Here is a 57,671-nt window from a genome sequence, read left to right on the forward strand (position 1 = left end):
TATCGGTTTAAAGTTTAAATTTCATTAATTTAAATTAATGGGTGATCTTGTGAGTTAGTAAACTGGCTTATAGGATGACTTTTTTTCATATTCAATGAAAAGATAGATTCATTTCAATACTTCATCAAAATAAATACAACTATTTTATTATTAAAACAGTGCGGAAGTAACTTATTCTGGTCGTTAAATAAAAAGCATTTTTTCAATTAAGAATTGATTTAAGAATTATTTAAGAAATTGATAATAGTAGTTTTAGATCTTGCCGCTATGATGAAAAGTATGAAGTTTTTAAAAACGGAGGGAACAGAGTAGTGGCTAAAAAGAAAATAAATTTAACGAAAAAAAATATATTAGTTAGTGTACATGTCTTAGCAGTATGTGCTTGGTTTGGAGGTACATTAAGTTTAATCATATTAGGATTATATTTGAAAAATGCACAAAACTCCGAGCAGCTTATTTATACATTATCTAGTATGCATATAATAGATGAAAATTTACTAAAATATCCTGCCCTTGCAACTTTAGCTACTGGAATTTTACTTTCAGTTTGGACGCAGTGGGGATTAGTAAAATATTATTGGGTTGTTATAAAACTTGTTCTAACTGTCTTAATTATTTTGATTGGTATCTTTTTGATTAATGACTGGTTCGCCTATTTAGTAAAAACCGCAGAAGTAGTAGGGGCTGGTGCACTTAATGAAAATAAATTTGAGTCAACTTGGCTTTCAATTATAATAACTGGAATTTTTAACTTAAGTTGCTTAGCATTTATGACATTCATTACGTATTTTAAACCTTTTGGAAAAATAAAAAAGAATAAAAAAGTGGCAACACTATAAAAAAATCTTTTATTTTATGGTGTTCTAACTGAGTAAGTAATACTTTTTTTGAGTATTACTTTTTTTTATGAAAAAACGATAATATTTACCAAAAAATTAAACATTCTAATTAATGTGTTTTTCTAGTTTCAAGATTGAAGTAAGCGTTTAATTAAATATGACATTTGTCATCTTTTTCATATGACGCCTGCTACTACCAATGGGGAAAATAACTTATATAATTAGGATAATATAATAATAAAAGTTACAACATTAGGAAGGAACTTCTAAATGTCAAAAGAAAATCAAAAGAGTTTACGAAAGCAAATTATTCCTTATGAAAAATCAAATTTAAAAGCTAGTATTTGGCAAATGATTAATACTTTTATTCCATTTATATTTTTGTGGTATTTTGCCTATAAAAGTATTTCTATTTCAGTAGTATTAACGATCTTTATTGATATTGTTGCTGCACTATTCTTAATAAGGATATTTATCATCTTCCATGATTGTTGTCATCAATCATTTTTTAAGAATAAAACAGCAAATAAAGTTCTTGGCACAATTACAGGCGTTGTTACTTTATTTCCATTCAGCCAGTGGAAGCATAGTCATTCAATCCACCATGCAACAAGTGGTAACTTAGATAAACGCGGGATTGGAGATATGTGGGTTTTAACTGTTGAAGAGTACGTTGAAGCATCGTTGTGGACAAAAATACAATATCGTCTATACCGTAATCCGTTAATCATGTTTGGTTTAGGACCAATTTATATCGTGTTAATTACAAATCGGTTCAATACGAAAAATGCGAAATTAAAAGAAAGACTAAACACCTATTTAACTAATATATTAATTGTTGGGGGTTCGGCGTTATTTTGCCTTACAATTGGTTGGGAAAATTATTTAATAGTAGAAGGTCCGATCTTTTTCATCTCGGCAGTATTAGGAATTTGGCTTTTCTATGTACAGCATCAATTTGAAGACACTTATTTTGAAGAAGATGCGAATTGGGAATATGTAAAAGCAGCGGTTGAAGGAAGTTCGTTTTATAAACTTCCAAAATTATTGCAATGGATTACAGGTAATATTGGATACCACCATGTTCATCATTTAAGTCCAAGAGTACCGAATTATAATTTAGAGTCTGTTCATAATAATACGCTTCCATTACAAAGTGTACCGACGATTACACTAAAAACTAGTTTAACATCTTTAAAATTCAAATTATGGAATGAAGAAACAAAGCAATTTGTAGGATTCAAAGATATAAAATCAATCTATAAAGTAAATCGCGAAAGTTCAGACACTGTCTGAACTTTTGATGTATTTAATTTATTTTTATAAAGATTAACTTTGCTTAACTATGATAAGATTGATAAATAAATGACACAAAATGTTTGAATAATGAGGTAAATTTATGTTTAAAAGATATTTAGTTTTCCTAAAAAGTACAGGAATCTCACCATATATTTGGACAGTTTTAGGGATTTCGCCATTTTATTTTATTTTTCTTTCTGCACATTCCACTTTAAGAATCATAATAGGAATTTTACTAACAATATCATTTTTTATCATCTATCGATTGGCGTACAGATCAAAAGGATGGTCAATTTTTCTATGGTCATCCATCTTAATCATCATATCCACTTCAATGAATATACTTTTTAGTTATGTATATTTTGCATTTTTTATAGCATATATGATTGGAAAAAGAAAAAATAGGGTCACATTTTTAACTTTATATATCCTTCATTTAGTAATCACTACAATATCAATCAACATCACGATTATCCTTCAAGAAGAATTAATAATTAGGCAGCTTCCATTTATTATCATCACTTGGATTAGCGTTATTTTGCTACCATTTAGTCTTTACAGTCGAAATGAAAGAGGGCAATTAGAAGAAAAGTTAGTAGATGCTAATAAACGTATTTCAGATCTTGTAAAACTAGAAGAACGTCAAAGAATTGCTCGTGATTTACATGATACACTAGGTCAAAAACTTTCACTGATTGGTTTAAAAAGTGACTTAGCTAGAAAGTTAATTACAAAGGATCCAGAGTTAGCTCAAAATGAATTAAAGGACGTACAACAAACAGCCAGAACAGCTTTAAATGAAGTACGAAAAATCGTTTCTCAAATGAGAGGGATTCGAATTAAAGATGAACTAATAAGGATTAAGCAAATCCTACATGCGGCTGAAATTGCAGTTGAATGTAACGAAAACTTTCAACTTTCAAATGTTTCCTTACTTACAGAAAATATTGTTAGTATGTGCTTAAAGGAAGCCGTAACAAATGTTGTAAAACATAGTCATGCTACTTTATGTAAAATATCAATTAGACAAATGAAAAATGAAATAATTTTTTCTGTAATAGATAATGGAGTTGGTTGTAAATCGGATAAGTTTACAACTGGTTATGGGTTAATTGGAATGAAGGAACGACTCGAATTTGTGAATGGAACATTAGAGGTAAACTGTGAAAATGGAATGACTTTAATTATGACAGTTCCAATCGATGTTAAACAAATTGAAGTGGAGGAACTAGTATGATTAGGATCGTAATTGCTGAAGACCAACGAATGCTATTAGGTGCTCTTGGTTCTTTACTTAATCTAGAAGATGATATGGAAGTTGTTGGTAAAGCATCAAATGGAGAAGAAGCAGTTAAACTAGTCAAGCAATTACAACCTGACATTTGTATAATGGATATTGAAATGCCAGGTAAAACTGGACTTGAGGCCGCAGAAGAATTAAAACCTTTAGATTGTAAAGTGATTATATTAACAACTTTTGCTAGATCTGGTTATTTTCAAAGAGCTTTAAAAGCGGGTGTAAAGGGCTATTTATTAAAGGATAGTCCAAGTGAAGAGTTAGCAAGTTCAATTAGAAGTATTATTTCCGGGAAGAGAATCTATGCTCCAGAACTTATGGATGATGTATACGCTGAAGAAAATCCGTTAACTGACCGAGAAAAAGAAGTTTTAGAACTAGTAGCCGATGGTAAGAACACACAAGAAATTGCAGATGAATTGAGTCTAAAAACAGGAACAGTTAGAAATTATATATCTATGATTTTAGACAAATTAGAAGTTAAAAATAGAATCGAAGCTATAAAACAATCAAAAGAAAAAGGTTGGTTTAAGTGAAGTTTATTGCAGGAAAATAAAAACAAGAATAGCAGGTAGGGCAAGAATTGAAAACAAAATTTTCAATACTTAAGATCCCAACCAACCTGCATTCCTTGTTTACCATTTAGTTTCCTGCTTTTCTTTTTTCTTTTTTTCTAGATTTTGTTTTTCCTTTACTAGATTTTTGTACTTCCTTAAAAAATTCGTCAAGCTCCTTATTGAACTTATCTGTTTCTTCCAAAAATAAAAGATGACTACTATTATAAAATGGAACAAATTTTGAACCTTTTATCTTTTTTTGAATAAACTCACCAGCGGCTATTGGGAAAAATCCATGACTACCAAAACAAATTAATGTTGGAATATCAACATTACAAAGAGTATCCCGATAATCTACAGCAGTTTGATTGAATACTATTGTACTTGCAATCGCTGCAGGTAATTTATTCATTTCTTTTAGTATCCATTTATGTTCTTTTGGATCAGGTTGATCCATATACATACCATATATAAAATCGCTATTAAATTTGTTCTGATCTTCTTGGATAGACTGCATTACATTTTTTAATATCGTAAAATCAAACGCTCCAAACTCCCAATCTGGCCATATATAATCGGATGCAGATTGATCAACAACTGTTAGCGCCTTAATATTTTTACTGCCAAATTGATTAACATAATCCCACAATACAAAAGCTCCCATTGACCAACCTACTAAAATGACATCCTTTAAATCTAGTTTATCTATAAAGCATTTTAAATCACGTGCGTACTGTGCTACTGTATGCCCAAATTGAACTTTTGAGGACTTTCCATGTGCTCGTAAATCTAAAGTAATGACGCGATAATTTTTACTAAAATACGGTACTTGTTTATGAAAAAACTTACTACTCATCATAACTCCATGAACAAAAACAACTGTTTGACCTTCCCCGTGATCTTCATAATAGAGCTTTGTATGTGAATCAAGTTCTACAAATGCCAATTTAATCGCCCCCATTGGCTTTTAAATATCTTACTTTCCTATATTATTTCATCTCATAATAGTTCATGACTATTCGCAATTTCTTTGAATAAAGTTGTTTAAGTAAAGACTCTGTTATAAAAGATTGTTGATTTTCTTATTGAACTTAATGGCAGTTTAGTTGTGCGAAATGTTTCTAGCTTAAATGGAGAATGGTCACATTACTCTGGTAAAGGCTAGACAGTTCCTTTCGGAATTGAAGGATTATATCGAAGAATCAAATGATTGGGTAACGCCTTGAAGGGTTCTCTCTTAGTCGAATAGCATTTGATTTAGTAAGAATGATCGTGTTATAAGCTCGGCGAAAAGGCGTAAGAAATTACCGTACCAGTTCGGCTGACGAAATCCTACTCGATGGAGTGGTGTAATTCATGATGCTTGAGTTGAATGAATATGGTGAGAATGCGAATAAACCTAAAATAAAAGGTTAAGCTGACAAACTTCTGAATGTACGGGTCTATAACTGCAATACATAGAAATGTGTATATCACCAAATTGTGAGGTTAGATGTGGATGAGTAAGACTAACTAATATGAAAATCCATGATACGTTACAGGCGTATGAATGCTAACAGGCTTAAAGGAAGCACCTAAGTTCATTCTATAATAAATATAATTCAACATTGTAAGCTGGTAACGTAGAGGGCTTACTCCCAATGAAGCGTTGGCAAGGAAAGCATTAATGATACTAGTTACTGTATAACTTGTCTTTATATCAGTGAAAGTGGTGGCACAGTACCTATGAAATGTCTAATCCACATGGAGGGATAGCCACTAGACTAATAAAGATTTATTCAACCATGTAAGGCAGTTCTTTATCGATTAATAAGGTTCTTGTGAGACTAAAAGAGGTTTAACTTCGAAAGGAGAAACCGACTTATTGAAACGGGAGAAACTGAGACACAGTGAATATTACAGTATGCAAACTTGTTTTGACATACTTTATGCCCAAAGTGTCAGTGGTCATCACTTCTATGATTTAACAGAATTAATGTGTTCTGAAGATAATATTCGACTTGCTTACCGAAACATTAAAAGAAATACAGGAAGCAAAACTGCGGGAACAGATAAATTAACGATAGATAATATTATACATCTGTCAGTTACAGAAGTAATAGAAAAGGTTCAAACAATGTTCATGTGTTACGAGCCTCGAACAGTAAGGCGTGTTTTTATTCCGAAAGGAAAAGGAAAAAACAGACCATTGGGGATTCCAACAATTTGGGATAGAATCTTTCAACAATGTATACTTCAAATTTTAGAGCCAATATGTGAAGCAAAATTCCATAAACATAGCTATGGATTCAGACCGAATCGTAGCACACACCATGCCAAAGCTAGATTCGAGTTTCTAATAAATCGAGTTGGACTCTACCATTGTATAGATGTAGATATAAAAGGATTCTTCGATAACGTTAATCATAGTAAATTACTAAAACAAATGTGGTCGCTAGGTATAAGGGATAAACCACTTCTTTCTATTATATCTAAACTGTTAAAAGCAGAGATTGAAGGTGTAGGTATTCCTACAAGAGGCACTCCACAAGGAGGAATATTATCTCCCCTACTTTCCAACATTGTATTAAATGAGTTGGATTGGTGGATTAGTGAACAATGGGAAACGTTTAAAAGTAATCATACTTATTTGAGCAATGGCAGCAAGTATAAGTCTTTAAAGAAAACAGCTTTGAAAGAGTGCTTTATCGTTCGCTACGCGGACGATTTTAAGATAATGTGTAGGACAAGGTCACAGGCAATAAAAATGAATTATGCATTGAAAGACTTCCTAAAAAACAGACTACATCTGGAAACCAGTGAAGAGAAATCTAAAATTATCAACTTAAAGAAGAACTCTTCCGAGTTTCTTGGCTTTTCAGTAAAAGCCATAAGAAAAGGAAAAACGTATGTAGCAAGGTCCGATATGTCGAAGAAGGCAAAAGAAAACGCCTTCCAAAAGATAAAGGAAGCTATAAAATTGGTTAAGAAAAAACCTGGCAATCAGACTGTTTGGAATTTTAATACAGTGGTAATGGGAATCCAAAACTATTATTCTGTTGCCTCTCAAATTACTATTAATCTAAATAAGTTAAACTATCATCTACGCAAAACGTTATACAATCAACTAAAGAATATTAGAACAGAGGCAAGTTTTCATGATATGACTAAGACCTTACAGAAAAGGTACAAAGGTTATGAAAGTAAATTATATAAGATACAGCAAATGGTATTTGTCCCTATCCATGCCCAACGGTGGAAATTACCACACTGTTTTACACAAACGATATGTAACTTCACTGCCGAAGGTAGAGCGAAAATACATAATAACTTAAAAGCTATCGATAGAAATATACTTACTTACATCATGAGAAACTACATTCCAAATCGATCAATTGAATACAATGACAATCGAATCAGTAAATTTATTGCCCAATATGGCAAATGTGCCATATTGGGAGTGGATTTAGGGATAAATGAATGGCATTGTCATCACATTAATCCTTATCATCTTTCAAAGGATGATAGCTATTCAAATCTTATTATTGTAGATAAATTTATACATAAACTGCTTCATCTAAAGGATGAGGATAAAACAGAAACTCTTTTGAAATCCTTTAAACTTACTCGTAAGCAAATGGAAAAAGTAAATTCGTTACGACTAAAATGTCAGAATCAAACAATCTAAAATTGGAAGAAAAGCACTCGTCTGCTTAATACATAGAAAAGAATAAATTGGATTAGTTGGAACGCCGTATGCGGTGAAAGTTGCACGTACGGTGTGAACAGGGGGAAAAGGGAGCGATAACTTCAAACCCTTACCTATCTGTATTAAAAGGATTACTTCTACCCATTATAGAATATATATATCAAAATCTTATAGAGAAAGTTGGATACGATTTGCAATTGGGAATTATTATAGGACTTTATAGGTTAGCTTTTTTTAGCTTAGGGAGTCTTTTATAACAAAAAAATGCATAAGGAAGAAAGATTTTTAAGCTTTAAATTATTGTTCCCCCTTTTGTGGGCTGTCGATGATTTGCCCTATTGGGTTACAAAAATCTTGTTATTACTATTTGGTGTTATAGGTTGTTTTTACGGAAGCTATCAGTTATTTACCTATTGAAAACTAAAGGTAAGCATTAGTTCAATAACAAATCATTCAGTAATATGCAGGAGAAGGTATTTTATGAAAAAGATTAAAGAGGATGAGCATTTTTATAATAATAAATACATATTAAATAACGATATATTAGAATTTGAAAGAGTCTATATGGTTGATGAATATAAATTTGATAAAGAATCTTATGAGAAGTTAAGTAAGATTTATGAACAGTTACCATCATATATGGGTAATCCAACCACATTTCCTTGAAGGTTTGGTAATGAGGAAAAAGGAGATAAATTTTTTATATCAGTTTCATTCGAAATGTCAGGGCTGAAATTTTGGGGTAATTTACCTATTTTTGATTTTTTACATTGGGAAAATAAATTCCATGATTTAATAAGAAAGCTTCCATTTAAATATCAATAATAAACATTTTCCTTATTCAACTACCATGGGAGTACGATATAAACTTCCATTCACTGTTGTGAATCTTAGGATTCATGGATGGCTAACGCAAGCAATAGTTGAACAAGCCAAAGCTGCTTCGGTAGCTTTTTTCTTATTCAAGTAAATGGCAGATTAGTTGAATAAGAAGAGGTTATACGGAGTAATAGTTAGGATAATTAAGTAGAGTTAAATTATATAGGGGAGATCAATATGAGGTACAAATTGATAATCTTATTATTGGTTGTTTTGATTATAGGATTGCTTGTAATGATTGGTATTTCATTTGAAAAATGTTTACTTTGGTTGTTATACATTAGTCTTGCCTCTCTTGTTTCGATCGTACTTTGGCAACTATTTGAATTTATTTGGATACTCATCCTTCAAAAAAAATACTATGATCGGTTTTTATTCTGGATAAAGCCAAAGCGAAAATCAAAAAAGAATCTAAAGAAAAAAAGAAATAAGGTCAAAAGGAAGTAAAAATTAAGCTTTTAGTCAATATATAATGTAACTAACGCATACTTTAGTATATTTATCAAAAAAGTTGTTATAATTTGCAATTATTTTGCAGTAATGAAATTAAAAATCAAAAATAAAGGAAATATCTTCTTGACAGTCGAATATTTGCCTAGAAGCAATTAACTATTCCGATGAGGAGGATTCTTGTGCGTCCACGACCATTATCGATTGAAAATCCAGAGCATTACAGGTATGTTAGTCTTGTGCCAGATGGAGATATTATAGAAATACTTAGTAAACAAAGAACTAATACCATTACCCTATTAAGCAGCGTTTCAGAGGAGTCAGCAAGGAAGGCGTACGAACCAGGGAAATGGACTTTAAAAGAAGTGATTGGGCATCTGACCGATTCGGAACGTGTGATGACGTATCGAATACTTGCCATTGCACGAAATGAAAGTGAACCACTCCCAGCAATGGATCAAAATCAATACGTTTCTGCAGCAAACTTCAACAAATTATCCTGGGAGCAGCTACTAGCTGGCTTAGACACGGTACGCACCAACACGTTAAGCCTTATTTCAACCATTGATGATGCAGCGTGGGTTCGAAATGGAACTGTAATGAACAGACCAGTTTCGTTAGGTACCATTGCATATGGCATTGCCGGGCACGAGTTACATCATATGAAAGTGATTAGTGATAAATACTTATAAGTCTCTTTCAATTAATGAAAAAAACTAATTTCACATTTAGGGTGTGTTAGATGAAGAAGCAGCAAAAGAAGGATCTTTTTAGAAGGTCCTTCTTTTGCTGCTAGCCGATAACGGTATATATGTAGACTACATTTACATAAAATTTCAAGCGAAATTGAAGTGGTTCTTGTTCAACTATTCTGCCATTTACTGCAATAAAAAAACGAGCTGCAAGCAACTCGTGATCTTCAACTAAAGCATGCGTTAGTTGCATAGATTGTGTTATTTAGTAGTTCTTTTTCTTATTCGATAACTGCTGTTAAGGTAAATAATAAATTAAGAGTATTTTACGAAATAAAAGGACCTCTCACTTGGTCCTTTTGTTAAGAAATAATGATTTTAATTATTTTTGTTTAAATACAAATGTTTGCATAAGAATAATTTTACATTCTATGGAAAAAAGGCGAATTCTCCCAAATTACAGAAGTCGATATAAGCTGTATAATTAATTAATATTATTAATACAAAGAGAAGAATAACCATTGAAAACAGGAGGATTTATGGATTGGTTCAACTGGTTAATAGGGGGGATATGGAATTTGAGGAAGTAAAACTTAGGGGGAAATAAATATTTAATATTAAATTATAAACAAAATAAATCATAATGATGGAGGAGTAATAGTGCTGAGGAAATTAAGGATAGTCTTATTAATTTTTTCTATTTTTTTGACATATTTTCCGCCTACTCAAGTAACTGCTGCAACAAACGTAAATCAATTATCTATAGGCTCAAGTCTAACAAAGTGGATTCTAGATGACCCTTCAAATACACTCTACTCCATATCATCGACAGATAAGAAATTATTTTTTATCAACTCTTCATCATTGACTATTGATAAAACCTTGACCCTAGAAGGGGCTCCTACAGACATCATAAAAAGTGATGGCAATTTATATGTTGCAATAGATAGTTTAAAACAAATAATTGTTGTGGATATAACGAAGGAAGTCATAACTCAGACATTGAATACAACATCTGATCCATTTCAGATTGTAAAAGATGGAGATATGATTTACTATGCGGAGAACGATCAATGGTGTAATATATACGCTTATAATTTAAAAACAAATTTGGATCAAAAATTGCCAATTAAAACGCTATCTGAACCTGCTTTAGTAATCAATTCAGATAATCACATTTTGTATATTGGAGAATCGGGTTCAACTGGTTCACACTTGATATACTATAGCACAACGGATAATAAAGTTATTGGAACATCAAATTATAAGAATGGTTATGGATTTCCTTTTCCAAGTAGAATTATTCTTTTTGATGGGGTAAATGTGTATTACGCAGGACGTGACTTTAGTCCAAATGATCCCAATCGTTTTAATGGTAACTTTGGTAATAATGACAAAGTAATCTATGTAAACAATAATCTCGTATTCACTAGAACGAGTATTTACAATAAAGATTCACACGTGAAATTAGGAGAATATGGTTATGATTCAGACCTTATAGCCTCATCCCAGAACTCTATATTTATTTACAGCCAAGCTTCGGGACAAATTAAAAAATATGATTCAGATCAAATAAATAGCTCTAACATTATCTCGCTTATTTCTGGGATAGCGAATCAACCTCAAGATACCGCTCTAAGCAAACAAATAAACGATAAAACTAGTCAACTACAAATTCAATCAAAGTTGACTAAATGGGTGTTGGATGAGCCGTCACAAACATTGTATGGTATTTCAAATAATGATAAATCATTGTTATTTATTAATTTACAGACATTAAATTTAGAGAAGGTATTTAATTTTCCGTGCAATCCAACTGATATTATTAAAGACAATGGGAAGCTTTATGTTGCACTTGATGATGCAAATCAAATAGCTGTTGTAGATATGGCCAGTAGGACAAAAGTAGACACGTTATATACCATCAGCGACCCTTATAAGATCGCTAAGGACGGAGATACAATTTATTATGCGGAGAGCAATCAAAACGTTTTTGCCTATAATTTACAAACCAATCTAGATCAAAAAATACAGAAAATGCAGTTTCAACCCTCATTAGCAATTAATACAGACAATCACATTTTATATATTGGAGAATCGGGTTCAGATGGTTCACACTTGATTTACTATAGCACCAAGGATAATAAAGTTATTGGAACATCAAATTATGCCAATGGTTATTGGAATCCAAGTAGGATTATTCTTTTTGATGATGTAAATGTGTACTATGCAGGATTTGCCTTTAGCCTAAGTGATCCATATGTAATTAATGGAAATTACGGAAATTCAGAAAATGTAATTTGTGCAAAAAATGATCTCGTTTTCACTAGCAAAAATTTTTATAATTCAATTTCACATGTGAAATTGGGGCAATATGGTTACATTGCGGATCTTACGGAATTATCACAGAACGCATTATTCATATACAATCAATCGACTGGTCAAATTAATAAATATACTGTAAATGAAAATCAAATAAGCAGTTCTAACATTAGTTCAATTTTTTCTGGAAAAGTATCCGAAGATCTAAATATTACTCTAGGGACACAAGTCGATCAAAATACAAGTATGCTTCATGTTCAATCAAAACTTACAAAATGGGTATTAGATGAACCTTCACATACATTATATGGAATTTCATCTGATGGTAAATCATTATTATTCATTAACTCGCAGACTTTAAATCTAGAGAAAGTAATGACCTTTGATAGCCCGCCTACTGATATTATTAAAGACAATGGGAAGATTTATGTTGCATTAGATGGTTTAAACGAAATTGTTGTTATCGATATGGCTAGTAGGCTGGTTTTAAATACCTTATATACAATGTCTGACCCCTTTCTGTTAGCTAAGGACGGAAATATGATTTATTACACTGAAAAAGATCAATGGTGTAGTATATATGCTTATAATTTACAAACAAATTTGGATCAAAAATTGCCAATTACAGCACAATATGCACCTGCTTTAGCAATCAATTCAGATAATCACATTTTGTATATTGGGGAATCGTATTCAAGTGGTTCACACTTGATATACTATAGCACAACGGATAATAAAGTTATTGGAACATCAAATTATAAGAATGGTTATGGATTTCCTTATCCAAGTAGGAACATTCTTTTTGATGGAATAAACGTGTACTATGCAGGATTTGCTTTCAGTTCAGAAGATCCAAATAAAATGTATAATTCGGAAATTTTAATCTATGCAAAACAAAATTTCTTATTTTCTTCGACTAGTGTTTATGACGAAGGATCGAATACGAAACTAGGAGATTTTAAAAATAAAGTGGATCTAATAGAATCTAATAGTAACAGTTTATATACTTACAATCAGGCAGTAGGCTATGTTGAAAAATATTCGAATAACAGTGGGCAATTAAGCAAGTCTAATATAGGTTCTATTGTTTCAGGGATCCCACATGACATCGATAATGATAATACGAAGGAAACAGCTACACCACTTAATTTTACTACCGCTAATGATGAATTTTATCAATATGTAGCAAATGGAAATGGGAAATTTGAAAACGAAAAAGACGTTGATTATTTCCGTATTACTTTGGATGCTCCTGGAATGATTGAAACTGACATATCTCAATTAAAAGATGCTGGGATTGTGATTGATCTATTTAATAATAAGGGTGAGTTATTAGAGAGCTTAGTAACGGATCGTGGCAATCAAGTTATTCCTATTTTAGATCAAGGATTACCAGCGGGAACCTACTATATTAGACTATCAATTGATAATGGTACTGTTACAAACGCTAAATATCAAATGAAAGTTTTTTACCTTAAAAGTAATTTTGTAGAAAAAGAAGCAAATAATACACTGAAAACGGCTAACCCAATAACTATTGGAAAAGAATATATTGGTTTTTCTGATTTTGACACAGAAGATTATTATAAAATTGTAACTAAAGAAAATGGAAAATTAACTGTTCGAGGGAGCTACTCACCAAATGTAACTTTATACTATATACTTATAAATACTAAAGGCGAGCAAGTTGATGGATGGAAACTTGATCCAAAAGATACGGATGAAACTAAAAATTTGTTTACGGTAGGTGTGAGAGCAGGTACTTATTATTTAGTAGTAAGTCAGGATGATGACACGTATTCAAATGAATATTACGAAACTCAAGTTAATTTTAAGGCAGATCCATTCACTGAACTAGAACATAATGAAACAACAGGTTCTGCAACAACTGTTCTTCTTAAGCGAACTTATAATGGCTTTATTTCATGGAAAAATGATATTGATACATTTAAAGTAAATGTACCTGCAAATGCAAACGTTTCTTTCTCGTTATCGCAAGCTACATCTACTTCATTTAAGGTTGAGGTAGTAAATAATAATAATAGACTAATTAAAACGTTTAATACAAAAACAGGAAAAAGTCCAATGATTTCAATAGGAAATCTGAATCTTGTAAAAGGTACCTATTTTATTAAAGTTAAGTATTTAAATGGAAAATCTGATGAAATATCATATAAATTACAGCTTCAACCCAAAATTTATTGGGGAAAAGTTGAATACAAATCTGGGATCGTTGGTAAAGTAGTGGCAGTCAGTACTTCAAAAGTTTATAAACTAAAGTCAGGCAAACTAATCTACGTAAAGTCTGCTCCAAAAGGATCTGAATTTGCTGTTTACGGTAATGATAAATATGGATATAAGTTGGGTAATGGTTACTATGTGAAGAAAGACAAAACTGTAAAATACTACACAGTACCAAGTCAGATAAAGAGTAATTATGCTGCTGTAAATAAATAAGGAAAAAAAGAGTCCATCTGGTTTTAATTAATGGGCTCAGTTAAAATAGGTCGATATTTAAAATAAATGAAGACTATCTATAATTTGATGGTCTTTATTTATTGCATAATCTGTGTAGATAACCTATTTTCCCGAAATGCGACGTTTTATTTTAATTTTCTTCGTACCTCCATTATGACTTTCCAAAATAGGATATTATTTGTTCGGAAAAATTTATGGAATTCACTAAGAGTACCTTTTTTATTTGGTAAATCCACTAGAAAACTTTATAAAACACAAATGTAATCAAAAAAGGGTGTCAATTAGACACCTTTTCTTTAATTGAGTCAGAGTAGACTTCCATCCACACAGTTTAGAGGCAGGAGCACCATTTCATTTAGTACAAAATACATTGGGACATTCAAATGTAAGTACCACAGGGCGTTATATACACGTTAGACCAAACGAAAGCTCAAGTAAATATATTAAGTTATAAAAAGATTAGGAAATTCCTAGTCTTTTTGTGCGACGGGCAGTCGCATAGGGTGCTGACCTAGTCAGCGCCCTTCAATTATTTTATTTAGACAGAGACGACACTTCGGTGTAACGACTGGATGAAGGATAAAATGATGAATTCCAGATGGTGAAAATCCATCCTCGAGGAGACTGACCTAGCTCGATAAGTCTAATCTAGGGCATTATCGCGAGGTATTGTCTGAAGGAGATGCGGTAAATCGAGAGACCCGTAGACGAAAAGATAGACCCAAATGCAAGAAGTGTGAAGCACGGCGGCGGGATAAGTTGGTGACTCTGCGAAAAGTGAGGAAACCCACTAAAACGGCATTTTCTTTAGAAGTCAGAGCGAGAAAATGTGGCTTATAACGTGATGGTGCAGGGTATGTATTGAAGGAAAATGCGATGACCCCGTGAGGTCTCCAACTTACCGAACAGGCAGGGTTCTAATCTATAAGGGCAATCCGAAGTGAATCCAAAACTATTATACTGTTGCCTCTCAAATTACTATTAATCTAAATAAGTTAAACTATCATCTACGCAAAACGTTATACAATCAACTAAAGAATATTAGAACAGAGGCAAGTTTTCATGATATGACTAAGACCTTACAGAAAAGGTACAAAGGTTATGAAAGTAAATTATTTAAGATACAGCAAATGATTTGTCCCTATTCATGCCCAACGGTGGAAATTACCACACTGTTTTACACAAACGATATGTAACTTCACTGCCGAAGGTAGAGCGAAAATACATAATAGCTTAAAAGCTATCGATAGAAATATACTTACTTACATCATGAGAAACTACATTCCAAATAGATCAATTGAATACAATGACAATCGAATCAGTAAATTTATTGCCCAATATGGCAAATGTGCCATATTAGGAGTGGATTTAGGGATTAATGAATGGCATTGCCATCACATTAACCCTTATCATATTTCAAATGATGATAGCTATTCAAATCTTATTATTGTAGATAAAGCTATACATAAACTGCTTCATCTAAAAGATAAAGATAAAATAGAAGCTCTTTTGAAATCCTTAAACCTTACTCAAAAGCAAATGGAAAAAGTAAATTCATTACGACTAAAATGTCAGAATCAAACAATCTAAAATTGGAAGAAAAGCACTCGTCTGCTTAATACATAGAAAAGAATAAATTGGAATAGTTGGAACGCCGTATGCGGTGAAAGTCGCACGTACGGTGTGAACAGGGGGAAAAGGGAGCGATAACTTCAAACCCTTACCTATCTGTATGCATAAGGATTATCTGAAATTCTATGTAAAAAAATGCAAAAATCCCCCAAGTTACAAATACCTGTTATATAGGTATAATTATCTAAAGTTATAATTAAAAAGGTGTGAGCACAATAATTCTGAATACTTTTCTTTCACTGTTTATTGTTTTTGTTAGTCTTAATACGTATCGTAATTTAGCCGATAAGCATTATAAAGATGAAGGCACTTTTCTTAAGATTTCTCTTGCTATAACTAGAGATAGTTTAATTACTGCAATTCTCGGTTGCATAGTTGTTACCGGATTTAAAATCATTAAAAATTATATTATAAAGGGTTAAGTTGTCTAAAAAAGGTGAGAAAAATTATGAGCCAGTTTTTGCAAAAAGGTTATTCAATTTTAAATTGGACAATAAGTGTAATACTTGTATTTAAAATATTTTTTTTTAATACAGGACTTTATAATACACCAACTATTAACTCTTTATTATATGTGGTTTTTTGTTTGTATATTATATTTGGAATTATTATTGCTAGTAAAAAAGAAGGAACAAGAAAAACATTGACAATTATAATGAATATTCTAATGTGGATTTTTATATCTTATGTTTACATAAGGTCGGTATACTGACCTTAATAACTTGATTGTTTGTGAAAAAATGTACTTAAACTAACGCATGCATTAGTAAAACAACCTTAAGGCTGCTTCGGTAGCTTTTTTTTTATGGTAGTATAGGAATATTTTTAAAACTCACCCTAACTATTGTGGTAAAATATGGTATACAAACTCAAATTTTATTTAAATCGGGGGTAATTAGTTATGAAAAAAAGATATCTAGTAATTAGTATTATATCAATTCTCACCTTATTTTTAGGTGGATTTCAATATGTTAAAATGCATAAAACTAAGTCATCTAGTGAAGTTTGGGTAGGTTATAACAGTAAAAGTAGTACAGATTTTAAACGAGTGAATGTGGAAATTCAGTCCAAGATAGATAAATTAGAAGAGATTTTATTGAACGGTAAAACAATTAATAAACCAAAAGGTGATTTACAAGATTACGATATTCAATTATCGTTAAAAGTTCCTGCGAATGAAAAATCGTATAGCTTTTTAATTTGGTTTACGAATAATGGTGCCATAATCAAGAAGAATATATTGAATAAATTCAATTATATAAGCTTGGATAATCAAGAGGCAAAATTAGTAAAAGAGATTATAAAATATAAAAGGAATTAATTTTCGATGACTATGATACTTCTTATTCAACTACTATGGAAGTGCGATATAAACTTCCATTCACTGTTGTGAATCTGAGGATTCATGGATGGTTAACGCATGCTTTAGTTGTACAACAAATAGAGGATGATCAATAATGATCATCCTCTATTTCTCTATATTGTTAAAGTACAAGAAAGTTTCAGACTAGACAACAAAGTATCATACTGACAAAGAAAGTTATATACTGAACAACAAAGTTTCATACTTTGGCTTAATTAGATGTTAAATGACAACTAAGTCGGGTACCGATTAAAAATTTCAGACCATTAAAACTTATTAAGGAGTTGGGAATATAATGAACTATTTTGAAAATGAAAGTATTCCAACAAAAGAAGATTTTCTTGTAAGTGAAATTGATGAGCGCGTCGTGATAAAAAAACCAATAAAATAAATAAAGAAAAATGGACTAATGGGTTTAACCATTAGTCCATTTTTTTGTACCAAGGAATTTTAACTTTTTTTACATTTAATGATTTGAACTGGTAACATTTAGTTGTAGGAAAATTAAAAATGGTTCGAAAGGTGGAAACAGATGAAAGATTTAAATGGAAAGTGGCACAGCACGAATGCAACTTGATGAAGATTTGACAAAAAGAGTGACACAAATAAGGGGTGATATAAGAATGGAAATTAAGGATGGAACAAGTATTTTTGATTCGTTCGATGTTGTGAAAGAAGCAGTTGGCAGAGTAGATAAAGTCCTTCAAATCGTTGAAGATATCTTAGTAAATGCTTATCAAGCCGACAAATTAGAAACGAAACAAGATTTAATTGAAAACGCAAAATTAATTTTACAAGATGCAAGAGAACAACTGAAATAAGTGTGTCGAAGTTCGAAAAAATACGCTATAAATCAAAGGGGATCTGGGTTTCCAGATCTTTTTAATTTTAGAGAATTTCATACGAAAAGATAGTAGCCTCAGTTATTGAATAATGAAGGATTTTGACTTGACTACATTGAATAATAAGTGGAGAAATTCCTGAATTACGTTTGATCTTCTGATTAAAAATCTTTAATTCCTTATTCAACATAATGGCAGTTTAGTGCAATAAGGATAATTTGAAATTCTAATGAAAAAAGGCGAAATTCCCCCAAATTACAGTAGTGGAATATCCAGTATAATTACTATTAATGTTATATTAAAAAAGTTGCAAAAGGGAGAATTTTCAAGATGAGCTTAACTACATTTTTAAATTTTTTAACTTATACCATTACTGATTTTTTAAAAGATAGTATATTGGTAGTTATATTTTTTTTCTTTTTAATGAAAATCTTTGTGAAACCCATTATAAAAATGATTTTCAAAGTAATACTTGCTGTTATTTTACTTTATTTATTGTTTTATTTTATAAATGACAACTTTAACTTAATAAACTAGCGCATGCGATTCTTCGATATCGAAGGATCGTTTTTTTTATTCAAGTAAATGGCAGATTACTTGAATAAGAAGAATTCATTTCATTGAAAAAATGAGAAATTCGTCCAAGATACAAATCCCTGTCATAAAGGTATAATTTTCTAAAGTAAAAGTGAACGAGGTGACAATATGGAACAAACAAAATGGAGAGAGATTGCTCTTATAATTAGCCCTGTTATATTGCTTCCAATCATAATGTTCTTATTTTTACATTTATCTCCATCTGTTGCTATTAGAACACAGGTTTTTATGGATGGTCATCCAATAATAGCGATTAAAACAGATATTACAGAAGATAGTGGATATTATGATTTAACAAAATTACCAAAAGAATCGGCACCGATGTATTTTGGACACTTTAAAGTTAGCAAGCATGGATTTTTATATTTTGCTCATAGTGCTGGATTTGCATAAAAACACACATTACTTAAGTAACTAACGCATGCTTTAGTTACATAACAAATACACAATTTTGAGGTGTACCATGAAAGAGATTTGGATCGAGGCTGAAGAATGGTCAAGCGATTATGACATTTTTTACAAATAAGAATATATTAAGCCTAAAAAATAAGAACGAAGCTACCGGTGAATGTCTTAATGGTAAATATTTTTGGGCACCTGATATGTTATTGATTAAAGAAATAAGTCGTAAAACAATAACAAAAGTGGTCACTCAATTATTGACTAATGGAGAATTTTGGAGAGTATTTAAAAAGATTGAATTAGAATAATCGTTATTCAACTAACTGATGCCTTAGTTGAACAATTTATCAATAAAGCTAAATTTAGGAGAATCAAATGAAAGTTACAAAAGATATGCTTCAAGAATGTCCAAAATGTGGGTACAAAAAGTGCACTACGAAGTTAGTTATAGATAATCCCAAATATCCTTCTGGTGTAATTCTTAGATGCAAACAATGTAAATCTATTTTTGCTTCAACTGATGAAGGATGGCAATATTTTAAAGAATGGAAATGGTAAAAATCTTATGCAACTACCATGAAATTAAACTTCTGAAAAATCAGTAAAAAGGTAACACTAAATAGAAGCAGCTAATTCGTTTTTTTTTAAAGTGTAGCTACTCATTATTCGGTGATTTATGGACTGATCTAATAGACTAGGAGGCTGAGGCTTCTGTTATATTCACTGTGTAACCTAAGTTTTCTAGTCTTCGTACAGAATGGCGGAAAATAGATTCTTGTCTTTGCTTATCAAAGTAATCTTCGCCTAAATCAACGTACATTTCTTTTCGAGTTAAAAGGTAATATGCAATTCTTAACATTGCGTGCGCAACTACGATTGCTTCCTTTTTCTGTCCTTTTCGTCCAGTTGTACGCCTATACAGTGCACCAAGATAGTTTTTAGATCCTCTTACTGATTCCCCTACTTTTGTGTTGCCTTTTTTATGGTTAATTTTCAGGGTAGCCTAAGTAAAAATAACTGTTTTAATCACTTTATTACATTTATGGTATGAAACTGTGTAAGGATTAACGTAAATACATAATGTTTTTCTATTTAAAATAAAAATGTGGTAAAATTCAGATAAATATAGAAATTATCCAAGCATACATATGAAATAATACCTATCGTTTATTTTTATTGGAATGGTCTTAAAACTGACTATGGAGTGATTTAATGGAACATGCTGGATTCTATTGGGTAGGTTTAATCTTTTGGTTGTTAATTAGTTCCGGATTCATTCTTTTAGTTTTGGGACTATGGAAAAAATCCTGGAAAACATTAATAGTAAGCGGAATTGCATTAATAGTACCAACCCTATATTTTGGTGGCGCAGAGAGTTGGTTTAGGTTATTTGTATTTCTTCCATTGATTCCATTAGCACTTGCTTTGATCATCAAAAGAACCAATGTTTGAGATGGGTATAAATATACTGTTTTGAATGAAAAGGAGAGAAGTAAATGAATGTGATTGAAGGTTTTATTGAAGTAACAGGAGGTAAGGTGTGGTATCAGTTTCATAATAAAAATTCATCTAAAATTCCTGTTGTTGTTTTACATGGAGGACCTGGATCGTCGCATTATTCCATGCAAGGTCTCCACGTATTAGCAGAAGATCGCCCAGTAATTTTTTATGATCAGTTAGGCTGTGGTAAGTCTGACCGTCCAAAAGATACTTCTTTATGGAATATTGATAGATTCGTTGAAGAATTAGCTCAAATCCGAGAAGCGCTTTCGCTTGATAAGTTTCATATACTCGGTCATTCATGGGGAACAACACTTGCTGCAGCATATTATTTATCGAGACCAGATGGAGTTAAAAGTATAATCTTCTCAAGCCCTTGTTTAAGCGCTCCATTATGGGCTGAGGATCAGGATCAAAATCGAAAACTACTCCCGCTCGATGTACAAGAAACATTAATAAAGTGCGAGGAAAATGGAACAACAGATTCAGAGGAATACAAAAATGCCAACGCAGTATTTAACAAATATTTTGTTTGCAGATTAGATCCATATCCAAAATTCCTAAAACAAGGAAAACAATACAGAAATCCAGAAGTATACAATATTATGTGGGGACCTTCCGAGTTTCATGTAACTGGAAACTTAATGGATTTTGACTGCACTTCAAAATTAAAGGACATCCAAATCCCTACGATGTATACTTGCGGTAGATACGATGAGGCAACACCTAAATCAACAGAATATTTCAGCGAGCTAACGCCTAATGCAAAATTTCATGTATTTGAGCAAAGTGCACATATGCCGTACATAGAAGAGCCAAAAGAGTATATACGAGTAGTTGAAGGCTTTTTGAAGGAAGTTGAATAAAACAATTGATTTGTGAAACGTAAGGTCGATACCTTGCGTTTTTTTGATAGTGAATGGATTTCGTAAGTAGTTGTGATGTGTTTATTTAGTAGGTGAAACGGAAAAATTTGATTTTTAGCAACTCGTAGGGTGTTCATAAGGACTTGTAACAGGAAAAAGTGAGATTTGGAACCTCATAAAGGGCATCAGGAAGTTAACGGGAGAAAAGTGATTTATAGTACCACATAGAGTGTTCATGGCTATCGGAAGAACAATAATGAATACAGCATACATAAAATAGGACCAAATATTATTAGAATTATCTGAAATATTTAGTCCTAAAAATGCAAAAAATTCTATTAAATATCTATTAATTTTTTTTATACTAGCGAATACGTTGTCGTCTCATCCACTGAGTCGCAACCCATTTTTCTCCGCTAATAACAGGGCTACCTGCATGAATCGTTAGTTCATTGATTGCTTCGTCCTGATAAAAATATTCAAAGTATAAAGCAGTGCCTTTTTTAGCGGTAACAGAATAATTAAGTGAAGGAAAAATCGTTTCGCCACCTTCTTCTACATCATTTAAATAGAGAATGAGTGTACTTATCCTATTATTTTTTGCCCGATGTTTAGAAAAGTAATCAAAATGTGGTTTATACTGCTGTCCAGGTTCGTAATGAAGAACTTGTAATGGTTCTGCATGTTCGATTGGAATATTCATGATCGTTACGATGCGATTTTCAATACGTTTAATAAGCTCCGTTTCACTTTCCTCAAAAAACATACCACTACTTGTTCTGATCTCATTTTCCGCATGTGTTAATCCAATTTTTGACCGTTTCATGCGTAACTTTGCATGGTTGATTAACTCGTCGCATTCTTCATCACTTAAAACATTATCAAGTAAGACAATTAATGGTTCCTCTTTCCGAGTAAGAATCTCAATCTCGCGATCAATTGTTTGGATAATCGGGCCAGTATGATTAAAAATGGTTTGTTCAGTTTCCTTTAAATTTCCTTCTTCTAACATTTTTTCACATCTCCTTGTCTATTTCATTAATACAAATCCTAGGAAAAATTGGTGAGATCATTGCTTTGAACAAATTTCGCAAATCATTTTTGTAGAAAAGAAAAAAACTGGAATTTAGATTGTTGAATCTAGACTACAATACCCGAAGACAAAAAATTTGTTTTAAGAATAAATTCCTCATTGTGTTCGCAATCTCCTGCCTAAATCATAGCTTATCAGACTGATGTTTAAAGAAAATTTTGAAAAAATTTTTTAGAAGATATTAATTATTGTAGTATTCGGGAGTTTTGTCGAAAATCATTGTTGAAAACTAAAAATAAGGGGGGATGTTTGAGTTAACTAAAACAAGAAAAAAGCTAATTAAACACACTATAAGGGAGAAATAAATGAATACAATAACTGAAGTGTTTTATTCGCCAAATGAAATTTTTCAAGCTTCAGCGTTTCCAAAAAAATTAAAAAATTAGACTTAGTAATTTAGAGAGCATTCCATTTGCAGTAGGTAACCGTAGTTTTTGGGAATCTAATCCGAAAACGCAGCATCTTAAGGCAGTATTTGAAATTGTATTTTGGGACTCGTCCTATAATTTACTGTTTAGTAAAGATGAAACTATATCGCGAATTTTTAGAAATACTTTTAAAGGGTGGATGGATTTAAATCGTTATAAATGAAGAAATTTAACAGAAAATGTTCAAGGAATGCTAATTAGATAGCCATTTTTTTCAAATCAATTTTTAAATTAAAAAAGATTAGATGAGTAAAACCATTTCATCTAATCTTAGTAACCTATCTATTTCATTGTTTGTAAAGCCTTATATCGATCGACTGCTTTTTCATCTGCAGTTTTTGACATTTTGTAATGATAGATCGCGTCTTCCCAGTCTCCGTACATTGGATTTGGTAATTGGATATACTTTATACCTAGGTCCTTTGCGATTTGATCGACATGATCTCTTCGAGTTTTCAAATCCGCTTTATAAAAAATATCTGATAAATCGTTTGAATTATCGCCTATTAACATAACAATTTCATGAGTTTTTGCAATCTCTGCTTGTCTCGGTCCTTTTTGAGCTGTATCTGTTTTTAAAAATAAATGTTTTGAGTCAACATTCGGTAATCCATGTAAATTCAAATTTTTAATTGTGTCATCTCGTGTTTTTTCAGGACGATTTGTAAGATAAAAAACATCTACATTCATTTTTTTCGCTGTCAGCAAGAAATCTTTTGCACCTGGAATTAAATCAGCTTTTGCCATATGGATCCATTCATCCCAGCCCTGTGGGTAGGAAGTATTATTTTTAATGGACCAAGCAGTATCAGGGGAATTATCAAGGATTGTTTCATCAATGTCTAAAACAACTGCGGCTGGTTTCGCTTTTTTATTTAATTTATCACTTGCTTTCTTTTTAACCATTGTTTCAGCAAGCTCTTCTTTTGCCTGATTATAAATTTGAATTTGCAAAGCCTTGTTTTCCGCAGAGGATTGAAACCAATTAGTAGACATAACATTATGTTCTTGCGTGCTTCTTGCAAATTCAGCTTTACTAAAACCAATGCCAGCTAATGAACCAAATGCAAATGCAAATAAGATAGAGAGAATAATAACAATTTTTTTCATAATGATTTCCTTTCATATAGATTAAATGTACTAGCTAAATAAAAATTATGTAGTAAATATCAAAAATTGCTTTTCAAGGTTGTTATTACCTAAAGACTAAAAAATATTCGCCTTTAATTAAAAATTTCATTTACCGTAATAACTGAAATTTCTGAATTTAACTAAAAAATGATATGATATAAGGGATATAAGATTCAAGGGAGGCTATCGATGACTATTCATTTAGAAATCGTAACAAGAGAAAACTGGGAAGAAGCTTTAAAACTTGAAGTAGATCGTGAACAATTAAATTTTGTTCCTTCGGTTTCAGTATCCATTGCAAAAGTATATATAAAACCAGATGGCGAAAATGTGGAATATATCCCATTTGCAATTTATGATGATCAGAAAATGGTTGGATTTATTATGCATGCTTATGAAGAACATACAACAAATAGTTATTGGATAAATGGGTTTTTAATTGATAAACAGTATCAAGGTAAAGGTTATGGGAAATTAGCATTTACTGAGATGATAAAATGGATTGTGAATAAATTTCAGCAGTGCAATGAAATTCGTTTAACAGTTCATAAAGATAATAGAATAGCTATGAATTTATATAAGCTATCGGGATTTAATCCGACTGGTGACTACTTTGGAGAAGAAGCAGTTTGGTATTATATTGTTCAGAGATAACTGAATTTTACGTATGATTAATTTTGAATAATATGTGAACAATTTTTTAAATGATAGGAATTAGTACCTATTTTCAAGAAATAGTAGGGTATGTCAAAAAGTAGGGGTTTTTACGCTATGGAGAAATGGGAACGAAGACTAATTCATACGAAAAGAGGTACATTTGAAGTATTTTGTAAAGGTGAGGGAGAGGCTTTATGTGTCACACATAATTACTCTGAGTTTAATGATACTGGAGATTATTTTGCCAATTCATTTACTAAATTATTTAAAGTATTTTTAATAAACTTAAGAGAAACAGGTAATTCTGAAAAAGCACATTTTCCTTATGAATTAAGTATGTTAGAAACGATTTTTGATTTAGAAGAAATTAGGAAAACGTTAGGTTATTCATCCTGGAATTTTGCTGGACATTCTACCGGTGGAATGCTTGGAATCATTTATGGGATCTATTTTTCAAATTCAATAAAACATAATATTATAGTTGGGGCTGCTGCAAGAGACTATGCAACATTTTCAGAAAACTGTATTTATAACCGGGCTCATCCGCAATTTAATAACATGCAAGAATTAATTGAAAGACTAAAAAGTAACGAATTGTCTAATGAAGAAAGAAAAGGGCTATCAATTGAGCGGACAAAGCTATCTTTACATAAGCCTGAACGATATCCTGACTATTTTAATTTACCAATCTCTAAAAAAATGTCTGCAATTCGACTTAATTATTTTAACAGAGAATATCAAATTTATGATGTCACAAAAAAGTTAGCATTAATAACCTGTCCAACTTTAATCATTTGTGGCAAACATGATGTACAGTGTCCAATCGAATATTCAGAAGAAATGGCTGAAGGAATTAAAAATTCTAAATTAGTCATTTTAAATGAAAGTAATCATTATCCTTTTTTAGAAGAGAAGGAATTGTTTTTTATGGAAGTAAAACAATTTACAAAAAAGCTTGTCTAAATCTACTTTAATAATATGTCTAAAATTAATTAACTTTTTCATTTAGGAGAATACAAAATGAATTTGCCAGTCCTTTTCGTTATAATTGCGTTTTTTTTATCATTTGTATGTGGTTCTGGATTTAGCCCATTGTTAATAACAAATGTTTTTCTTGCTTTAATTGCAGGGATATTATATGAACGTAGAGAAGAAAAACAAGTAAATGAATAATATGATAGCCTACCTATTTTAAAATAGGTAGGCTATTTTAATGATCAAATTGATTGGAAAGATTTTTCATTTTTATTGAATTTGCTAACTTCTTGATCAATTACTTTAATTAATAGGATGGTAACTAATACAAAAACAACGTCTATAAAATAGATTAATATGTTTAAATAGGTTTCCTGTAACATAATGCCAAGCATTGCTCCCATCATTCCACCCATAATTCCAGCAGTTATACCTTCTAGTACAGCCATTAATGATAAAGGTTTACCTGTTAAGTATCCTATTAATATGCCTGCAGTTATTGAAATAATTGTAGGAATCGTCAAATCTGTATTGCGAAAAAAAATACCAAAGATTGTACCTACGGTGACACTTGTCATCATTGAATTCGTCATACTGATCATTTTCCCAGCAGTACAAGAAAGTTTTTCTTTTTTTCTATTTGCAACTAAGATGACATATGATGAAAGTAGAACAGTTAAGACAATGCTAGCCCATTCTAAGAACATTAAGTTAAACTCCTCCCTATGTAGGATCCTTAGTTGTTTGAGTTATAACGTTCAATTATATGTTGAAAAAGCTTAATTGTATGAATGAGTTTACAATAATTTTATTTTTATTTATGCTTTCACATTTTTATCACAAATATAATTTACCTTTTTAAGTAAAGTAAGGGTGAGGATTTTAGCTAAAAAGGAGTGATTTTTTTTGAAGAATTGCTTTTACATATTCATAACTATATTATTTATTTTACTAGTTTGTTCTGGCTGTGGAAAAAAGGCTGAAATTACATCGAGCCCTTTTTTAGATCATATACAATTATCAATTAACGAAAAAAAATTAACGAATAAAAACCATACACATGTGTATCTAGTAAATTTAGTAAATTCAGATGGAAAAGAAGTAGATGTAGATTCGGTTAATTTTAAAATGGAAATGAAAAATATGAATCATCATGTTGAAGCGAATATGAAGAAAATAAATACAGGTATATATGAAGTGAGCTTGGAACTCCCAATGGAAGGTACTTGGAGTAAACAAATTACTTTAAAAAAGGGTAAAAATGAACGTAAAGTAACAATTAGATAAAGAAGAATAAGAAAAAGATAGTAAATTTAGTAAACTAGACTATTTTTACTATCTTTTTTTTGAAATACTTTTGGGTTGTCCATTAAAACTAGATTGCTTTACCTGCTTCTGCTATTAAATACTTAATTAATCTACAACAATATAACCAATCATTGGTGCCCCGTCATGAGAATGTGTATCACAAATTAATCGGTATGTACCTTCTTTTTTAAAGAATAAAGGTACTTCAGTCGTTTTACCTTTGACAACTACACCCGTGATATTTGTTCCTTCGATATGGAAGCTATGTTCTTTTCCGTTTATTCCATGAATTTTTAAATTTACTTTTTGGTTTTTTTCAATAACTATTGTACCTGGATCCCATCTATACGCTTCAATTTCCGTTCCATCGTCTAGCTTTGTACTGAATTCGGCTGTTATCATATCGATGTCTATTGTTTTTACGTGCTGCTGCTCAACTGCAGTTTGAACTGAATTTGGTGTTAAGTAATACCAACCACTTAATCCAATCACTACAAGGAGAAAGCAAATTAATAACCATTTTTTCTTAATAAAAATAAATTGCATAAGACACCTCCAAAATTAATTTCATATTATAAAATATGCTTATCCTATTAATAACTTGTCTAATAATTCTACTTTCATATGTTTCATCATTATTTCTTTTATTCATAATGTATAGAAAGTACAATTATTAAATTTGATTTATTCAAGAATGGTAAACTACTATATAATGGAAATGTAGTAATTTTTTGGAGGGGATCTGATGTTTAAAAAAGTACTAGCTAGACTAGGAATTGGAGCAGCTACGGTAGATACAATTATTCATACGAAAGATTTATATCCAGGAAAAAATGTTGAAGGTGTAGTTGAAATTAAAGGTGGTTCAGTTGCACAAGAAATTAATCATATTGGGCTTAAATTAAAGACTTATGCTAAAAAGAAAAGTGGAGACGATGAAGTAAACGTTAAAATTCAATTACATGAAGAACGTGTATCCGGAAAAATGAAAATTGAAGCGAATGAAGATAAAGTAATTCCTTTTTCATTCCAATTGCCATTTTACACACCGATTACAATAAGACATGGCCAAGTTTGGATTGAAACTGATTTAGATATCGATTTAAGTATAGACCCAACAGATACCGATTTCTTAAAGGTTCATGCGCATGAAGAATTAGCAAACTTTGTAGAAGCATTTAAAATTCTGGGCTTCCGTTTACGTCAGGTCGAGGTGGAGGCTCAAAATGGTCGATTCTATCAAGAGTGGGAGTTTGTTCCAAGCTCTAAAAGAGAATGGCGATTTGATGAAATTGAATGTATGATCGAACCGAATAAAGATGGACTGTTTATGATGGTAGCAGTAGATAAAGCTGGTTCACATCGTGGTTTAACGGGTTTACTACAGGAATCATTGGGATTAGATGAAAAGAAAACATCACTTAACTTTATAAATGAGCAACTTAAAGATGTCCAATCAATTGCAAATTCGGTTAGGGCGTTTTTACAAGAATATAATTGATGAAGAAGCATGAGATGGTTTTTGTCTCTTGCTTTTTATTTTTTACACTTTCTGAAATTCTCATTCTTTAGACTGAATTTAAAAGGATTTTATCATAAAAACTATCCGTATAAGAATTTATCGAATACAATAGTATTTATTAGAAAAAATTAACATTTTAAGTTGAAAAGGAGATTTTATGAGATCTAACGTAAAAAATATGAAATGGATTTCGGGTGGTTTTGAAGCATTACTGGGGATCCCTTTTTTAGGTGGTTCGATCGTTATAGGTTTTGGTTATACGCCATTATTTATAGCTTTAATTCTCCACATTATTACACTCGTGTTAGCGAAAAAAGCCGGTGTCTCTGCGAGTGGAAATATTTTTGGGATTGTAACTTCTTGTCTTGCATGGATTCCAATAGTAGGTATGATTATGCATATTCTATCAGCTATTTTTATATTAATTGGTGCAGCGACTCAGCGTTCAAAATAGAAGGATTTATAGGTAACATATAATTGGTATGTTTGTTTCTAAGAATAAGACTAACATCAGGTTAGTCTTTCATTAATTTTAAGAAAGAGTGGTAAAGTTGGTCTTTTTCTTAATCAGTGGTTTTTTCATTCTACTTATTTTAGGAATCGTATTAATTGTAAAGGGTTTTTTAGTAAAAGGATTAATTTTGATTAGTGCAAGTATCGTTTTTGGAATTATAATGATTATTTACTATGAGCGGAGAAGACAGAATAGGGGATTCGATTGGTGTGATTGCGGTGATTTTGGTATGATACCAGATTGTGACATCCCTAATTGTCATCATCACATGCCTGACTGCACACCGGATTGTGCACCAGATTGTGATTGTAGCCCAGATTGTCCAAGTTAATAGGAGGATTATTTTTGATTTTGAATTGGATTCCATGTCATCGTAAAAAAGAAAGGTCATTTCATATAGGTTCTTATGCTTTTCCACTTTGTGCAAGATGTACTGCCATACTTGTGGGTTATTTGTTTCTTCCCTTTCTCTTTATGCTTTCATCATTTATATTTTGGTGGTACATTCCTATTTTAATGACTCCGTTATTAATTGATGGGTATACACAGAAATGGAAATGGAGAGAAAGTAATAATTTCTTGCGTTTTATAACAGGATTTTTATTTGGAATTGCTCAAACAATCTCGATCGTAAGGTCTGTTTTGTTTTTGATAAAAATTCTTATGTAACTTCTAGATCACGCTAATTATGAATTTTTTCCTACCTTATTGGTTAAAGTAACATGTAGATTCTTTACTAAGGAGGATTGAAAAATGGAAGATACACATGAATTTGTCGAAAAATTGCATGAAAAGCAAAGAAAAGATCAAAAAAATAAAGAACACCAAGGTAATGGAACACCGAACGAAAAATTACCGACTAAGCAACATGGAACAAATAAATAATGCATGTTTTACTAGCCGTGGCAATTGTCATGGCTAGTTTTAATTTGATAAAAGAAAGGAAGACATCTAAATGTCTTCCTGCTCCTTAATTATCCTTTTTTACCATCTATGTGCCTTAGCATTGGTTCTTAAAATGATCGTGTTCTGAGACTCCATAGTATGTCCATTGACTTGTGATTTAGCATGTTTAGGTCTAGTCCAATTGTGGTAAAATTTCTGAGAATGAGGATCTAAATGATTTTTTAATGTCATGTTTGATTCACCTCTAAGATAATTTAGGATATCTTTGATATTCAATTGAATATCATAGTTAGTATTTGAAAATTAGTTGAAAAAGATACTATATTAAAACACTAAAATTAATTTGATCTTATTTAATATGAGATTTTGGTTTATACCAATATAAATTAACTTTAATTTTTGGTGAAAAAAGAATTTCATTTAAGTAAATTGTTCAATCTAAAATTTAATGGTTAGTAATGAGCGTTTTAATTGATAATCCATCGTATCGTTTATTATTATTTTAAGTAATAGGAAATACATATCGCAAACTTGCTTAAATGATGGCAATTTTCAATATGACTAATGAATTAACTAAAAAATTATGTATTTTCAAAGAGGAGATTATTTAGCAAAACTCTTTTCAATTTATTTAAAGGGGAAACCGTGATGGATATTCAAAATGAGGTCTTACAATTTAAAATGGATATAGGTGTAAAAAAACCTGATAGTATTAAAAATAAAGAAGTTAAATGCCCATTCTGTGATCGTGAAAACTTAACGGATATTATCGATACATCTGGCTCGATCATTTATTTGAAAAATAAATTTCCAACATTAGAAGATACTTTTCAAACTGTTATTATTGAAAGCGACGATTGTGAAGGAGATCCTTCGAAATATTCTTTAACGCATTTGAAAGAATTATTAGCCTTTGCAATTAATAAATGGGAAGAAATGGAATCGACAGGAGAATACAAATCTGTTATTTTATATAAAAATCATGGCCCATTATCAGGGGGAACACTAAGTCATCCGCATATGCAAATTGTTGGCTTGAAAAATATTGATTACAACAAAAAGGTAACAGATGTGTATTTCGAGGGGATTATCATTTCGTCGGGTAATGGGTATGAATTAAACATTTCTACTCATCCAATTATGGGATTTAGAGAATTCAATATTCTAATTGAAGATCTGAAATTTATTCCACAAATGGCCGTCTACTTACAAACAGTTACACATTATTTACTTAACCATTTTTATAAAGGACTTCAAAGCTATAATCTATTCTTTTATAAATGGAAGGGGAAATTTATTTGTAAAATTATTCCTAGATTTGTTGTATCACCACTATTTATCGGCTATTCAATTTCACAAGTGTCTAATCAGTTAGAAGTACATAAAGATCAAATACTTAGTTTTTACCAGAAAGAATTTGAGGCAATTTCTTCAATGTAAAAAGAGCTTACGCGATTGTAAGCTCTTTTTCATATTATTAAGAGGTTTTAGTAAAACTTGCCTATAAACAACTTTCTAGTTTCATGTTTATTTTATTTATAATTCGTTTTTTAATTCTCTAATTTGCTCAATATGACGTTTTTCATGAACACCTATAAAAGGAATCCATTGTTTTAAATTGATTAGTCCAAAAATCGGATGTGGCATGCCTTTATCATCTAATTTATGATCTTTCGTTAGTTCAACAAATTCATATAGTGATTTTCTAGATTGGTTCAATTTTTCGGTCATTTCTTTTTTAGTAATAAATTGATCAGTTGGTTCAAAATGAGGTGGAGAGGCTATTTTTTTAGTACGATCAGTTGCTAGATGAATTGGCTTATCTTGTATAACTTCACTAGGTGCTTCATTAAATGTCCGTGTCATCAGTTTTACTAATTTTGATTCCATTAAATATAAATGTTCAAGAACTTGCATAATGGACCATTTTTCATTAGTTATCTTCTTATTTAACTGTTCATCTGTTAAATGATCAATAACTTCCATAAGTTCTTCACGAATTTGCATATTCTCTTTCAAAAGATATTCCCCATTTCTATTTTTTTAATAATTGTAACCCAAGATTTTTTACAAGACTCTATCAATCTAAAATTTGAGTATTACTTATTTAGATAAATATTATGAGTCATCATAAGAAATAATATAAATAACAAATTTAAAATCTTATTTTTAGTTTAATTTAGCATGTAAATTTTTACAAATTTGAACGGTTTTGAGTGAGTTTGAACGTTCAAGATTGTTATTGAACGTTTTTGGAAGAAAATGATTGTTTTTTTATTTTTTGTGTCTTATACTTGGTTCTATGAAAGGATGAATTCAATGTTAACTCCGGAAAGACAACAATTCATTATAGAGATGATAAAAAGAATGGGTATTGTGAAATTAAGGGATATCGTAGAGGCTACAAATACTTCCGAGTCGACTATACGTCGTGATTTAGTTGAGCTTGAGTCTCTTAATCTCTTAAAAAGAGTTCATGGTGGAGCAGCTTCAATTAATAGCAAAGCCACTGAATTAAGTATGACTGAAAAAACATCCAAAAACGTTCAAAGTAAAAAATTAATCGCCGGGCTTGCAGTAACTCAAATTAATGAAGGCGATTGTATATATTTAGATGCTGGTAGTACTACATTCGAAATGATTCCTTTATTAAAAGGCTTAAATGTAACAGTCGTTACGAATGGATTAATGCATGTTGAAGCTCTTTTCGAAAATGAAGTGTCTGCATATCTTATAGGTGGAAAAATGAAAGGGCATACAAAAGCTTTGATTGGGAGTATGGCTTCTGAAAGTCTTAAGAATTATCGGTTTGATAAATGTTTTATTGGGGCGAACGGTATCCATCCTCAATTTGGCTATACTACGCCAGATCCTGAAGAGGCTTTTGTAAAGAAAACAGCAATCTCTATTTCAGAGAAAGTATTTATATTAGCTGATTACAGTAAATTTGGGGAAACAAGTTTTGCGAAGATTTGTGAAATTGAAGAAGCGATTATTTTAACGGACGAAATAGATGATGTACTAGCCAAACAATTTGAAGAAAAAACATCTTTGATAAAGGTAGTGAAATCATGATTTATACAGTAACACTTAATCCTTCAATTGATTACATCGTTGAAGTAGAGGATCTAGGGTTAGGAAAAATTAATCGAATGAAAAGGGAAAATAAATTTCCTGGTGGTAAAGGAATTAATGTTTCTAGAGTTTTGAAAAGATTAGATGTCGAAAGCATAGCACTTGGATTCGTCGGAGGATTTACAGGAGAATTTATTAAAAATGTCTTGGAAAATGAAAGAGTTACATCTGACTTTGTTCAAGTGGAAGGTGATTCTAGAATTAACATAAAATTAAAATCTCAATTAGAAACGGAAATCAACGGACAAGGCCCTACAATTTCAGAAGAAAAATTAGATCAATTTTTTTATAAACTAAAACAAATTAAAAAAGGTGATTATGTTGTATTAGCTGGTAATATCCCTAATACATTACCATCTGATTTATATGAACAATTGACTTTGTGGGGACAAGAAAATGGGATTCATATCATTGTAGATGCAAGTGGAAAAGTACTTTTAGATGTGGTAAAACATCGTCCATTTTTTATCAAGCCAAATCATCATGAATTAGGTGACTTATTTGATGTCAAAATTACTTCAATTGAGCAAGCAATCCCGTACGGTAAAAAGTTGGTTGAAATGGGTGCTCAAAATGTAGGCATATCGTTTGCAGGTGATGGAGCGATTCTTATAACTGATTCTTCTGTTTATGTATCAAATGTTCCAAAGGGAGAAGTTATTAATTCAGTAGGTGCAGGCGATTCACTTGTCGCTGGTTTTGTTGGTACTTATGTAAAAACAAATAATATTGAAACTGCATTTAAAGTAGGAGTAGCATCAGGTAGTGCTACCGCTTTTTCAGAGGATTTAACAAAAAGAGAGAAAATTGAAGAATTACTTAATCAAGTAAAGATTGAAAAAGGTTAGGGGGGGCGAATTATGAGAATCACAGAATTATTAAAAATAGATACAGTTCTCATTGATTTGAATTCATCATCAAAAATGTCAGTAATTGATGAATTAATACAGGTTTTAGATCAGGCAGGGAAATTAAACGATAAACAACAATTTAAAGAAGCGATTTTAACACGTGAAGGTCAAAGTACTACTGGAATTGGAGAAGGTATTGCAATTCCACATGCTAAAACTGCGGCGGTTAAAACTCCTGCAATTGTATTTGGTCGATCAAAAGATGGGATTGATTATGAATCACTTGACGGTCAACCGGCTCACTTATTTTTTATGATTGCAGCTAGTGAAGGCGCAAATAATGCGCATTTAGAAACATTATCTAGATTATCTTCACTATTAATGGATGAAGAATTTCGCGGCTCTTTATTAAGTGCAAAAGATGCAAATGAAATTATTCAATTAGTCGATCAAAAAGAAAAATCGTTAAATGATGAAAATGAAGAAACAGTCATAGAAAATTCTTCACGTCCACTAGTCCTTGCAGTAACTGCATGTCCAACAGGTATTGCTCACACTTATATGGCGGCAGATGCTTTAAAAGCAAAAGCAAAAGAATTAAATATTGATTTAAAAGTAGAAACGAATGGATCAACTGGGATAAAAAATGAATTAACAAAAGACGAGATTAGTAGAGCAGCAGCTATTATCGTAGCAGCGGATAAACAAGTAGAAGTAAATCGCTTTGATGGAAAGCATGTCATCCAAGTACCAGTAGCAGATGGAATTCGTAAGTCAAAGGAATTGCTTGAAAGAGCTGTTAAACAAGATGCACCAATTTTTCATGCTAATAGTAATGGTGGTGGAAGTACTTCATCAAATCAAGGTTCGGGGATTTACAAGCACTTAATGAATGGTGTAAGTAATATGTTACCTTTTGTAGTAGGTGGAGGAATTCTAATTGCGTTAGCATTTGCTTTTGGAGGAATTCATACAAAAGGTCCGGTTGCTGAATTACTAATGAAAATTGGAGGAACTGGTGCTTTTAGTTATTTAGTTCCTATACTAGCTGGTTTTATTGCAAGTTCGATTGCCGATCGACCTGGATTTGTACCAGGGGTAGTTGGTGGATTTTTAGCTTCAAGCGCTGGCGCAGGATTCTTAGGTGGTTTAATTGCTGGTTTCTTGGCTGGTTATGTTGTCCTTGGACTAAAGAAAGTATTTTCTACGTTACCAAAATCATTAGAAGGTATTAAGCCGGTTCTATTATATCCGGTATTTGGATTATTAATTACTGGTATTTTAATGGAATTAGTCGTTAATCCTCCTGTAACTTATTTAAATTCAGCTTTAACTCATTGGTTAAGTAGTTTAAATGGTGGAAACGCTGTATTGTTAGGATTAATTCTTGGTGGAATGATGGCAGTAGATATGGGGGGACCTATAAATAAAGCTGCATTCACATTTGGTATAGCTGCAATTGCAGCAAATAATTTTGCACCACATGCTGCTGTAATGGCAGGTGGTATGGTACCTCCATTAGGTATTGCCTTAGCAACTACACTTTTCAAATCGAAGTTTACGGAAATGGAACGTAAATCAGGAATCACAAACTATATAATGGGGATTTCTTTTATAACAGAAGGAGCGATACCATTTGCTGCAGCAGACCCAGTAAGGGTAATTGTAAGTTCTGTTGTAGGTTCTTCAATAGCAGGTGGACTTGCAATGGCATTTGGTATTACATTACCTGCGCCACATGGTGGAGCATTTGTTATTCCGTTAGTAAATAAACCAGTACTGTATTTACTAGCTATCTTAATTGGCTCAATCATCACAGCGATTATGCTTGGAATTTGGAAAAAAAGAGTAAATGAATAATTAAGTACAATAAAAAGGCGACCTTAAAGTCATTATTTTGACTTATAGGATCGCCTTTTTTTATTCAAATGGTAGCAGTTTTACAAATACTGGAATTACCATGTGAATAATAACCTTAATTTAACGCAAAATAAGTCTAATTTATTGTATGAGTTTGGAAATTGGGTGAAATGCATAATGCGTTCAAATAAACATAACCAAAATAATCGAGATTCAATAATTGAAATTAGTGGCGATATAGATCGTAATGTAGAAAATGTAAAGAAATCACTAATAAATACGAGTGATTTAACGATCAGACATCTAATGTTTCATAATAAAAAGATCGTAGTTGTCTATATTAGTACAATTGTAGGTAGGGATGCTCTTGAAGTACAAATTATCCAACAAATTATTAATAATCCAAAGGAAACGATTCCAAATACAGTATCAATTAATGATGTGAAAAGTTCGGAATCATTTGATGAATGTATTCTCAGTATTGTAAAAGGAAACACGCTCATTTTCACAGAAAATGAAAAAAATGTATTTATTTTAGAAACGACTTCCTTTCAAAATAGATCGATTCAACAGCCTAGTAGTGAACAAACAATCAGGGGATCACACGACGGATTAGTAGAATGTATACTGACCAATATTAATCAAATAAGACGAAGAATTAGTAATCCCAATCTTGTTGTAAAAACTTTATCATTAGGGGTAGAATCTGACACACGATTAGCAGTTTTATATATTGATACGATTGCAAATGAGGAGTTAGTTAAGGAAGTCCATAGAAGACTTTCATATATAAATGTTGATTATTTACATTCACCAGGTAATCTTGAGGAATTTATAGAAGATGACCCGTATTCACCTTTTCCACAAGTATTAACAACTGAGAGATCTGACCGAATAGCGGGTAATTTAATGGAAGGAAAGGTTGCTATTCTAACAGATGGTAGTCCTTCAGCACTTGTTTTACCAATTACTTTTTTTACGTTTTATCAATCACCTGATGACTATAATAGTCGATGGATGGTCGCATCATTTGCACGTATTTTAAGATTAGTTAGTTTTTTAATTGCGATCTCATTACCGGCATTATATATCGCATTAGTTTCTTTTCACTTTGAAATTATTCCAATTGATCTAGTGTTTAATGTGAAAAGTTCACTAGAGAACGTTCCATACCCACCCTTAATTGAAGCCCTAGGCATGCAAATAACATTAGAATTACTTAGAGAATCCGCAATCAGACTACCTAATCCAATTGCACAAACACTAGGTGTTGTAGGCGGTTTAGTAATTGGAACTGCAGTCGTACAGGCAAATTTAGTGTCAAATACGATGATTGTTGTCATTTCACTTACTGCAATTGCATCATTTGTTGTACCAGACAGTGAAATTGGTACCTCTGTCCGCTTGCTTGGATTTCCATTAATGTTTGCAGCATCATTAATAGGTTTAATAGGAATTGTTTTTGGACTTTGTATTATCCTAATCCATCTTTGTAAACTTGAATCATTCGGGTCACCTTATTTCGCGCCATTTGCTCCACTTAGAAAATCAGATCTAAAAGATACAGTTGTTCGTGCTCCACAATGGAAAATGAAAAAACGACCATTTGCACCTTTACCTAAGAAATTTATACGAGAAAACAATTCTAGAGGATGGGAAAATGATGAAAAATGAAAAGATGCTTTCAATATCGCAATTTACATTCGTCATCATTCAAGCTCAAATTGGTGTAGGATTACTTTCACTACCATATGTAGTCCATAAACATGCAGGACATGATGGTTGGATCTCTACATTAGTAGCTGGAATCGGTGTGTTTTTACTATTACTAATAATGTGGATGCTTGGTACGAGATTTCCGAAAGATACGATCTATGAATATACAACGAAAATAGTTGGGAAATATGTTGGGATTGTAATTTCGTATCTTTATATTTTGTTTTTCTTTATTGTTGCGATTTATGTCGTGATGATCACTATTTCTGTACTTAAAAAATGGATTCTTACATTTACCCCACCTTTTGTATTAATCCTGTTTATAGTTAGTACAGGGGTTTATTTAGCAAAAGAAAATATGAAAGTAATCGCACGATTTTTTACTTTCGTTTGTATTTTAATTTTATTTTTAATTTTCTTTGAAATTTGTTCTTACAATAATGTAAATTATCGCTATTTATTTCCAATTGGACAGGCGGGTGTTAAAAACATCCTACTAGGATCTCACGATGCACTAATCTCAATGATGGGATTTGAATTCATTTTAGTATTATTTCCGTATGTAAAAGGAAGTCCAAACAAAATATTAAAATCTGGAACGATCGCAATTAGTTTTGTAAGCCTTTTATATACATTTTTTTTAATTACAAGCTATATGAGTTTTAGCACAGCGGAAATTGGAATTGTTCCCGAGCCAATTTTATATTTATTAAAATCACTTTCATACGAAGTAATTGAAAGATTAGACCTTGTCTTTCTTTCTATTTGGGTGGTACCAATCTTAACTTCATTTGTAACCTATTTATATTTAACTAGTTTTGGAATCAGTAAACTCTTAAAGCTTAAAAGCCATGGTAAAACAACTATTTTTACCGGACTTGCCATCACAATCATCTGTACTTTAATACCAAATAGTGAAGAATTTGTAATGAAATTTGGGACAATTCTTTCTTTTACAAGTTATTTTTTTATCTTTGTATTACCTTTAATTCTATTAATTGTTTCGTTTATTAGAAAAAAGAAAGAACTCGGTAATTCATATGAAGTATAAATTAATATTGATATCTTTAATTTGTATTTTGCCTTTAACTAGTTGTTGGGATCAAAGATTACTAAAGGAGTCTAGGCTAGTTTATAGTGCTGGATTTGATTTAGCAGAGGATAATAATATGCTAGTAACTGCAGTCATTAAAACAAATAGTCAAGGTGGAAGTGATCCTTCACAAGTTAAAACAACAAATGTCATAATTACTGCTACTGGAAAAACATCAAGTGATGCAAGAATAAAAGTTACTCGAAAAGTAGCGGGAGATTACGCTACTAATAAAACAAGGGTTTTATTACTTGGAGATGAATTGTCTAAACAGGATATTTATCCTATATTCGATGTTGTATATAGAGACCCAAGAAGTTCATTAGGGGCAAAAGTTATTATTACTAAGGGGCGAGCGGAAGAAATTTTAAAACTGAGCAAAGTAGAGGAAACCCTTATAAGTGAAGAAATTTTGGATTTAGTAACTAACGCAGAAAGACATACGATGGTTCCTATTGAAAATGTACAAACAATCTGTACAATTATGTTCGACCCAGGTGAAGATATTTTTTTACCGCTAATTGAAAAAGATGATGATAAATTAATTAATATTTCTGGGGTAGCATTATTTAACGACCACAAATATACAGGGTATAATCTTTTAGGTGATGAACCCACTATGTTACTTTTATTTAAAAATCAAATGAAGAAGTATGCAAGATTCAATGTAGAAGTTAGTCCGAAAGAAAAGGATATTAGGGAACGGTATATAACGATTCAAGTGAAAAAAAATAAGCCAAAAATGAAAATTAAAGTTTCAAAAGACAATAATATAACCGTAAATTTAAATCTAAAATTAGAAGTTGATACACTTGAGTACGCACATGATGAATTAGCTTCCCAAAAAGAAATTGATAAGTTAAATAAAAAAATTTCAAAGCAATTAACTAAAAAAGCTGAAAGAATCATTAAAACTGTTCAAGAATCAAATTGTGATGCTTTAGGAATTGGTAGACAGTTAATATCATTTCATCCAGACGTGTGGAAAAAACTGGATTGGAACAAAGACTATGCTAAAATTACAATTAAACCAAAAGTTGATGTGAAAATTGTTGGAACTGGTATCTTAAAATAATAAAAAACCATCCATTGGGATTTGAAGTGCACCCCAAATGTTAGACACGACTAACATTTGGAGGTGCATTTTTTATGACTAAATTTACTACTGAACATAAATTAGCGGTAGTTATGCGTTATTTAGAAGGTAAGGAAAGTTTTCGTTCTATTGGTAAGTTATTTGGAACGTCCCATGCTGAAGTGAGAAACTGGGTAGCTCAATATAAGGAAAATGGGATTAATGGCTTGCTTAAAAAGTCATATACAAGTTATTCGGTACAGTTTAAACTAAACGTATTAAAGTATATGAATGACCACGGGACGTCACCGAATGAAGCAGCTGCAATTTTCAATATTCCTTCCCCTAGAACGATTCGAAAATGGAGGACTCAATTTGAAACACAAGGACAAGACGCCCTAGAATCAAAGAAAAAGGGGCGACTTTCCATGAAAAAAGAAACAAAGAAAACTACACCCGTTGAAGGATCAATTGAAGAACTTCAAGCTGAAATAGAACGTTTACGCATGGAAAATGCATATCTAAAAAAGTTGAATGCCTTAGTTCAAAACAAGGAAAAATCACGAAACAAGACAAAGTAAAAGTTGTCTATGAATTAAGGCATGAGTTTTCGTTAAAAGAACTTCTACTGCTAGCCAGTATTCCGCGTAGTACGTTTTATTATTGGATGAAAAATCTAGAACGTCCTGATCCAGACGCAGAGTTAAAAGTGCTGATAAAAGAAATTTATGAGGAACACGAATTTCGTTATGGCTATCGTAAAATTCGAGACGAGCTTACGAATCGTGGTTATAAAGTAAATCATAAAAAAGTTCAACGACTTATGAAAGAACTAGGGATAAAATCACTTGTGAAGGTAAAGAAATATCGCTCTTACAAAGGTGAAGTAGGTAAGATTGCACCCAATATTTTAAATCGAAATTTTCAAGCTGAAAAACCAAATGAGAAATGGGTTACAGATATAACTGAATTTAAATTATTTGGAGAAAAGCTATACTTCTCACCTATGTTGGACTTATATAATGGTGAAATAATTGCTTATACAATTGGTTCACGTCCAACTTTTTCACTTGTATCAAATATGTTAGAACAATCTCTTGAACGATTAACAGATTCCGATACACTACTAATTCATTCAGACCAAGGGTGGCACTATCAAATGAAAAAATATCGTAGTGCTCTTATTAAACGTGGAATCACTCAGAGTATGTCACGAAAAGGAAACTGTTACGATAACGCAGTAATTGAAAGTTTCTTTAGTATCATGAAATCTGAACTACTCTATCTTAAAGAATTTAACAGTGTCGAACACTTTAAACAAGAACTAGCTAAATATATAGATTACTACAATAACAAACGAATTAAGGCAAAATTAAAAGGCATGAGCCCAGTAAAATACCGAGTTCATGCCCAACAGGCTGCCTAATTGAAGTAACCAGTCTAACTTTATGGGGTCACTACAGGATTTGAAGTGGATGGTTTTTTGTTTATTTAGAGTACAAAGTAATAAACACAGAAGAAATGACAAAGTGTTCCAAGCATAATGAAAATATGAAAAATTTCATGGAATCCCCAATTTTTAAAGGATAAAAATTTAGGTTTAATTCCATAAATGACTCCACCAACCGTATAGAAAATTCCACCTATGATTAGCGCGAACATTCCTTTCATGCTGATCGCATCAGATAAAGGTGCAGAAGCAAGTATAATGACCCAACCTAAGGCAATATAAAGGGCTGTTGATAACCATCTTGGGCAACTAAACCAAATCAACTTGAACAATACACCACAAAATGCAATGAAAGAAACAATCGAAAAGATGATCCATCCTAATGTTCCTTTTAGACTAATGATACAAAAAGGAGTATATGTACCTGCGATTAAGACAAATATCATTGAATGGTCCATCCGTCTTAAAAAAGCGATTATTTTATCGCTAGCTTTTGCCATATGATAGGTCGTTGAAGCTGAATAGAGAAGAATCATACTTACACCGAATGCAATAACCGCAGATGTTTGTAAAATACTTCCACCAGAAAAAGTAGACTTAAAAACCATCGCTAGTAACCCAAAAAGTGATAATACAGCTCCAACTAAATGTGTCATGGAATTAATAGGCTCACGCATAAAGTTCCCCATGTAAATCTCCTCCAACTATGTTATGTAGTTTTGATAACTACATATAAAGTTATCATCAACGACGCTATATAGTCAAGTGTTTTAAGAACAAATTTTTTATGATAAAATTAACCTGTAAATTACATAAAAAGAGGACGAAAAATGAAAAAGATTATTGAACTAATAGAACAAATAGATTTAGATAAAAAAATATTATTAGATGATATACCTAATCTTGATCTATATATGGATCAAGTAATCCAATTATTTGATAATAAATTTGCAAAACCGAATTCTAATGAAAAAGTAATGACAAAAACAATGATTAATAATTACGCAAAAGCTAAATTACTATTCCCAATAAAAAATAAGAAATACACAAAGAATCACATTATATTAATCAGTTTAATTTATCATTTGAAGGGTGCTCTTTCGATTAATGATATAAAAGAAACCTTAAATGGGTTAAATCAAAGAATCCTTGAAAACAATGAAATAAATATTGATGTTATTTATTCAAGTTTTTTACATTTAAATGAACTAAACCTCGAAAAGTTTAAAACGGAACTTCAACAATCTGGTGAAAATGTAAACAAAGAAATTGAACAGATTGATGATGCGAGTAAAGAATATATCGAGCAATTGCTCTTAATTACTTCTTTCGTTAATATGAGTAATTTATATAAAAATGCAGCTGAAAAATTAGTAATGGATCTGATTGAGAAGCAGAAATAAAATATATTTTGGAGCTTTGTCGATGGGGAGGGGCTAATTCGTTTATTTGGACATATCCAATACAGTGGCCCGCCTTATGTTTAGATAAAATGTACGAGGCATTAAAGTATTATTGATGGAATTGAACTCTTCATTTCAAGTAATTAGCAGAAATATATAGTCTTTTTATTCATTCTAGAAAGGTTTAGAGTATATTTGCTAGTTTTTCACTTGAAATTACTCACGATTGTAGATTCTATCGGACGTAATACCCTAATTGGTATAGGTAATTAATTATTTTATTTACTATTCTTTTTAATTTAATTGTAGAATAACAACTTTTATTTGCTTTTTTCTTAAATTTAATTGCAGTTTAACCATTTTTAATTGCGATTTTTAGATATTAATTGCAGTACACTTTTATTTGCACAGATAGAATCACTATTTGCAGTTATCCAGCACTTAATTGCAGTTCTCAAGACATTATTTACACACTTTATCTGCAGTTCATTCTAAAATATTTATCAAATTCTTGCTCTTTCATTCTAATATCAGTCCATTTTTCTTAATTAAGTCTATAATAAAATTTACATAAGACCATGAAGAGCAAAGGGTGATTTAAAATGCATTCAACTGAAAAATTATATTGGACTTTAATTGAATATAAAGACTGGAAGATTCACATTGCTGCAACAGTAAAAGGGCTATGTTTCGTAGGCTCACAATGTGGAACCATTCAAGAATTACTTTTATTTAAGGATAAATACTTTCCTAGAATTGAAATGATAGAAGATGAAATAATATTAGAAGCTTATAAAAAAGAGATAATTGAATTTTTAGAGGGCGAGCGGACTAATTTTAAAAGTAGACTTGATTTTCGTGGTACAGCTTTTCAAAATTCAGTTTGGAATGCCCTATGCTCCATCGGTTATGGAGAAACGAAAACTTATTCCGATATTGCAAGTTACCTAAATAAGCCAAAATCTATTCGAGCAGTCGGGAGAGCAATTGGTGCAAATCCATTATTGATTATAATTCCTTGTCATCGTGTCCTTGGAAAGGATGGCTCATTAACTGGCTATCGTGGTGGTTTAGAAATGAAGAAAAGCCTTTTAAAAATTGAAACTAGAAACTAAAGATGCCATTCTAAATAAAGGTACAGGTTTTCTCTCAGGCAGGGGTACAAGGTTATGATGCTCATAGGTTTTATCTTAAAAATAGCTTAAATATTACATGTCATCATTTTCAATTGAATTTTTAATTAAATTAGTTAGCAGATCGATTCTCAATACTTTGAGGCTGTGAAAACAGTCTCTTTTTTTGATCGTACATTTAAAAAGCTTTACATTTATGCTTACGGACCAAATCTTTTATTATTTATTAGAATTGATTTTAGAAAATAGATTAAAGGAATGATATACTATTTTCAAATAGATACAGGAGGCTTTTAGTAAATGAAAGAAAAGAATTCAAAACGGCTAGCCAATATTTCACTTATAGTGGCAACTTGCGGTTTCGCTGCAACAATGCCGTTTCAATCTAAATTATTTCAAATCCTTTCTGGTGGATTTGAGGCAGCTTTAGTAGGTGGTCTTGCGGATTGGTTTGCAGTAACTGCAATGTTTCGTCATCCTCTTGGTATACCGATCCCACATACAGCCTTATTGCCTAAAAATAGAAAAAAGATTACTGAGGGGATTTTAAGCACACTTAATAATCAGTGGCTAAGTAAGGAAAGTTTAATTGAAAAGGTAGAAGAACGTGATTGGATTAATCAAGGTATTAATGCTTTTGAAAAGATGCTTGAAAATGATGAATCTAGAAATAAAATGGTTCATTCAATCAAGCAGTTTGGTGCATCTATTCAGGATGATACAATCAAAAAATTCTTATTAAATACCTTTAAACCGACAATTGATTCCATATCATCTCTGAACTTATTAAGTAAAGCTGTGGATACGGTTATTGAAAAAGAATGGGATGCAAAGACATATGAATTTTTAATTAATAAAATCGAAGAAACAGTGAGCCTACCACATATTAAGGAATTAATCGGCAAAGAGGTTATACAGTTTATTGAGCGTAAGTTTTTTATGATAAAAGCTTTTCTACCAATGATTGGAGAAGAGAAAATCACAGAATTTATACATAGCGGATTAATCGATTTACTAACGGAATTAAAACACCCAAATAGTGATAGAAGGAATTTCATTTTATCGTTTATTCGATTGGAAGCTGAAAAAAATAAATCGAATGAAAACATTATTCGCCAATTAGATGAATGGAAAAATAAAGGCTATGAATATATTGTAGATCAAGCAATTAAACTGTTTAGAAATAAAATGAATGATGAAGAATTTATTTTAAATGCTATCGAAAAAATAATCAGCTTCATTAAAAATTCGAATTGGATTAATAATGTTGAGCAAAGTTTTAAGAAACTATTAACTAATACAATTGAAAAATATCATCACAAAATTAGTGATTTAGTAAGGTACAATATTGAAAAATTATCTACTGAAGAAATAACTGATTTGTTGGAAAATAAAATTGGAAAGGATATTACTTGGATTCGTGTAAATGGTGCTGTTTGTGGATTTATTATTGGATTAGTATTAACAAGCCTAAGATTGATTTTCACATAATATTTCATTCTAAAGCCTTAATTAACGTAAAAAGTTAATTAAGGTTTTTTTCACCTTAAGAAAGTAAATTGGTAGCAGAGAATAAGTATCGACAAGTTTCCAATTTTTGGAATTAAGTATAAAGTGCAACGACTCCTATGTTCTTCGCCTATAGCCTCACCAATCGATGAGTTTTCTTTAAATGAAATTAAAAAAATCCAATAAATAGAAACATAAGCATTTTATTGGAAAGAAAAATTTTTTTCATGTATTATAGGTTTGGGTAAAAAATATTTTCCGAATGAATAATTGGAATGAATTATTTGAACTAACATTAGCTCTAAATAAAAATTAAAGATCGTTTGAAAATATATTTTTTATTATCATCTAGTTAAAAGTTCGACTAAGAGGAGGTTTAGTTAATGGATTCTATGTCATTTGTATTGTTCGGAGCCACAGGCGATTTAGCAAAACGAAAAATATTTCCTGCTTTATATAATTTATATATAGATCAAAAGATGCCTGAGTCTTTTTCAATCATTGGAATTGGTAGGAAAGATTTTTCAAATGACGAATTTCAGAATCAAGTAATGCAATCACTCATTACTTTTTCAAGACGTTCGATAGAAGATCAAAAAATGGTCCAAGAATTTCTAGATTCAATTCGTTATCAACAGCTAGATATCACGAACAAAGAAGGATTCGTTGATTTATTAAATTTAGTCAAAGAAAGAGAACTGGAATTACAGCTACTTGAAAACAGATTATTTTATTTATCTGTAGCTCCAGAATTTTTTGAAATTATTGCATCAAATATTAAAGAAAGTGGACTAGGAACGACAAAAGGTTGGAAGCGTCTAATTATTGAAAAACCTTTTGGGCGTGACTTGAAAACTGCTAGAGATTTAAATGAAAAATTAAGTAAGTCATTTAAAGAAGATGAGATCTTCCGAATTGATCATTACTTAGGTAAACCTATGGTTCAAAACTTAGAAGCTTTAGAGTTTGCTAATCCAGTTTTACAAGCGTTATGGAACAATCAATATATCGCAAATGTTCAAATTACGGCAAGTGAAACAGTCGGAGTTGAAGAACGAGCGGGTTATTATGATAAATCTGGAGCAATCAGGGATATGTTCCAAAATCATATGTTACAAATGTTAATGATGTCTGCTATGCATTTAAAAAACCAAAATACTGCAAGTGACGTTAGAGCTGAGAAGAAAAAGGTTCTTGAATCTCTTCGACCTCTATCAAAAGAAGAAGTAGTTTCTCATGTAGTTCGAGGTCAATATGGTTCTGGTGAACAAAATGGTAAGAAAGTAGTTGCATATAGACAAGAACCAGGAATTGAGTTTTCATCACAAAATGATACTTATGTAGCAGCTAGAGTATTAATCGAAAACGATTTTTGGAAGGGAATCCCATTCTATATCCGTACAGGTAAAAGAATGAAAGAAAAATCTACTCGAATCGTTTTTGAATTCAAAAGTCCAATTCAAAACCTTAGAACTAATAATGGAACAAATTTATTGGTAATTGAAATTAATCCAAATGAAAGAGTTTCTTTCTATTTAAATAGCAAAAACGTAGATGGCAATATTGAACCTGTACAAGCTGAGTATTTTGCGAATAAAGAAGATCGTCCAGAAGCGTATGAGTTATTAGTTTACGATGCGTTACGAGGCGATTCGAAATTTTTTGCGCATTGGAATGAAGTTGAATTGTCATGGCAATGGGTTCAACCAATTTTAGAAGCATTTGAAGAGAATTTAGTACCACTTCATACTTATAAATCCGGTTCATTTGGCCCAGAAGCTGCTGATGAATTATTAGCAGAAGATGGTTTCAAATGGTGGTTAGATACAGCTTTTGTACAAGAAAATGAAAACAACAAAACAGATCTAAAAAGGAGTATTTAAATTATGAGTTCGATTTCTACATTATCAATTAATACAATCCGTACACTATCAATTGATGCGATTAACCAAGCTAATTCTGGTCATCCTGGTTTACCAATGGGTGCTGCGCCAATGGCATATGCATTATGGGCAGATCATTTAAAGCATAATCCAAAAAGTTCAAAATGGTTTGACCGTGACCGTTTTGTATTATCAGCTGGTCATGGTTCAAGCATGTTATATAGTTTACTACATCTTGCAGGCTACGATGTTTCAATCGAAGATCTTAAAGATTTCCGTAAACTAAATAGTAAAACACCTGGGCATCCTGAATTTGGACACACTGATGGTGTTGAAGCTACGACTGGCCCATTAGGACAAGGTATCGCTACTGCTGTTGGTATGGCAATGGCTGAAGCACATTTAGCAGGTAAATTTAACAAAGACAACCTTTCTATTATTGATCACTTTACTTATGCATTAGTTGGTGATGGTGATTTAATGGAAGGTGTTGCTTACGAAGCGATGTCACTTGCTGGCCATATGAAACTTGGTAAGTTAGTTGTATTATACGATTCAAACGATATTTCACTAGATGGTACATTAAATCTTTCTTATTCAGAAGATATGAAAAAGAGAGCTGAATCATTTAACTGGCAATATTTAAGAGTAGAAGATGGAAACGATCATGTAGAAATTTCTAAAGCGATCGAACAAGCTAAACAAAACACAGACCAACCGACAATCATTGAAGTTAGAACAATTATTGGTTACGGAAGTCCAAAAGTGGCTGGTACAAATAAAGCCCATGGTAATCCATTAGGTCATGAAGAAGCAAAAGAAACGAAAAAAGCATATGCTTGGAACTACGAAGAAGATTTCTTTGTGCCAGAAGAAGTTAAATTACATTTTAAAGAAATACAAGAAAAAGGCAGTGAAAAAGAAGCCGAGTGGAAACAATTATTTAATGCATACCGTGAAGCTTACCCAGAATTAGCAGCTCAGCTTGAAAAAGCAATTAAAGGTGAAGTTTTAATCGAAACAAAAGATTTATTAACTTTTGATGAGAATAAAACAATCTCTACACGTGTTGCAAGTGGAGAAGCGATCAATCACTACATTAAAACAGTTCCTGAAATTTTCGGTGGTAGCGCAGATTTATCACATTCAACAATGACAGATATTAAAGATGAAAGTAAATTCGCTGTAGAATCATTTGCTGGACGCAATATTTATTTTGGTGTACGTGAGCACGCGATGGGTGCTGCTGCAAATGGTATGGCATTACATGGTGGAGTTAAGCCTTTTGTAAGTACATTCTTCGTATTTAATGATTATTTACGTCCATCAATTCGTTTAGCAGCATTACAAAAATTACCAGTAACTTATGTATTCACTCATGACTCAATTGCAGTTGGTGAAGACGGTCCTACACATGAGCCAGTTGAACATTTAGCTGCATTACGTGCAATCCCTGGTTTAACAGTTATTCGTCCATCAGACGCAAATGAAACAGCTAATGCTTGGGCATATGCGTTACAAAATACAAATGGACCAATCGCTTTAGTATTAAGTCGTCAAAATTTACCTGTATTTGAAGAAACAGCATCTAGATTAGATCATCTTTCAAAAGGTGGATATGTTTTAACAGAAACGAATGAGCAACCAGACATTATTTTAATCGCTACAGGTTCAGAAGTTTCTCTTGCAGTAAATAGTAAAACTGAGTTAGAAAAAGAAAACTTATCAGTTCGTGTAGTAGCAATGCCAAGTTGGGAGCTATTCGATCAGCAATCAGATGCATATAAAGAGTCTGTTTTACCATCACATATATTAAACCGAGTTTCAATTGAAATGGGGATTTCACTTGGATGGGAACGCTATGTTGGTTTCAAAGGTAAAAAAATCTCAATCGAGACTTTTGGAGCATCTGGAACAGGTAATGAAGTAATGGAATTATTTGGTTTTAGTACAAAGAATGTAGTAAACGTAAGTAAAACTTTATTGAATTCTTGATTTAAATAATATTTTATTTATTTTTTAACATAAAAATTTTTACTTAGAGAAAAACATTAATATTACTGTAGAGATTATGGGAGGATCACGTAATGAAAGTTGGTTTAATTGGATTAGGAAAAATGGGTTTAAACTTAGGTCAAAATTTAATGGATCATAATCATGAAGTAGTAGCATTTGATTTAAATACTGCTGCAGTAGAAGAAATGAAAGGCTTTGGTGCTGTTGGTACTTCAAGCTTAGAAGAATTAGTAAAAAATCTTGATACACCAAGAGTTCTGTGGATTATGGTTCCACATGGGGTAGTAGATTCTGTAATCAATGATGTAAAACCATTCTTATCTGAAGGGGATATAATCATTGAAGCAGGAAACTCACACTATAAAGAGTCTATTAGACGTTATGATGAATTAAAAGAACATGGTATAAGGTTTATGGATGCTGGTACTTCAGGCGGTATGGAAGGCGCTCGTAACGGTGCTTGTTATATGGTTGGTGGAGACCAAGAAGCTTGGGATATCGTAGAACCAATCTTTAAAGATACCTCAGTAGAAAATGGTTTCCTATATGCTGGTAAAATTGGTAGTGGACATTTCCTAAAAATGGTTCATAATGGGATCGAATACGGTATGATGGCTGCAATCGGTGAAGGATTTGAAGTATTAGAAAAAAGTGACTTTGATTATGATTATGAAAAAGTTGCGAAAGTATGGAATAATGGTTCTGTAATTCGTTCTTGGTTAATGGAATTAACTGAAAATGCATTCTCAAAAGATGCTAAGCTTGATGAAATTAGAGGCGTAATGCATTCATCTGGTGAAGGTAAATGGACAATTGAAACAGCTTTAGACCTTCAAGCTGCTACACCAGTTATTGCAATGTCATTATTAATGCGCTACCGTTCATTAGATAACGATACGTTCACAGGTAAAGTTGTTGCGGCTCTTCGTAATGAATTTGGTGGACATGCAGTTGAAAAGAAATAAATAAAGTATAAAATAGGAAATATCCCTAAAAATTGGAGGAAGTTAAAAATGAAATTTTTTATTGACACAGCTAATGTAGAAGACATCCAAAAAGCTTATAAAATGGGCGTATTATCTGGAGTAACTACAAATCCATCTTTAGTAGCAAAAGAAGGCGTTAAATTCGAAGACCGTATCGAAGAAATTTTAAAATTAGTTCCTGAAGTAGAATCAGTTTCTGCTGAAGTTACACCAAACGCAGTTTCTGCTGAAGAAATGATCGCTGAAGCTGACGAGCTTATTAAAATAAACGGTGGAGATAAAAATATTACAATTAAATTACCAATGACACTTGCAGGGTTAGAAGCTTGCCGTTATTTAACGAAAAAAGGTGTTAAAACAAACGTAACATTAATCTTTACTGTTAACCAAGCTTTATTAGCAGCTAGAGCAGGTGCTACTTATGTATCTCCATTCTTAGGTCGTTTAGACGATATTTCTGAAGATGGTGTATTATTAGTTGCTAAAATTGCTGAATTATTCCGAGTTCATAATATGGACGCTCAAATCATTGCTGCGTCAGTTCGTCACCCAGACCATGTTACTCGTGTAGCATTAGCTGGAGCTCATATCGCGACAATTCCTTACAGTGTTATTGAGCAATTATCTAAACACCCATTAACAGATCAAGGTATTGAAAAATTTGCTGCTGACTGGGCAAAAACTTCATTATAATTTGTAACAAACTTTAAATCTAATAAGTATAAAGCCCCCATCTTCATTGAAACTCATTTTGTAGTTATGAAATGGGGGTATTTACATAAAAACAAGGAATAGAGGAGGAAATAGTAATGAATTCGAATCAGAAATTTGTTGGTTATGTAGGTACATATACAAAAAGTGAAAGTAAAGGTATTTATCAATTTACACTTGATACAGAAAAAGAAAGAATAACTGATGTTAAAGCAGTTGCTGAACTAGGAAATCCAACTTATTTAACAATTAGTGAAGACAATAAAAATCTATATGCTGTTGCAAAAGAAGGAAACTTAGGTGGAATTACTGTCTATTCGATTGATGAAAACAGTGGAGAGCTTAAAAAATTAAATGAACAGCTTAATGAAGGCGCTTCACCTTGTCATATTAGCGTTGACTCAGGTAAGCAAAATATTGTTACAGCAAATTATCATAAAGGTACAATTGAATTATATAAAATCAATCAAGAAAATGGTTTTGCTAGTGATGTTAAATCGATTATGCAACATGAGGGATCAGGTCCAAATAAAGAGCGCCAAGAAAAACCTCATGCCCATTATTCTGGTTATACATTAAATGAAAAATATGTAGCTGCAATTGATTTAGGAATCGATCAATTAATTACATATAAAATCGAAAACAATTCTTTAGTTGAAGTAAGCAGTCTATCTGTTAAACCTGGAAGTGGGCCACGTCATATCACATTCCATCCAAATGGAAAGTTCGCTTATATTATGACGGAGCTTAGTTCAGAAGTAATTGCTCTACAATTAAATGAAGATGGAAGCTTTACAGATTTACAATATATTTCGACAATCCCTAGTGAATTTATTGAAAACAATCAAGGAAGTGCCATCCATATTTCAAAAGATGGTCAATTCGTATATGCAGGAAATCGTGGTCATAACAGTATCGCAGTATTTAGTGTAAATCAAGATACTGGTAAGCTTGAATTAGTTGAAATTACTTCAAGTGAAGGTAATTGGCCAAGAGATTTCGTATTAGATCCATCTGAGAACTATTTAGTTGGTTCAAATGAAATGTCAGGGAATCTAGTTTTATATGCAAGAAATAAAACTACTGGAAAATTAACAGTGCTTCAATCAGACGTACAAGTACCTGAAGCAGTATGTGTGAAATTTTTAAACGTTTAATCTAAATTAGGAGACTTTTAAGATGGATTTTAAAATAACTGATGCGGCCAAAGAAATACTTGGCGCAGTAGATCAAAATAAAATACTACAATTAGAATTTGACCGTGGAAGCTGTGATGTCGTTAATAACATCTATGAGATAAAAGTTATTAATAAAAGAGAATGTGGTCCTAATGAAAAAATGATAATTGGAGACCAGTTTGAGTTTATGGTAAATAAAAATTTTGAAGATGTATACGAAGACCAATTAGTAATTGATTATGTTGATGGATCATTTGTTTTCAAAAATCGAAATCAAATTTTTAATAATCGAATCGGATTAACTTATATTAAATAGGTTGAATACCAACGGCTTTTGAATGATGATAAGATAAGAATTTTTTGGAGATGCGATTCTTTGAGGGATTAGCGTCTCTTTTTTAGATGATGTTTTTAGTAAAGTTGTACTCATCAAATATTTTTATAAAACCTTTGTTCTCATTCCTTTTAATTAAAGTGTTTTTATAGGAGAAAATAATCTCTTTCTATTCTTATTTTAGTCGATTTGCTTTAATCTGTTTAATCATCGAATGTTTATCTGTCTGTACAATGTTTCCCCGGGCAAACTTTCCAACTGAGTGTTTAAAATCATCCTTCATTTTTTAAAGAAATCAAGATTCTTCCTCATCTTAACTAGAATTCGATCTTCTACATTCGCTTTCACTTGTTTTTACGGTCTACCCAAACCTCATACGGCACATCCATGTAATAGTTAGTAGTCCGAGCGCTAAAATCATTACAATGTTATATAGCATCAAATGCATTTAGTTTAGAAAATCGGTATTTTGATGAACATGGATTAATTTATTTAATTAATAGGGCAAGATTGTTAAGTAGATTGTAATAAGCACTGCGCGGGTAATTACCGAAACGAGCATTTACGGGTAGACTAAAGAGCCACAATAGTGGCCCTTATTTTATTTGAATTGCTTTTTTAATGAAGGGTAGGATACGGGATTAATTGGTTTGTTTGTGATATGATTTAAAATAAAAACATATACTCTAGTGATGTATATTTTTGACACTTTAGGGGATGGAGAAATGAAATTTGAGATGCAAAAAGCGAATATGTTGGCTGAAGATATAAATGATTTTGTCAAATTAGTACATAATAGTTATGAAAATAGTAAATACTCATCTACTAATAATAAAGACAAAATATATCAAATAAAACTATTAATTGAAGAGTTTAGGTTCCAAGTATTGGCAGATGAACTATTCAGAATTAATCGGTTCGCATGGGATGGGAAATATACATATTTATTGATCGAGAACTTTATAAAAGGAATTAGCATTATTGATGAGTACGTGGAAAATAATTATAATGAACTTTATATTTTCACTGCAAAGCTCTACACTTTAAAAAATGCGATCATTTCATTTAATAATAAATAATTTAATGCGAAAAAAATTTTTGAATACAAATTAAAAATGCTATTTCCTCTACAGAAGGTAATAGCATTTTAGATTGGAGTTTGTTAAAGCTTTTTAAACCTAAAAGGACTAACCATTAAGAAAGCAAGAATTAAAGTAATCCATGCATTACTATAAAAAAACATTCCCATACCAGCTAAAGGTAAACCAGCTGCAGGAATAGGCAACCCTTTGAAATAACCTATAGTAGGTTTAGCACTAAATTTTGCTAATCTTAATGCCCCCATCGTAGGAAAAAGGATAAATGCAAGTGAAGTTAAGATTGATGGTGCCGAAATGGAATGAAATAAAAGCGCAGGGGCAACGCCGAAACTAACAATATCGGCCAAAGAATCTAGCTCTACCCCAAATTCACTATTCACTTTTAGTTTCCTAGCAACTTTTCCGTCAAGAAGATCGAAAATAGCAGCGATGAAAATAAAAATTGAGGAAATCATTATTAAACCACTCATATTAAGTGTAATCGATAGAACACCACAAACTAAATTTCCGATTGTAAGTAAATTGGGTATAGATTTTACGACCTGACTAAACAAAGTATCCCCCCTGACCATTAAAAACCTTTCTATAGTATTTTCTATCTATTTACACTTTATTCTTAAATCTTCATACTAATATATTTATCAAGTTTGTAAAATTAAAAAAGGGAAAAAATACCAAATATCGAATAATAAAGAAATATACCAATTAAAAAAGATTAAAAGATTATAGGAGGCATTTAATGAAGGCATTATCCGCTTCAATTGGATTAATACTAGAAGTGATTAGAATCATATTGATCTTCGGGTTAATTGGTGCATTAATTTCAACTGTTGTATCAGAAATATATATTGAATTTAGTGTAAATCTTACTCATACTGGATGGTCGTGTTATTTTGGTATACTTGTACTAATATTTGTTATGTATCGAAATAAAATACAATTCAGTGGATGGTATAATGGTAAAGGAAGGGAGAAATTAACTAAAATAGTCACAAAACTTTTAATTTCTTGCTCAATCATTATGATATTAATACCTGGAATAAATGAATTAATTCATAGGTTTTAACTTGTCAATAAACAGTTACTTATCAAACAACACGATCGACGACTAGTCGATTTTTATTTTGCCTATACAATTGAAGATAGGAGTGATTGAATTGACATTATTTGGCTATCTATTTTGGGGATTTATTGTTGTCGCCATTGCATTTGGTTTCTTTATGCAAAAAAAATTCGGAACAAAAGCACCAGATAAATCGGAAAGTCAAAAATTGCATGAAGAAATTACGAGACAGACACATAACAATGATCGACCAAGATTTTAATTAACGTGTGTAGTTGTTGAATTGTATAATGACTTACACACCGAATTAATTCAAATCAATATACTATTTTCTGAATGAAGTTTAAACTTGAAAAAGTTAATATAATAAAGAAGTAGTACTTTTACCAAGAAGGGAAAATAACATGAAAAAGATTGATGAATACTTTGAAACAGCGTTGGAAGCTTGGAGTATGATGCAAAAAACGACAGATGATGAAGGAGCAGAATGGGCAGAAAGATTCGAACGCTACTTCTATGAATTTATTGATGAAATGAAAAAATGGTGGGTAACGCTTGATCCAAAACCAACTAATATAGAAGACGCTGAAGAGTTACCTGAAATTAAAAAATGGATGGAGCAAATTCCTGGTCCAGTCCAATTAAATTTTTTAACTGAATTAGAAGATCTATTGGATGGTTTTGATACAGTACGGTTTGATTAAGGTGGTAAAGTATAGGACTGATTAGGATTGTTTATAAACCAACGTTTTCAAAGAATGTTATCGAATTAGAATTTGATGCAAATTCGAAATAATATTTCAAAAAGTCACATCATACTTTCGATGTGACTTATTTTTATTTATTCAGTATGTAATCCGGCAAATAATACCCTTAATCCATATCGAAATTGTTCTTCAAAATCAAAACTATATTGGTATTGCTCACCAAAGAATGAAGTAAATGCAGTTACTTCTTCTGGAGTGTATGTGAACTGTTTTGCACGATGTTCATCTGCTACAAATGATAATACATAATTATTAAAAAGGTTACCCGCAACAAGACAGTTTTTATCAGATACACCGTATTTTGTCAAATTTTCTAAAGTGAATTTGACTGCTTTTAATCTACTAGGTGTAGTTGGCATTGACTGTGCAAAAACCTCTACTGCATCTCTTGTTTTTAACAAAACTCTTCTTACTTCAAATGCTAGAGCTGTTAAAGCTTCCTTGGCATCTTCTAATTCTTCTGGTAGGACCATTTCATTATTCAGATGCTCAGCAATTAAATCATACAAAGCTTGTTTATCTTTAATATGCCAATATAAGGATGCGGCTTTGATCTCAAGCTCTTTTGCCAATGTGCGCATCGATAAATTACTTATTCCGTCACGATTTAAAATATCGAGCGATGCTTTTACAATTGCTTCTTTCGTTATCGCCATAAAATCTCTCCAAAAATTTAATAATTGTCATTGACTCTAACACTGTTAGATGTTAATCTAACGGTGTTAGATAACTAACGTTGTTAGACGTTTTTGTTCTCTTATTGTACTAGAAATATAAACTACTTTAAAGCTCAAACAAATTACCTACCAGTAAACCAAATAAATTTAAATAAGAAGACTTGTGAACAATGATTGACAACATTAAAAAGAGAACGGGTGGATATGATGATGAAAAATATGCGCAAGAAAAAAGATGTTGGTATTTATGGCTATACAGCAAAATGGTATGACAAAAATTCTCGAAAAAGCCGTTTGACACAAATGCAAGAATATGCAACTGAAATTAAATCCTTAGTTCATGATGGTGCAAGGATTTTAGAAGTAGCTCCTGGACCAGGATATCTATCTATTGAGCTTGCAAAAATGGGTTTTGATGTTACAGGAGTAGAGTTAAGTCCAGATTTTGTTAACATCGAAAAAAATAATGCAAAGGAAGCAAATGTTATAGTAGATTTTAAAGAAGGTAATGCTTCAAATCTACCTTGTGATGATAACACATTTGATTTTGTTGTTTGCAGTGCAGCATTTAAGAACTTTATGGATCCAGTAAAAGCACTCAAAGAAATGTATAGGGTATTAAAACCAGGTGGAACATCTCTTATAATTGATATGAATTTTAATGCAACTGCACAAGATATAGAAGGTGAAATTAGAAAAACTGGAATGACGGGGTTTGATAAGTATTTTGTAAAATTTGCATTTAAAACTTTCTTGAAAAAAGGTGCTTATACAAAAGAAAATTTTGAGATGTTTTTAAATAATACTGAATTTAAGAATTATAACATTAGGCAAGAGGATATTAGTTTATATGTATATCTTTATAAATAACCAGGTTTTTTATTGAAATTTTAGTTTATATAATTTTTTCGAGTTACAAAACTATTAATCTTAAATTAAATATAATGTAATTAATGATTCTTACGTAAAAGCAAATCGAAACGAAGATGCTATTTGAAGCTTTGTTAGAAGACAATCTTACAATAAAAAATTCATTAGATTACAACCTATTATGGATCTATTATTAACTTAATATCACTAATGCTATTAAAGTGATTCCGTTTTAATAGAGATCAATTTAAAAAGTCGATTTCTCATTGGAAATCGACTTTTTTATTGTTAACTATCATTTATTATTCATAAAATTTTGTTTCTCTAAATATTCTAGAACTGTTTGAGAATATTCATGATGGGATTCTTGTGTATACTTTGCAATCGTATAAATTTGAGCTAAATTCTTTAATCCTAGTCGCTCTGTCATTTCTTTAAGCTTTGGAACGTCCATGTAACGTTGCCAGCCTTTTTCATTTCTTTCTTTATAGATTTCAAGAATATCTTCATCTGAGTAATCATTATATTGTTCATAATGAACTAGACCTTGTTTTGGAAGTCGGTCACGTAATGCTGGATTTTCTTTTGGATAGCCTAATGAGTAGCCTACAACTGGTACGACAT

General features: G+C 31.5%; 58 protein-coding genes and 1 pseudogene (2 of these 59 cut by a window edge). 48 read left to right on the forward strand and 11 right to left on the reverse strand.

What is annotated here, in order from left to right; translation table 11 throughout:
* The 5 genes from MY490_RS10390 to MY490_RS10410 all read left to right on the forward strand — a co-directional run.
* A protein-coding gene (locus MY490_RS10390) for a response regulator transcription factor (protein ID WP_248269118.1) crosses the window boundary here: on the forward strand, positions 1 to 18 show its 3' end. The gene continues 672 nt to the left of window position 1, outside the view; only the last 18 of its 690 coding nucleotides appear in the window; its start codon lies beyond the left edge, outside the window; it ends in the stop codon at positions 16 to 18.
* A 293-nt stretch (positions 19 to 311) separates the two neighbouring features.
* Positions 312 to 839, forward strand: coding sequence for a hypothetical protein (locus tag MY490_RS10395; protein WP_248269119.1), 528 nt, complete (start codon positions 312 to 314; stop codon positions 837 to 839).
* A gap of 270 nt (positions 840 to 1,109) precedes the next feature.
* Positions 1,110 to 2,135 carry a Delta(5) desaturase DesA gene (locus tag MY490_RS10400; protein ID WP_248269120.1) on the forward strand — a complete coding sequence of 342 codons (1,026 nt, stop codon included), beginning with the start codon at positions 1,110 to 1,112 and terminating at the stop codon, positions 2,133 to 2,135.
* Positions 2,136 to 2,238: 103 nt separating this feature from the next.
* Positions 2,239 to 3,375 (forward strand): sensor histidine kinase, encoded by a 1,137-nt coding sequence (locus MY490_RS10405; protein WP_248269121.1) that lies wholly within the window; start codon positions 2,239 to 2,241, stop codon positions 3,373 to 3,375.
* A complete protein-coding gene (locus tag MY490_RS10410) occupies positions 3,372 to 3,971 on the forward strand; it encodes a response regulator transcription factor (RefSeq protein WP_248269122.1) in 600 nt (199 codons plus the stop codon). The genes MY490_RS10405 and MY490_RS10410 overlap by 4 nt, the downstream gene beginning before the upstream one ends.
* A 106-nt stretch (positions 3,972 to 4,077) precedes the next feature.
* On the opposite strand, the gene MY490_RS10415 is transcribed toward MY490_RS10410, so the two are convergent.
* Positions 4,078 to 4,938, reverse strand: a complete 861-nt coding sequence (locus MY490_RS10415; protein ID WP_248269123.1) for an alpha/beta fold hydrolase — start codon at positions 4,936 to 4,938, stop codon at positions 4,078 to 4,080.
* 957 nt (positions 4,939 to 5,895) lie between these two features.
* Here MY490_RS10415 and ltrA point away from each other — a divergent pair.
* The 12 genes and pseudogenes from ltrA (at position 5,896) to MY490_RS10470 (ending at position 21,703) form a co-directional block, all read left to right on the forward strand.
* Positions 5,896 to 7,659 (forward strand): group II intron reverse transcriptase/maturase, encoded by a 1,764-nt coding sequence (ltrA, locus tag MY490_RS10420; RefSeq protein ID WP_248269357.1) that lies wholly within the window; start codon positions 5,896 to 5,898, stop codon positions 7,657 to 7,659.
* Between the two features lie 501 nt (positions 7,660 to 8,160).
* The gene (locus tag MY490_RS10425) at positions 8,161 to 8,346 is read left to right on the forward strand and encodes a hypothetical protein (protein ID WP_248269124.1); all 186 of its coding nucleotides are present in this window, start codon (positions 8,161 to 8,163) and stop codon (positions 8,344 to 8,346) included.
* A gap of 845 nt (positions 8,347 to 9,191) precedes the next feature.
* A complete protein-coding gene (locus tag MY490_RS10430; RefSeq protein ID WP_248269125.1) occupies positions 9,192 to 9,701 on the forward strand; it encodes a DinB family protein in 510 nt (169 codons plus the stop codon).
* 660 nt (positions 9,702 to 10,361) lie between these two features.
* On the forward strand, positions 10,362 to 14,480 hold the full coding sequence (locus MY490_RS10435) for a YncE family protein (protein ID WP_248269126.1): 4,119 nt from the start codon (positions 10,362 to 10,364) through the stop codon (positions 14,478 to 14,480).
* 382 nt (positions 14,481 to 14,862) lie between these two features.
* Positions 14,863 to 14,955: pseudogene (locus MY490_RS22325) on the forward strand (hypothetical protein); the annotation flags it as partial.
* Positions 14,956 to 15,770: 815 nt separating this feature from the next.
* Positions 15,771 to 16,091, forward strand: coding sequence for an HNH endonuclease signature motif containing protein (locus MY490_RS10440; RefSeq protein WP_248269127.1), 321 nt, complete (start codon positions 15,771 to 15,773; stop codon positions 16,089 to 16,091).
* A gap of 943 nt (positions 16,092 to 17,034) precedes the next feature.
* On the forward strand, positions 17,035 to 17,454 hold the full coding sequence (locus MY490_RS10445; protein WP_248269128.1) for a hypothetical protein: 420 nt from the start codon (positions 17,035 to 17,037) through the stop codon (positions 17,452 to 17,454).
* A gap of 665 nt (positions 17,455 to 18,119) precedes the next feature.
* Entirely contained in the window at positions 18,120 to 18,317 is a 198-nt protein-coding gene (locus MY490_RS10450) for a hypothetical protein (RefSeq protein WP_248269129.1), read from the forward strand.
* Positions 18,318 to 19,043: 726 nt separating this feature from the next.
* Positions 19,044 to 19,328: a hypothetical protein gene (locus MY490_RS10455; protein WP_248269130.1), complete on the forward strand. Its 285-nt coding sequence runs from the start codon at positions 19,044 to 19,046 to the stop codon at positions 19,326 to 19,328.
* Positions 19,329 to 19,712: 384 nt separating this feature from the next.
* A complete protein-coding gene (locus tag MY490_RS10460; protein ID WP_248269131.1) occupies positions 19,713 to 19,895 on the forward strand; it encodes a hypothetical protein in 183 nt (60 codons plus the stop codon).
* Between the two features lie 654 nt (positions 19,896 to 20,549).
* Positions 20,550 to 20,789, forward strand: a complete 240-nt coding sequence (locus MY490_RS10465; protein ID WP_248269132.1) for a hypothetical protein — start codon at positions 20,550 to 20,552, stop codon at positions 20,787 to 20,789.
* A 44-nt stretch (positions 20,790 to 20,833) separates the two neighbouring features.
* Complete coding sequence (locus MY490_RS10470; protein ID WP_248269133.1) at positions 20,834 to 21,703, forward strand: proline iminopeptidase-family hydrolase; 870 nt, start codon at positions 20,834 to 20,836, stop codon at positions 21,701 to 21,703.
* Positions 21,704 to 22,067: 364 nt separating this feature from the next.
* Here MY490_RS10470 and MY490_RS10475 read toward each other — a convergent pair whose 3' ends face one another.
* Together MY490_RS10475 and MY490_RS10480 are read right to left on the reverse strand one after the other, a co-directional pair.
* Complete coding sequence (locus tag MY490_RS10475; protein WP_248269134.1) at positions 22,068 to 22,715, reverse strand: 2OG-Fe(II) oxygenase; 648 nt, start codon at positions 22,713 to 22,715, stop codon at positions 22,068 to 22,070.
* A 791-nt stretch (positions 22,716 to 23,506) separates the two neighbouring features.
* Complete coding sequence (locus MY490_RS10480; protein ID WP_248269135.1) at positions 23,507 to 24,334, reverse strand: 5'-nucleotidase, lipoprotein e(P4) family; 828 nt, start codon at positions 24,332 to 24,334, stop codon at positions 23,507 to 23,509.
* Positions 24,335 to 24,544: 210 nt separating this feature from the next.
* Here MY490_RS10480 and MY490_RS10485 point away from each other — a divergent pair, with 210 nt between their 5' ends.
* The 3 genes from MY490_RS10485 to MY490_RS10495 all read left to right on the forward strand — a co-directional run bounded on the left by MY490_RS10485 (position 24,545) and on the right by MY490_RS10495 (position 26,185).
* Complete coding sequence (locus tag MY490_RS10485) at positions 24,545 to 25,009, forward strand: GNAT family N-acetyltransferase (protein ID WP_248269136.1); 465 nt, start codon at positions 24,545 to 24,547, stop codon at positions 25,007 to 25,009.
* A gap of 117 nt (positions 25,010 to 25,126) precedes the next feature.
* Positions 25,127 to 25,975, forward strand: coding sequence for an alpha/beta fold hydrolase (locus MY490_RS10490; RefSeq protein WP_248269137.1), 849 nt, complete (start codon positions 25,127 to 25,129; stop codon positions 25,973 to 25,975).
* A 57-nt stretch (positions 25,976 to 26,032) separates the two neighbouring features.
* Complete coding sequence (locus MY490_RS10495) at positions 26,033 to 26,185, forward strand: hypothetical protein (RefSeq protein ID WP_248269138.1); 153 nt, start codon at positions 26,033 to 26,035, stop codon at positions 26,183 to 26,185.
* 44 nt (positions 26,186 to 26,229) lie between these two features.
* Here the strand turns inward: MY490_RS10495 and MY490_RS10500 are convergent, their stop codons facing one another.
* Positions 26,230 to 26,694, reverse strand: a complete 465-nt coding sequence (locus tag MY490_RS10500) for a hypothetical protein (RefSeq protein ID WP_248269139.1) — start codon at positions 26,692 to 26,694, stop codon at positions 26,230 to 26,232.
* A 199-nt stretch (positions 26,695 to 26,893) separates the two neighbouring features.
* Here MY490_RS10500 and MY490_RS10505 point away from each other — a divergent pair, with 199 nt between their 5' ends.
* Positions 26,894 to 27,274 (forward strand): FixH family protein, encoded by a 381-nt coding sequence (locus MY490_RS10505; RefSeq protein WP_248269140.1) that lies wholly within the window; start codon positions 26,894 to 26,896, stop codon positions 27,272 to 27,274.
* 126 nt (positions 27,275 to 27,400) lie between these two features.
* Here MY490_RS10505 and MY490_RS10510 read toward each other — a convergent pair whose 3' ends face one another.
* Positions 27,401 to 27,841 carry a cupredoxin domain-containing protein gene (locus MY490_RS10510; protein ID WP_248269141.1) on the reverse strand — a complete coding sequence of 147 codons (441 nt, stop codon included), beginning with the start codon at positions 27,839 to 27,841 and terminating at the stop codon, positions 27,401 to 27,403.
* A gap of 199 nt (positions 27,842 to 28,040) precedes the next feature.
* On the opposite strand from MY490_RS10510, the gene MY490_RS10515 reads away from it, so the two are divergent.
* From MY490_RS10515 to MY490_RS10535, 5 genes are all read left to right on the forward strand, one after another.
* A complete protein-coding gene (locus MY490_RS10515) occupies positions 28,041 to 28,796 on the forward strand; it encodes a sporulation protein (protein WP_248269142.1) in 756 nt (251 codons plus the stop codon).
* Positions 28,797 to 28,974: 178 nt separating this feature from the next.
* Entirely contained in the window at positions 28,975 to 29,271 is a 297-nt protein-coding gene (locus MY490_RS10520) for a hypothetical protein (protein ID WP_248269143.1), read from the forward strand.
* Between the two features lie 97 nt (positions 29,272 to 29,368).
* Positions 29,369 to 29,662, forward strand: a complete 294-nt coding sequence (locus MY490_RS10525) for a hypothetical protein (RefSeq protein WP_248269144.1) — start codon at positions 29,369 to 29,371, stop codon at positions 29,660 to 29,662.
* A 14-nt stretch (positions 29,663 to 29,676) separates the two neighbouring features.
* Complete coding sequence (locus MY490_RS10530) at positions 29,677 to 30,000, forward strand: DUF2085 domain-containing protein (RefSeq protein WP_248269145.1); 324 nt, start codon at positions 29,677 to 29,679, stop codon at positions 29,998 to 30,000.
* Between the two features lie 84 nt (positions 30,001 to 30,084).
* Complete coding sequence (locus tag MY490_RS10535) at positions 30,085 to 30,216, forward strand: DUF4023 domain-containing protein (protein ID WP_056466015.1); 132 nt, start codon at positions 30,085 to 30,087, stop codon at positions 30,214 to 30,216.
* Positions 30,217 to 30,315: 99 nt separating this feature from the next.
* Here MY490_RS10535 and MY490_RS10540 read toward each other — a convergent pair whose 3' ends face one another.
* Entirely contained in the window at positions 30,316 to 30,468 is a 153-nt protein-coding gene (locus MY490_RS10540; protein ID WP_098948613.1) for a YpzG family protein, read from the reverse strand.
* Between the two features lie 423 nt (positions 30,469 to 30,891).
* Here MY490_RS10540 and MY490_RS10545 point away from each other — a divergent pair, with 423 nt between their 5' ends.
* Entirely contained in the window at positions 30,892 to 31,677 is a 786-nt protein-coding gene (locus MY490_RS10545; protein ID WP_432707072.1) for a DUF4931 domain-containing protein, read from the forward strand.
* Between the two features lie 96 nt (positions 31,678 to 31,773).
* Here the strand turns inward: MY490_RS10545 and MY490_RS10550 are convergent, their stop codons facing one another.
* Positions 31,774 to 32,256, reverse strand: a complete 483-nt coding sequence (locus MY490_RS10550; RefSeq protein ID WP_248269147.1) for a DinB family protein — start codon at positions 32,254 to 32,256, stop codon at positions 31,774 to 31,776.
* 300 nt (positions 32,257 to 32,556) lie between these two features.
* On the opposite strand from MY490_RS10550, the gene MY490_RS10555 reads away from it, so the two are divergent.
* The 7 genes from MY490_RS10555 (at position 32,557) to MY490_RS10585 (ending at position 41,393) form a co-directional block, all read left to right on the forward strand.
* On the forward strand, positions 32,557 to 33,312 hold the full coding sequence (locus MY490_RS10555) for a DeoR/GlpR family DNA-binding transcription regulator (protein ID WP_248269148.1): 756 nt from the start codon (positions 32,557 to 32,559) through the stop codon (positions 33,310 to 33,312).
* Positions 33,309 to 34,220, forward strand: coding sequence for a 1-phosphofructokinase (gene pfkB, locus MY490_RS10560; RefSeq protein WP_248269149.1), 912 nt, complete (start codon positions 33,309 to 33,311; stop codon positions 34,218 to 34,220). Before MY490_RS10555 ends, pfkB begins: the two co-directional genes overlap by 4 nt.
* 12 nt (positions 34,221 to 34,232) lie before the next feature.
* Complete coding sequence (locus tag MY490_RS10565; protein WP_248269150.1) at positions 34,233 to 36,083, forward strand: PTS fructose transporter subunit IIABC; 1,851 nt, start codon at positions 34,233 to 34,235, stop codon at positions 36,081 to 36,083.
* 177 nt (positions 36,084 to 36,260) lie between these two features.
* Complete coding sequence (locus MY490_RS10570; RefSeq protein WP_248269151.1) at positions 36,261 to 37,757, forward strand: spore germination protein; 1,497 nt, start codon at positions 36,261 to 36,263, stop codon at positions 37,755 to 37,757.
* Entirely contained in the window at positions 37,744 to 38,850 is a 1,107-nt protein-coding gene (locus MY490_RS10575) for a GerAB/ArcD/ProY family transporter (RefSeq protein WP_248269152.1), read from the forward strand. The genes MY490_RS10570 and MY490_RS10575 overlap by 14 nt, the downstream gene beginning before the upstream one ends.
* Before the next feature lie 7 nt (positions 38,851 to 38,857).
* Positions 38,858 to 39,967 carry a Ger(x)C family spore germination protein gene (locus MY490_RS10580; RefSeq protein ID WP_248269153.1) on the forward strand — a complete coding sequence of 370 codons (1,110 nt, stop codon included), beginning with the start codon at positions 38,858 to 38,860 and terminating at the stop codon, positions 39,965 to 39,967.
* Positions 39,968 to 40,041: 74 nt separating this feature from the next.
* A protein-coding gene (locus tag MY490_RS10585) for an IS3 family transposase (RefSeq protein ID WP_248269154.1) occupies positions 40,042 to 41,393 on the forward strand; the annotation gives its coding sequence in 2 pieces (ribosomal slippage) (positions 40,042 to 40,489 and positions 40,489 to 41,393; 1,353 coding nt in all).
* Positions 41,394 to 41,458: 65 nt separating this feature from the next.
* Here the strand turns inward: MY490_RS10585 and trhA are convergent.
* Positions 41,459 to 42,106, reverse strand: coding sequence for a PAQR family membrane homeostasis protein TrhA (gene trhA / locus MY490_RS10590; RefSeq protein WP_248269155.1), 648 nt, complete (start codon positions 42,104 to 42,106; stop codon positions 41,459 to 41,461).
* Between the two features lie 141 nt (positions 42,107 to 42,247).
* On the opposite strand from trhA, the gene MY490_RS10595 reads away from it, so the two are divergent.
* The 10 genes from MY490_RS10595 (at position 42,248) to MY490_RS10640 (ending at position 53,649) form a co-directional block, all read left to right on the forward strand.
* Positions 42,248 to 42,820: a DUF1836 domain-containing protein gene (locus MY490_RS10595; RefSeq protein ID WP_248269156.1), complete on the forward strand. Its 573-nt coding sequence runs from the start codon at positions 42,248 to 42,250 to the stop codon at positions 42,818 to 42,820.
* Between the two features lie 602 nt (positions 42,821 to 43,422).
* The gene (locus MY490_RS10600; protein ID WP_248269157.1) at positions 43,423 to 43,935 is read left to right on the forward strand and encodes a methylated-DNA--[protein]-cysteine S-methyltransferase; all 513 of its coding nucleotides are present in this window, start codon (positions 43,423 to 43,425) and stop codon (positions 43,933 to 43,935) included.
* A 318-nt stretch (positions 43,936 to 44,253) separates the two neighbouring features.
* Positions 44,254 to 45,444 (forward strand): DUF445 domain-containing protein, encoded by a 1,191-nt coding sequence (locus tag MY490_RS10605; protein WP_248269158.1) that lies wholly within the window; start codon positions 44,254 to 44,256, stop codon positions 45,442 to 45,444.
* A gap of 401 nt (positions 45,445 to 45,845) precedes the next feature.
* The gene (gene zwf / locus MY490_RS10610; protein ID WP_248269159.1) at positions 45,846 to 47,345 is read left to right on the forward strand and encodes a glucose-6-phosphate dehydrogenase; all 1,500 of its coding nucleotides are present in this window, start codon (positions 45,846 to 45,848) and stop codon (positions 47,343 to 47,345) included.
* Positions 47,346 to 49,340, forward strand: coding sequence for a transketolase (gene tkt / locus MY490_RS10615; RefSeq protein ID WP_248269358.1), 1,995 nt, complete (start codon positions 47,346 to 47,348; stop codon positions 49,338 to 49,340). It begins immediately after the preceding gene.
* Between the two features lie 92 nt (positions 49,341 to 49,432).
* On the forward strand, positions 49,433 to 50,326 hold the full coding sequence (gnd, locus tag MY490_RS10620; protein WP_248269160.1) for a phosphogluconate dehydrogenase (NAD(+)-dependent, decarboxylating): 894 nt from the start codon (positions 49,433 to 49,435) through the stop codon (positions 50,324 to 50,326).
* A gap of 48 nt (positions 50,327 to 50,374) precedes the next feature.
* Positions 50,375 to 51,040, forward strand: a complete 666-nt coding sequence (fsa, locus tag MY490_RS10625) for a fructose-6-phosphate aldolase (protein ID WP_098233961.1) — start codon at positions 50,375 to 50,377, stop codon at positions 51,038 to 51,040.
* A 116-nt stretch (positions 51,041 to 51,156) separates the two neighbouring features.
* A complete protein-coding gene (locus MY490_RS10630) occupies positions 51,157 to 52,215 on the forward strand; it encodes a lactonase family protein (RefSeq protein ID WP_248269161.1) in 1,059 nt (352 codons plus the stop codon).
* Between the two features lie 22 nt (positions 52,216 to 52,237).
* Positions 52,238 to 52,552 (forward strand): iron-sulfur cluster biosynthesis family protein, encoded by a 315-nt coding sequence (locus MY490_RS10635; RefSeq protein ID WP_098426108.1) that lies wholly within the window; start codon positions 52,238 to 52,240, stop codon positions 52,550 to 52,552.
* Between the two features lie 743 nt (positions 52,553 to 53,295).
* A complete protein-coding gene (locus MY490_RS10640; protein WP_248269162.1) occupies positions 53,296 to 53,649 on the forward strand; it encodes a hypothetical protein in 354 nt (117 codons plus the stop codon).
* Between the two features lie 83 nt (positions 53,650 to 53,732).
* Here MY490_RS10640 and pssA read toward each other — a convergent pair whose 3' ends face one another.
* A complete protein-coding gene (gene pssA / locus MY490_RS10645) occupies positions 53,733 to 54,224 on the reverse strand; it encodes a CDP-diacylglycerol--serine O-phosphatidyltransferase (RefSeq protein WP_248269163.1) in 492 nt (163 codons plus the stop codon).
* Positions 54,225 to 54,409: 185 nt separating this feature from the next.
* On the opposite strand from pssA, the gene MY490_RS10650 reads away from it, so the two are divergent.
* From MY490_RS10650 to MY490_RS10660, 3 genes are all read left to right on the forward strand, one after another.
* A complete protein-coding gene (locus MY490_RS10650; protein WP_248269164.1) occupies positions 54,410 to 54,736 on the forward strand; it encodes a hypothetical protein in 327 nt (108 codons plus the stop codon).
* 91 nt (positions 54,737 to 54,827) lie between these two features.
* The gene (locus MY490_RS10655; RefSeq protein ID WP_248269165.1) at positions 54,828 to 54,995 is read left to right on the forward strand and encodes a hypothetical protein; all 168 of its coding nucleotides are present in this window, start codon (positions 54,828 to 54,830) and stop codon (positions 54,993 to 54,995) included.
* A gap of 142 nt (positions 54,996 to 55,137) precedes the next feature.
* Positions 55,138 to 55,437 carry a hypothetical protein gene (locus MY490_RS10660; RefSeq protein WP_248269166.1) on the forward strand — a complete coding sequence of 100 codons (300 nt, stop codon included), beginning with the start codon at positions 55,138 to 55,140 and terminating at the stop codon, positions 55,435 to 55,437.
* 137 nt (positions 55,438 to 55,574) lie between these two features.
* Here the strand turns inward: MY490_RS10660 and MY490_RS10665 are convergent, their stop codons facing one another.
* Positions 55,575 to 56,156 carry a TetR/AcrR family transcriptional regulator C-terminal domain-containing protein gene (locus MY490_RS10665; protein WP_248269167.1) on the reverse strand — a complete coding sequence of 194 codons (582 nt, stop codon included), beginning with the start codon at positions 56,154 to 56,156 and terminating at the stop codon, positions 55,575 to 55,577.
* A gap of 228 nt (positions 56,157 to 56,384) precedes the next feature.
* On the opposite strand from MY490_RS10665, the gene MY490_RS10670 reads away from it, so the two are divergent.
* Positions 56,385 to 57,047 (forward strand): class I SAM-dependent methyltransferase, encoded by a 663-nt coding sequence (locus MY490_RS10670; protein WP_248269168.1) that lies wholly within the window; start codon positions 56,385 to 56,387, stop codon positions 57,045 to 57,047.
* A 295-nt stretch (positions 57,048 to 57,342) separates the two neighbouring features.
* On the opposite strand, the gene MY490_RS10675 is transcribed toward MY490_RS10670, so the two are convergent.
* A protein-coding gene (locus MY490_RS10675) for a nitroreductase family protein (protein WP_248269169.1) crosses the window boundary here: on the reverse strand, positions 57,343 to 57,671 show its 3' end. Its footprint extends 451 nt past the window's final position; the window shows 329 of its 780 coding nt (coding positions 452-780); its start codon lies off the right edge, out of view; the stop codon is at positions 57,343 to 57,345.

Origin of the sequence: Gottfriedia acidiceleris (genome assembly GCF_023115465.1) — a bacterium.
GTDB classification, from domain to species: Bacteria; Bacillota; Bacilli; order Bacillales; family Bacillaceae_G; genus Gottfriedia; species Gottfriedia acidiceleris_B.

What these genes read in the sequence shown, in the direction of transcription:
- MY490_RS10400 (WP_248269120.1), top strand. Translation starts at nt 1,110, where the DNA reads ATGTCAAAAGAAAATCAAAAGAGTTTACGAAAGCAAATTATTCCTTAT.
- MY490_RS10405 (WP_248269121.1), top strand. Translation starts at nt 2,239, where the DNA reads ATGTTTAAAAGATATTTAGTTTTCCTAAAAAGTACAGGAATCTCACCA.
- MY490_RS10410 (WP_248269122.1), top strand. Translation starts at nt 3,372, where the DNA reads ATGATTAGGATCGTAATTGCTGAAGACCAACGAATGCTATTAGGTGCT.
- ltrA (WP_248269357.1), top strand. Translation starts at nt 5,896, where the DNA reads ATGCAAACTTGTTTTGACATACTTTATGCCCAAAGTGTCAGTGGTCAT.
- MY490_RS10425 (WP_248269124.1), top strand. Translation starts at nt 8,161, where the DNA reads ATGAAAAAGATTAAAGAGGATGAGCATTTTTATAATAATAAATACATA.
- MY490_RS10440 (WP_248269127.1), top strand. Translation starts at nt 15,771, where the DNA reads ATGAGAAACTACATTCCAAATAGATCAATTGAATACAATGACAATCGA.
- MY490_RS10445 (WP_248269128.1), top strand. Translation starts at nt 17,035, where the DNA reads ATGAAAAAAAGATATCTAGTAATTAGTATTATATCAATTCTCACCTTA.
- MY490_RS10450 (WP_248269129.1), top strand. Translation starts at nt 18,120, where the DNA reads ATGGAAATTAAGGATGGAACAAGTATTTTTGATTCGTTCGATGTTGTG.
- MY490_RS10455 (WP_248269130.1), top strand. Translation starts at nt 19,044, where the DNA reads ATGGAACAAACAAAATGGAGAGAGATTGCTCTTATAATTAGCCCTGTT.
- MY490_RS10460 (WP_248269131.1), top strand. Translation starts at nt 19,713, where the DNA reads ATGAAAGTTACAAAAGATATGCTTCAAGAATGTCCAAAATGTGGGTAC.
- MY490_RS10465 (WP_248269132.1), top strand. Translation starts at nt 20,550, where the DNA reads ATGGAACATGCTGGATTCTATTGGGTAGGTTTAATCTTTTGGTTGTTA.
- MY490_RS10470 (WP_248269133.1), top strand. Translation starts at nt 20,834, where the DNA reads ATGAATGTGATTGAAGGTTTTATTGAAGTAACAGGAGGTAAGGTGTGG.
- MY490_RS10475 (WP_248269134.1), bottom strand. Translation starts at nt 22,715, where the DNA reads ATGTTAGAAGAAGGAAATTTAAAGGAAACTGAACAAACCATTTTTAAT.
- MY490_RS10480 (WP_248269135.1), bottom strand. Translation starts at nt 24,334, where the DNA reads ATGAAAAAAATTGTTATTATTCTCTCTATCTTATTTGCATTTGCATTT.
- MY490_RS10485 (WP_248269136.1), top strand. Translation starts at nt 24,545, where the DNA reads ATGACTATTCATTTAGAAATCGTAACAAGAGAAAACTGGGAAGAAGCT.
- MY490_RS10490 (WP_248269137.1), top strand. Translation starts at nt 25,127, where the DNA reads ATGGAGAAATGGGAACGAAGACTAATTCATACGAAAAGAGGTACATTT.
- MY490_RS10495 (WP_248269138.1), top strand. Translation starts at nt 26,033, where the DNA reads ATGAATTTGCCAGTCCTTTTCGTTATAATTGCGTTTTTTTTATCATTT.
- MY490_RS10500 (WP_248269139.1), bottom strand. Translation starts at nt 26,694, where the DNA reads ATGTTCTTAGAATGGGCTAGCATTGTCTTAACTGTTCTACTTTCATCA.
- MY490_RS10510 (WP_248269141.1), bottom strand. Translation starts at nt 27,841, where the DNA reads ATGCAATTTATTTTTATTAAGAAAAAATGGTTATTAATTTGCTTTCTC.
- MY490_RS10515 (WP_248269142.1), top strand. Translation starts at nt 28,041, where the DNA reads ATGTTTAAAAAAGTACTAGCTAGACTAGGAATTGGAGCAGCTACGGTA.
- MY490_RS10520 (WP_248269143.1), top strand. Translation starts at nt 28,975, where the DNA reads ATGAGATCTAACGTAAAAAATATGAAATGGATTTCGGGTGGTTTTGAA.
- MY490_RS10535 (WP_056466015.1), top strand. Translation starts at nt 30,085, where the DNA reads ATGGAAGATACACATGAATTTGTCGAAAAATTGCATGAAAAGCAAAGA.
- MY490_RS10540 (WP_098948613.1), bottom strand. Translation starts at nt 30,468, where the DNA reads ATGACATTAAAAAATCATTTAGATCCTCATTCTCAGAAATTTTACCAC.
- MY490_RS10555 (WP_248269148.1), top strand. Translation starts at nt 32,557, where the DNA reads ATGTTAACTCCGGAAAGACAACAATTCATTATAGAGATGATAAAAAGA.
- pfkB (WP_248269149.1), top strand. Translation starts at nt 33,309, where the DNA reads ATGATTTATACAGTAACACTTAATCCTTCAATTGATTACATCGTTGAA.
- MY490_RS10565 (WP_248269150.1), top strand. Translation starts at nt 34,233, where the DNA reads ATGAGAATCACAGAATTATTAAAAATAGATACAGTTCTCATTGATTTG.
- MY490_RS10570 (WP_248269151.1), top strand. Translation starts at nt 36,261, where the DNA reads ATGCGTTCAAATAAACATAACCAAAATAATCGAGATTCAATAATTGAA.
- MY490_RS10575 (WP_248269152.1), top strand. Translation starts at nt 37,744, where the DNA reads ATGATGAAAAATGAAAAGATGCTTTCAATATCGCAATTTACATTCGTC.
- trhA (WP_248269155.1), bottom strand. Translation starts at nt 42,106, where the DNA reads ATGGGGAACTTTATGCGTGAGCCTATTAATTCCATGACACATTTAGTT.
- MY490_RS10595 (WP_248269156.1), top strand. Translation starts at nt 42,248, where the DNA reads ATGAAAAAGATTATTGAACTAATAGAACAAATAGATTTAGATAAAAAA.
- MY490_RS10600 (WP_248269157.1), top strand. Translation starts at nt 43,423, where the DNA reads ATGCATTCAACTGAAAAATTATATTGGACTTTAATTGAATATAAAGAC.
- MY490_RS10605 (WP_248269158.1), top strand. Translation starts at nt 44,254, where the DNA reads ATGAAAGAAAAGAATTCAAAACGGCTAGCCAATATTTCACTTATAGTG.
- zwf (WP_248269159.1), top strand. Translation starts at nt 45,846, where the DNA reads ATGGATTCTATGTCATTTGTATTGTTCGGAGCCACAGGCGATTTAGCA.
- gnd (WP_248269160.1), top strand. Translation starts at nt 49,433, where the DNA reads ATGAAAGTTGGTTTAATTGGATTAGGAAAAATGGGTTTAAACTTAGGT.
- fsa (WP_098233961.1), top strand. Translation starts at nt 50,375, where the DNA reads ATGAAATTTTTTATTGACACAGCTAATGTAGAAGACATCCAAAAAGCT.
- MY490_RS10630 (WP_248269161.1), top strand. Translation starts at nt 51,157, where the DNA reads ATGAATTCGAATCAGAAATTTGTTGGTTATGTAGGTACATATACAAAA.
- MY490_RS10635 (WP_098426108.1), top strand. Translation starts at nt 52,238, where the DNA reads ATGGATTTTAAAATAACTGATGCGGCCAAAGAAATACTTGGCGCAGTA.
- MY490_RS10640 (WP_248269162.1), top strand. Translation starts at nt 53,296, where the DNA reads ATGAAATTTGAGATGCAAAAAGCGAATATGTTGGCTGAAGATATAAAT.
- MY490_RS10650 (WP_248269164.1), top strand. Translation starts at nt 54,410, where the DNA reads ATGAAGGCATTATCCGCTTCAATTGGATTAATACTAGAAGTGATTAGA.
- MY490_RS10660 (WP_248269166.1), top strand. Translation starts at nt 55,138, where the DNA reads ATGAAAAAGATTGATGAATACTTTGAAACAGCGTTGGAAGCTTGGAGT.
- MY490_RS10665 (WP_248269167.1), bottom strand. Translation starts at nt 56,156, where the DNA reads ATGGCGATAACGAAAGAAGCAATTGTAAAAGCATCGCTCGATATTTTA.
- MY490_RS10670 (WP_248269168.1), top strand. Translation starts at nt 56,385, where the DNA reads ATGATGAAAAATATGCGCAAGAAAAAAGATGTTGGTATTTATGGCTAT.